Raw genomic sequence first — 56,834 nt, 5'->3', positions numbered from 1 at the left:
ATCGTTTCATGTTATAAACCTTCAGGCTCAATCTCTCCTATAGGGAAACTAACCGAGTTAAAACGCATCTGATTTTTAATACGCTAAGTATTAATATATAAGGAAGGTGCGAACAAGTTGCTCGCGCCTTCATCATAAGCAATCTCCTCACGTTTAAAATTTTCATAAAGTCTGGGACACTAGGAAATTCTCATGTACAGCTCGTAGGTTCGATTAGCCGCCAGGCGTAATCGGACGTTCGCGTAAATCGATTCTCCCGCTATCACAGCCAGCCGAATTTCCAACTCCGGCTGGCCGCAACAGCCGAGACAACAGCTTCTCAGTCGTCCGATTACGCTGCGCTAATCGAACCTACGATTCCTTTGCCAACGCGGCGACAATCTTTTCCACGCTCTGGGCTATCGACAGGGTGGCGCTATCCAGTATCAGGCACTCCCTGTCCCAGAGTTCATAATCGCGATCGAGCACCGCCTGCCAGTCCGGCAATGCAAATCCCGCAATATCAGCCGTCCGGCTCTCGACCCGCTCGCGGTGCAGTCTCGGGTTGGAGCAGACAACCTCGATATCGAGACAGGGCACCCCGACCGAGCGGGCGATGTCATGGTAAGCATTCCGGGTCAGCTGGATGGGGTTAACGGAATCCGTGATGACGATAGAGCCGAGTTTCAGGTTCTCTCTGGCCAGTTGATAGGCGACAAAATAACCGGCGGGCCCCATCTCTTCACCCGTCCGTTCAGCATCACGAATGGCCTGCTCTATGGTATCAATGCGCAGATAGACGGCCCCCAACCGCTTGGCCAAAGCTCGCGCAATCGTGCTCTTTCCGCTGCCCGGCAAACCACTGAAGATAATCAGCATCGTGTTCCCTTGTGATGAAAAGGCTCGCCGGCATTTTCCCCGCGATGGAGGCCCTGAGTCCAGCGTCGGTGTGCCGGCACGCTCGCCCGATCACCACGACACAAAGCTGACCAAAACTGGGACACCCACCTAGTTCCAGCCTTTGACAACTCACTCCCCCTCCATGTCCTGCCGAACCTGATCGCACCGGTCGCGCCGAGCCGTGACCGGGCGTAACATAGCTGGCCCACTCATCGCTTTTTCAGGCACGGTTCACCCCCGAAAAATCTGAATCGGCGATGGCCGTGGGCTAGGATGATGAAAGCAACCTCCTGTTAATAGCCGCTGACCATCAGGGAAATTCATGCTGCAGAGACCCAGCTTCTGCCTCTTCTTTTCTGCCATGCTGCTCCTGCTGCACGCCTCATTGGTAATGGGCACACCGACCAAAGGCACCATCACCCTGGTGAGCTCGCTGGATACCAAAGAGTCCATGTACGGCCGCTGGCTGAAGCTGATTTATCAGGATGCCTTTGCGCGCCTTGGCTACGACTTCATCTATGCCGGTTACCCGGGCGGGCGAGCCCCCCACATGGCCGAAAGTGGCGAGGTCGATGGCGAGATACATCGTGCCACCGAATATCAACTGCAAACCCGCCACCTGCTGAAAGTCCCCGAATCCCACTTCACCCTTTCCTATGAGGCGTATACCGCCTTCCGGGTATTCAGCTCAAGGGGTGGAGCAGCCTGCTCGGCACCTCTTATCGGGTGGAGTACCGCCGCGGGGCCAAGTTGCCAGAGTTGGCACTATCCAGGGTGGTGGCGCCCGCCCAGCTGTTTGACATCAGCACTGTGGATCAGGGAATGGGCAAACTGCTCAAGGGGCGCAGCGATCTATATATTGAGCAAACCATGGTAGCCAGGCAGGCTATAGCCGCGCTGATCACCAGGTCTGAAGCCGGCACCAGGATCTACTCCGCAGGCATCATGGATACCCTTGACTCATATGTGTATCTGCACGAGAGACATAAAACCTTGGTGGCCCAGCTGGCGCTCGTTATCCGCCAGATGAAACAGGAAGGCGCCATAGCCCGTTATCAACAACAAGCGCTGCAAGAGAGCACCCCCTGGCCTGGCCTCTTTCCGGCAGATAGCGTTTAGTGTTCAATGGCAGCAAATTCACCTGTTGGCAGACCGTTTTCTGGGCGCCATCCAGGCTTGTTATCATTTGAAGCTGGATATAGGCTTGATATCGCGCTCCAGCTCACCAGTCCCCCTTATGAGGAAAGCATGGACATACCTTCTGCTCCCCCCCAGCTATCGTGCCAGCAGTGCCAGGAAAGCGGGGATCTCGGCTTCGATTTCACCATGGCCTTTCAACCCATAATCCGCTGTCGTACCCGTACCATATTTGGCTATGAAGCGCTGGTCAGGGGGATCAATAACGAACCCGCCCACTCAGTGATTTCACGGGTCAACGATGACAATCGCCACCGCTTTGATCAGCTTTGCCGGATCAAAGCCATTGCACTGGCGGCCAAACTCAAGATGCAGGGAATGTTGAGCATCAATTTCCTGCCCAATGCGGTTTATCGTCCGGAGCGCTGCATCCGCACCACCTTGCAAGCAGCGCGGGAGCACCAGTTTCCCATCGAGCAGATCATGTTCGAGTTCACCGAAGTGGAGCGCGTGGCGGATAACCAGCATATTCGCCACATAGTTGATCACTATCAGGCACTCGGCTTCAAAACGGCGATGGATGACTTTGGTGCCGGATATTCCAGTCTCAATCTGCTGGCAGATTTTCTGCCAGACATCATCAAACTGGATATGCATCTGTTGAGGGGGATCGATAAAGACAAGGTCCGCCAGGCCATTGTGCGCCACTGTCTCGCCCTCTTTGAGGAGTTGAACATCACCCCCCTGACGGAAGGGATCGAAACCCGGGATGAAATGGCATGTCTGCAGGAGATGGGGATAGACCTGATGCAGGGTTATCTGTTTGCCAAACCCGGTTTCGAAATACTGCCCCCCGTGGATTTCGATGCCCTTCAGTAAAATGGGAGAGGTGAGCCAGGCAAGCGGCCCCGCTATCGATCATCATAATCCACCCCATCACTCACCTTACCCGGGAGCATGATGGCGAGCAGCGTGACCCGTCTGTGGGGATGCCGCTGCTAGCGATATTGCCATCCATTTATCAAGGAGAGAGACATGATGCAACGCAAGACCCTGGTCCTGCTGCTGGCGACTCATCTGCTGATCGGGGGATTGGGGTTTGCCGCCGGCATCTATGCCCTGCCGATCCTGATGGCGCCTGCCGCACCTAGCAGTGAACAGGTGGCGGCCAGCCAGCAGCAGGCCAGTTTCAGCGGCACCTTTCGTCGGGATCTCAAAGACAGCGACCGGCTGCATTGGGGGGAGGGCAAGGTGAGCATTGGGCCCGACGCCGTCAGCCTGATGGGGCAACTAGCACCAGGGCCCGATTACCAGCTCTATCTATCACCGGAATTTGTCGAAACCGAGGCGGATTTTGCCCGCCTGAAAGCGCAGATGGTGCACGTTGGGCCGGTCAAAACCTTCGACAACTTTATCGTGCCACTGCCCGCCAATATCGATCCGGCCCGCTACGACAGCGTGATCGTCTGGTGCGAAACCTTCGGCCAATTCATCACAGCCGCCCGCTATCGGCACTAGCCCTGCCGGTCGCCGTAGGGCCGGAGACGGCGCAGCATCATAAAAAACGGCGCCCCAAGGCGCCGTTTTGCTGTCTGTCTGATCACTCAACTCGGGGGAAAGTGGCCGCCAATGCTGATCACCTTGACCTGCTGCAGAGTGCCATTGATGGTAAAGGCGACCCTGTGCTCCTGACTGAGCCGGATCGTGTAGATCCCTTTATTGTTGCCGCTCAGCTGCTCGTAGTGCATATCGCCAACCTTGCCGGCGGCACTCTTGGGATCCGAGCCGCGCTCGATCTCCCGCCGCCATTCATGATACTTGCTCATGGCCGAGGGCGTCACGGCGACGTGCTTGTCCTTGTTGTAGAGGATCCGGGGTTGGGAATCATCGATAGTCCATGCCATAGCCATCTCCATAATTAGGCTCCAAAGAGAACCAAACTATAGTCCAAACGAGCTGAATGGCAGAGATCCCTAACTGTCATTGCTGCCACCATTGCCCACAGAGGACCAGCAAGCGCAGGGTAATACACACCGGGCGCATCATCTGGCCAAGGCGAATACTCCAAGGCAAACGTGCCCCCCTTGGGGGGCACGTGATGGACATAGTGGTTTATTCACTCATATCCGACAACATAAGCACGCTTACAGATAGTGCTCATCAACACCGATATGGGTTAACGCAGCCAGCTCCAGTGGCGTCAACTGTGCCGCATCGTCGATCATTGTCGGCTCGCCGCGGGCGGATTCTGGCAGCTGGAGGCGCACCTTGAGCGTGTCGGTCAGGCTGCCAACCAGATTGCCCATGCGGGTCAGGCGGGAAACCAGTACGGCCTCCGGACTGCTTTCGCTGTCGGCAAAGGTAGAGACCTGTGCCACCGCGAAGTCACAGATGGCCTTGGCCCGATCACCAAAAGCCCCTTCCAGCTGTTGTAGCACCTGTTGCGCCTCACTGTCGCCCAGACGATCCAGCTCCGCCTTCATGTGACCGGTGTCAAAGCGTAGGCGCGCCCCGGCATCGAGCCGATCTTCCGGCTTGCCAGCAGTATGGTTGGCCCACGTCTGATCGGTTTGACCGGCGAACTGCATCAGGCCGCCCAGTACCAGTCGCTGGTTGGGGCGCGACGAGGCCTGGCTGTCGAGGGCATGACCAAGGGAAGAGCCCTTGGCATCGCTGCCGCTGGCCAAGGAAAGCGCCAGGGTGCGAAGGGTTTGCAGATCGCCACGGGTCTGCAATTTGGCCATGTGGGAGCCATTGATGGAGCCATCGGCAATATGCTGGTGCAGGGCGTTGAGATCGCTGCTGCTCAGGGTCACTGTCGTCGAGGTTTGATCCCGCAGCAGGTAGCTAGCCTGATGGCTGATCAGATCCAGCGCCAGCTTGTAACCGGTCGCTGGCGTCTGGCGCGCAACGGCGACCTGTTCGCGGGCTACCCCTCTGGCCTCCCCGCTTTGGGCTTGCACCGGTTCGCCAGCAACTTCGGCCTTTACTGCACGCTGCAGGTCGGCAACCTCGGCCATCACGGCATGCAGCTGGCTCATCGCCTCTTGCAACAATTCGGGGGTGGCGCTAGCCACCAGCTCGGTCACCTTGCTCCCCACAGTGCCCCACTGCTGGAGCGGGATACCGGCGATGGGATGCTCCAGCAACCCGGCGGCCAATGTCTGACTCTCCTGTCGCATGGAACCATCCCGGATCCCGATCAGGGAGGTCGCCAGTGAACGCAGGGCCCCATTACCGGTCGCCAGACGGGCGTGATCCTGTCCCAGTTGCTCGGCATTGATGCTGTTCAGCTCGTTTGCCTTGTCGAGACCGCTCAGAGTAAAAGGCAGCGCCTGTTGCAACAGCAACCGTTTCTGTTCAGCCAGCGAGAGGTTCGGAGTCTGCTGCGCCTTCGGCGCAGCGGCACTCTTGTCTGTCCCCAGCAAGTTGCCGATCCACTCTTTGATGGCCACGAATGGGCGGGCCAGCTGGGCCCCCAGCCGCGAGAGCAGCCCCTGGCCTTTTTGCGGTTCGCTGCGGTTGCCAAGCAGGATCGCATCTTGCCCGGTGGCGATCTGACGTACATCCAGCTGGCCCATCCGGCCAACCCCTGTGGTTGCATCAGTGTGGTGAGCGACGGCCTGCATGCCGCCGGTGTTTGCTTGAATCTGCATGATAATTGTCTTCTTGTGATGTTTCGCCGCCAGTCTAGGAGAGGCCATCAACAGGGACTATCGGGATTGGTCGCGATTTTTGTACTGAGCACGGAGTGCTATCTCACTGACCGAAAAGCTAAAAAAAGAGAGCCATCGTTAACAGTGCCGCTGGCGGCGACCTGCTCTAATGGCGCCATCATCAATCTGGAGCCATCAATGAACACTCTTTATCACGCCGCCATCCACCAGTTGTTTCTCTCCCTCTCCCTTCCGGCACCGCAGCAGGAGGATAGCGTCACCAGCCTGCAGATCGGCGAGCTTACCTGCCATCTGACCGAGCACCCGGCCAACTATCTGCTGATGTTTACGCGCCTTGAGGCGGCCACCAGTGCCCAAGCCGCGGCGCAGAACCTGTTCAGCCAAGACCCCTGCAAACCGGTACTTGGCTTCGATTCACAGACCCTGAACCCGGTGTTATGGAACCGTCAGCCGCTTCAACAGCTGGAACGTGCCCAGATCCACCACCAACTGGAACAACTGGTCTCTGCCGCTGATGAGCTAAGCAGGCAGTAACAGGTACGCCCCAAATCGGACCATATGGAATCCAGGGCGGCTCTCCAGACTAGAATACGGCTCTGCCGTCGGAGTCCCCACAGTAAAACGGCGCCCGAAGGCGCCGTTTTACTGCATGCCACCGGTGACGGCGGTTGGCTGTTTATATAGATCAGCCGGTATAGACAGGCAGCTGACCCGCCATATTGAGCAGGTGGAAGAGCGCGGTCAGCACACCGAACAGCAAGACGCCCACTATCATCGGCATGCCGCCCGGTGCGCGGAAGCCGTCGCCTTTGCCGCCTTGCTCACCCTTGCCGGTGCGCACCTTCCAGGCCAGCAGCGCGGGTATGATGCAGGTCCAGAGGGTCGCCACGGCGCCGGCGTAGCCGATGGCCATCAGGAAGCCGAACGGGAACAGCAGAGAGAGCAGCAGCGGCGGCAGGAAGGTGGCGGCCCACGACTTGGCGCGGCCCTGATGACTGTTGTCGAACTTGAACAGATCAGCCAGATAGTCGAACACCCCCAGACCCACCCCGATAAAGGAGGAGAGGATGGCGGCCATGGAGAAGAGGTTGAGGGCGTTGGAGACGGCCTCCGACTCTATCACCGAGGCCAGCGCCTTGAGCAGCACGTCGACGTTGCCGCCCTGGGCCACCACGGGCCCGAACTCGCTGCGCGGCAGGTTGCCGAACACGCTCACCAGCCAGATGAGGTAGAACAGCAGCGCTATGGCGGTACCACCGAGAATGGCGTAACGGGCGCGGCGCTCCTCACCGTAGTAGGCGCGCATGGACGACACCGAGTGGTGATAGCCAAACGAGGTGAGCGCCACCGGCAGCATGGCCAGTGCATAAGGAGCATAGCTGGCGTGCTCGCTCAGAGTATCGAACAGCAGGGTCGGCTTGATGTTGAGGGAGAGGCCCGAGATGCCGAACACGAAGCTCAGCCCCATGGCGATGACCAGCACGACCGAGATGCGATCCACGGCCCGGGTCGAGTGCCACACCAGGCCGGAGAAGCCCAGGGTGAACAGGATGGATCCCCAGTGGCTGCCGATGCCGGTCATGCCATCTATGATGAGGCCGGCCGAGGTGATGTAGGCGTAGAGCAGTATGCCGCCGACAAAGTAGACGGTGAGGTTGTTGAGGACGTTGACCTTCTCTCCCAGCAGCTCCCGGGTCACGGTATCGAACGACACGCGCAGCGGGTAGCCCTGATAGGACTCCAGCAGCATCCAGCCGGAAACCGTCATCACTATCATGGTCAGGGTGATGGCCAGCACCGACCAGATGGTCCAGGCGCCCGCCCCGGCACTCGGCAAGCCCAGCATGCCGGCCCCTACACAGACGCCGGCAATGATGCATGCCCCGCCCACCAAAGATGGTTTCTGTCCCATTTACTTCTCCAAAGACGATTGTGGATCTGGTCGCGACCGCGGACCGTTGCATTTGCTACGCCGGTTGTCATGGTAGATCGCGCTCATCTATGTGCCGGCGCCCAGCGCTTGCTGCTTCGAAAGCGAAGCAAGGTGGTTAAGGCTGGCTGTCGGCCCGACACGGCAGCAGGGCCGCCATGTCGGGGAAGGGACTTTACCCTGCTACCCCTCAGGTATCAAATGCGGGTGCATCTTCAGACCGCCCGGCGGCCCCCTCAGAGGAGCGCCTGCAACTGACTCATCGGTGCTCAATGAGCCAGTTGGGGCAACAGCTGCAGCAGCTGGGCGCGATCCGCCAGTGGCGTCTGGCTGACCCAGATACCCAGCAGGCCGTAGGAGAGCAGCGGCAATATCAACAACAACAGGCAGAGCAGACCCAGCAGCCAGCGGGGCTCAAGCCTGCGCGCCTTGCTGCCAAGGTGCAGCGCATCGGCCCGCTTGGGGCAGGCGGCGACGCAGCTCATACAACTGGTGCACTCCAGGCTGCGCACCGCGATCAGCTGGTGCACCTGGATGCGGGAGGGACAGGCCCGGCTGCACTTATCGCAGTCATGGCCAGTACTTCGCAGACAATGGGCGGGATCGCGGCGAATGCGCAGGGGCGTCAACAAGCCCAGCAGGGCGAGCCAGGCGCCGTAGGGGCAGAGGTAGCGGCAGAAGCACTGGCGGAAGGTGGCTGTGAGCAGCAGCACCCAGCCCAGACACAGGCCCGAAATCAGGGTCAGGTTGAAGAAGAAGGCCCCCATCTTCATGTCCGCCGCCTGATGGTAGGGGCTGGTGAAGTAGCCGGGCAGGGCGGCGCCTGGCACCGCGATCAGCACGATAAACAGCAAAAATCCGAGCACCAGGAATTTCTGGGAACGCAGCACGGCATCGAGCCAGCGCGGCGGCATCCACTCCCCTGGCAGCAGGCGACTGCGCAGACGATGCAGCCACTCACCCACCAGCCCGATCGGGCAGAACCAGGCGCAGAAGGCTCGCCCCAGCAACAGGGCCGACAGACAGAGCACCAGTACAGTGATGGTGGCCGCCGGATGATGGGGATCCACCAGCCCCTGACTGAGCCAGGCTCGCAGCCCGAGCCCGCCGGCGATGGGCAGGAAGCCGTCGACCACGTCCGGACGCACCAGCCAGGGGGGTATCCCCTGCCCCAGCTGCCAGATATGCAGGCCATACTGCACAGTCACCAGCCCCCAGCAGAGCAGCAGCAGATGACGGGCCCAGGCCCGCAGCGACTGGCTGTTGGCTCCGCTGAGTGCCGGCAGCGGTCGGTATTTGTGCCACAGAGCGAGGGGGACGACCACCAGCCCCAGCGCGAGCCAGAGGGTGAAATCCGCCGCCACCAGCCAGCCGACGAGCAGCAAGCCGAGGGCAAGATGCCACTGCCAGCCGGACCGCACCTGCCACCCCAACAGGACCAGATAGACCAGGCTAGCCACCATGGTCATCGCTTCAATCAGGCTCATGCATCTCCCTCATAGCACTCATTCGGATAAGGGGGCAGGATAACGAACATCTGAGTTGATTATTTTGATCTGCATGGGCAGAGGGGGACATTCGCGCCCAATGCCCCCTGGCTAGGGTTGAACCTTATGCCTTGCGGCTGTTGAACAGGGGCTGATCGGATTCTGCCTGCTCGGCCCAGAAGTGGATGTTGAAGCGGGCATCCTCCGACAGCTCGACCCTGTGCCAGTACTGGGGCGGGCTGGTGGCAAACTGGCCGGCCCGGATCACCAGGCTTATCTCAGGCTCCTCGGCCTGCTCGTCGGCAAAGCCGTGATAGGTGACGGTTCCCTCCATCACGCAGATCTGGCCGAACACCCCGGCCGCCGTATTGTGGTGGCTGAGCAGGGCCTGGGGCACATTCTCGCGGGTAAAGAAGGGAGTGGAACGACGCACCACCCAGTGAGACGGAATAAGTTGCATGGACATATCAATTCTCCTCAAGTAGCCGGGTCAACCCGGCCTGACGTATCGATGAATCAACGGGGCAACTGGCGCAGCAGCGGGAAGGCGGCGCTCATCTGATCGCCCCCCACCACGAAGCCGCACAGCTCGCCATCTTCGCCGTGTGCCTCGGCCACCATGCCCTGGCTGTTCCAGCGGCACTGCCAGGCGAGATCCTCGCCCTTGGTGCGGCCCGCCAGCTGCAAGGGATAACGCGGCGTCTTCACCTTCACCAGCATGGGTGGCAGGGTCAGTGGGGTCGGCGTACCAAGCAGGGTGCGCGCCAGCGCATTGGCCCCCAGCACTATTGGTTGCAGGAAGGGGAGCAGCTGTCCCCGCCACTGGGCGCAATCACCCAGTGCGAAGATATGGGGAGCGCTGGTCTGCAAGTTGTCGTCGACCAGGATGCCACGTTCCACCTCCAGCCCGGCCCCTTGGGCCAGGGCCAGATTCGGCCGCAGGCCGATCGCGGCGATCACCAGATCCTGCTCGCTGGTGCGGCCATCGGTCAGGGTCACCCGCCAGCCGTCGCCGGGCTGGGCATCTATCCTGGCGATACCTGCCCCGAATTGCAGGCTGACCCCCTGACTGCGCAGTGCCTGCTGCAGTGGCTGACTCAGCACAGCAGGCAACAGGGTGCTGAGCGGGCTGTCGGCCAGATCCAGCAGGGTGACCTCGCGACCATCGCTCGCCATGTCCATCGCCAGCTCGCAGCCGATGAGGCCGGCCCCCAGCACCAGGATGCGGCGGGCCTGCTGGATGAGCCCCTCGGCGGCGGCGTACTCCTGCTGACTGTTGAGGGTCACCAGATGCTCGCTTCCCGGTATCTCGGGGCGCGCCGCGCTGGCGCCGGTGGCCAGCACCAGCTGGCCGTAGGGGAAGCTGCCCTGCTCGGTCAGCACCAGCCGCCGGACGGGATCTATGCCAAGCACTGGGCAGTAGGGCAGCAGCGCGATGCGCTGCTGCTCGGCAAAGTCGCTGCCGCTCTGCCGGGTCATGGCCGCGGCGGCGCAGCCCCGGCTAACCACGTGGCTCAAGTCCGGCTTGTTGTACTCGTCGCCGCTGTCGGCCGTGATGAGGCGGATGGGCTGTTCACCATCCAGCTTGCGCAGGCTCTTGACCAGCTGCTGGGCGGCGAAGCCGCTGCCGATCACCACGATTTCCCGGCTGATGCCGGCGTCATTCAGGGTTGCTGCGTTCATACACAGGCCTCCACGGCGCAGGGTTCGAATACCTCCTTGCCGATGCCGCAGCCGGGGCAGAGGAAGCTGTCCGGCACCTGGGCCCAGGGAGTGCCTGGTGCCACCAGCTGATCCGGCTCCCCCAGCGCCGGGTCATAGACCCACTGGCAGACGACGCAGAGCATGCTCTGCTCGTCGTCCCATTCAGCGGCGGCCGCTGCGGCTTGCGGCGCCTTGGCGATCACGGGAGCAGGCGTCACCGCAGCCGGAGTGGTGGTGATCGGGCGGGGCGTCTCGAGCGGGTGCAGCGCCCACTGGCGGGCCAGCTGGCGGCCGTGCTCGCGACAGTCGGCCAGGGCCGAACCATCCGGGCGCCACTTGGCCTTGAGGGAGATGCTGATATCGAAACCCGCGTCCATCAACCGGGTCTGGATGCGGTCCACGGCGCCGCCAGTCCAGCCATAGCTGCCGAAGGCCGAGGCGCGCTTGTTTCTGAAGCGCAGGCCGGTGATCTCCTCCAGCATGCCCGCCACCTTGGGCATCATGACGTTGTTCATGGTGGAGGAGCCCACCAGCACTCCCTTGGAGCGGAACACCTGGGTCAGGATCTCGTTCTTGTCGTGGCGCGCCACGTTGTAGATCTTCACCGCCACCCCGGGGTCCACCTCGTGGATGCCCTGGGCGATGGCGTCGGCCATCATGCGGGTGTTGTTGGACATGGAGTCGTAAAAGAGGGTGATGCGATCCTCCTGGTAGTGGTCGGCCCACTCCAGGTATTTCAGGATTATCTGGGTGGGATCGTCGCGCCAGACGATGCCGTGGGAGGTGGCCACCATGCTCACCGGCAGGTTGAAGCCCAACACCTCCTTGATCTTGGCGGTCACCAGCGGGCTGAAGGGGGTGAGTATGTTGGCGTAGTAGCGCTGGCACTGCTCCATCAGCTCAACCTGATCCACCTCGTCGTTGAACAGGTGCTCGTCGCAGTAGTGCTGGCCGAAGGCATCGTTGGAGAAGAGCACCGCATCCTCTGTCATATAGGTCATCATGCTGTCGGGCCAATGCAGCATGGGAGTCTCGATAAACACCAGCTGCTTGCCGTTGCCTATGTCCAGGCTGTCGCCGGTCTTGACCGGGTGGAAGTTCCACTCAGGATGATGATGATGGCCGGTGATGGAGTCGATGGCGTTGTGGGTGCAGTAGATGGGGGTGCCCGGGATGCGGGCCATCAGCTCGGTCAGGGCGCCGGCGTGATCCTCCTCGGCGTGGTTGATCACCACGAAATCGATGGAAGCGAGATCGATCTCCGCAGCCAGGTTCTGCACGAACTCCCGGCTGAACTTGTGATCGACGGTGTCGATCAGTACGTTCTTCCCTTCGCGGATGAGATAGCTGTTATAGCTGGTGCCCTTGTGGGTCTTGTACTCGGTGCCGTGGAAGTCGCGCACCTCCCAGTCCCGTTGGCCGACCCAGTGAATGTTGTTTTTGACGTGAATGGTCATCAAGTTGTTCCTCAGAATGCAATAGCGAATGTGCGACTGAACGGACTATTGCAGTTGACGTGCCAACTCATAACTCATTGTTTTTATAGAAAACGCATTTCAGGCGTTGTCATTTAGACAACTACCACTCATAGTCAAAAACACAAAGACACTGTCATTTGGACAATTCTCGTGATTTCAACCGACAGCCTGGCGCGCATCGCCCTCGACCTGCAACTCGGCATCTCCCATCAGGACAGGTTCCACCGCCTGATCCAGAGCGTGCGCAGCCTGCTGCACTCGGACGCCTCGGCCCTGCTGCGCTACGAGGGGGGCCAGTTCATACCGCTGGCCATCGACGGCCTGATGCAGGACGTGCTGGGCCGCCGCTTCGCGCTGGCGGACCATCCGCGCATGGAGGCCATAGCCCGTGCCGGTGACGTGGTGCGCTTCCCCGCCGACAGCAACCTGCCCGACCCCTATGACGGCCTGATCCCGGATCACGACGACTTCAGGGTGCACGCCTGCGTTGGCCTGCCACTGTTTTCGGATCAGACGCTGATCGGCGCCCTGACCATAGATGGCATGAACCCGACCCAGTTCGACGGCATCAGCGACGAGGAGCTGCGACTGGTGGGCGCCCTGGCCGCCGCCGCCCTCAGCAACGCCCTGTTGCTGGAACGGCTCGCCCGCCAGAGCAGCGAACCCCTCGCCCCCTCCACCCAGAATGGGCCGGGCCAGCCCGAGATGATAGGCCGCTCCCCCGCCATGGACCGGCTGCGCCACGAGATAGCCGTGGTGGCGAGCTCCGAGCTGAACGTGCTGATCCTGGGGGAGACGGGAGTCGGCAAGGAGCTGATCGCCAAGGCGGTGCATCAGGGGTCACCCCGCGCCAGCGCGCCTCTTGTCTATCTCAACTGCGCAGCCCTGCCGGAATCGGTGGCGGAGAGCGAGCTGTTCGGCCACGTGAAGGGGGCTTTCACCGGCGCCATTCACAACCGGGCGGGCAAGTTCGAGCTGGCCGACAAGGGCACCCTGTTCCTGGACGAGATCGGCGAACTCTCCCTGTCGCTGCAGGCCAAGCTGCTGCGGGTGCTGCAATACGGCGATCTGCAGCGCATCGGTGACGACACGCCCCTCAAGGTGAACGTGCGCATCCTGGCCGCCACCAACCGGGATCTGAAACAGGCGGTGGTCGAGGGGCAGTTTCGAAGCGATCTCTACCACCGCCTGAGCGTCTTCCCGATCCACGCCCCCGCCCTGCGGGAGCGACCGGACGACATCCCCCTGCTGGCTGGTTATTTTTGCGAACGCTGCCGGGTCAGCCTGGGGCTGGAGCGGCTGCGCATCGAGCCCAGGGCGCTGCAACTGCTCGCCAGCTACGACTGGCCGGGCAACGTGCGGGAGCTGGAGCACGCCATCCACAGGGCCGCCGTGCTGGCGCGGGCCGAGCAGGGCAGTCAGGCCCCCGCGCTGGATTGCCACCACTTCAACCTGGCGGCCACCGGCGCCCCCTCATCCAGCCGCATCCCTGTGGAACAGGTAGCGCAGCAGATGACAGCTGGCATTGGACTGCGCACGGCTACCGATGCATTCCAGTTCCAGCTGATCGAGCAGACCCTGGCGGCCCAGCAGGGCAACTGGGCCGCCACTGCCCGGGCGCTTGAGCTGGACGGCGGCAACCTGCACCGGCTCGCCAGACGGCTCGGCCTCAAGGCCTGATGCAATGACTTAACCCCCACAAACAAAAACCCCCTCGGTGACGAGGGGGTTTTTCGTGGTGCCGGTGCCATGACCGGGGCCGCAGCATGATCCATCGGCGGCGGACTCAGTCGCGGGCACGGCGCAGGTGGTAGTCGACGTGATAGTCGTTGGCGTTGCGAAACATGATGGAGTAGTTGAGAAATTCCCCGTTCTCGCCATAAGAGAGGGAGGTCAGCCGCAGGATGGGCGCCCCCTGCTCGATATGCAGCAGCTCGGCCATCTGCCGGTCGGCCAGCACGGCGCTGAAGCTCTCGTAGTTGCCGGCGATGGGGAGCTGGCACTCGTTCTCGATATAGGCAAACTTGGAGCCCTCCAGATGGGCCACCGACAGGGTGCGAAACAGCCGCACCGGCATGTAGCTTTCCTCCACCAGCAGGGCCCGACCGTCCACAGAACGCACCCGGCTGGAGTAGTAGACGGGCTCGTTAACCTTGACCCTGAGCTGGCTGGCAATCGCCGGTGGGGCCGGCATGGTACGAAACTCCAGCACCTGGCTGGTGAGCTCCCGGCCCTGATCGCGCATCAGCTCGGTAAAGCCGCTCAGCCCCTTGGTCTCATGCTGGACATCCTTCTTGGTCACATAGGTGCCGCTGCCGTGGCGCCGCGCCACCAGCCCCCATTCGATCAGCATGTCCACTGCCTTGCGCACCGTCATGCGTGACACGCCGAACTGGCTCGCCAGCATCTTCTCGCTCGGCAATACGTCTCCCACCCGGCAATCCGCGCCATTGACCCGGATACGCAGCCGATCTGCCACCGATTTATAGATCACTGCTAGACCTCTCCCGGCCTGTACCTACGGCCCCCTCATTCAGGAGCTCCAGGCTCAACCAATTGAAAATAAACAATTTTAAATTCAAATAAACCGACAAGAACGTCACAAAAACAAGATGTACAACAATATCTCAAAATTTAGATCTCTTTGTCTAAATAAGAGCATGCGCCGGATCACATAACCACCACATATTTCATGAGGGCTTGACCCATTGTTGTTAGGTTCAATTCAGCAACACAGACAACACCCCATCAAAAACTCTTTTAATAAAGGGACAATATATGCTCAGTCAAATTCAACGCTTTGGCGGAGCAATGTTTACTCCTGTACTACTGTTTCCATTTGCAGGTATGGTAGTGGGCATTGCAATCATGCTGAAAAATCCCATGTTTGTGGGAGAGGCGCTGGCAAACCCGCAAGGTTTGTTTTTTCAAATAGTCCATATTATTGAAGAAGGTGGCTGGACCGTATTCAGAAACATGCCGCTAATATTTGCCATTGGTTTGCCGATTGGGCTGGCAAATAAGGCGCAGGCACGAGCCTGTCTCTCCGTATTGGTCAGCTTCATGACCTGGAATTATTTCATCAATGCCATGGGGATGACCTGGGGCGACTATTTCGGGGTCGATTTCAATCAGGCGGTCGGCGGCGAAAGCGGCCTGGCCATGGTAGCGGGGATCAAGACGCTGGATACCAGCATCATAGGGGCCATCGTCATCTCGGGTATCGTCACTGCCCTGCACAACCGCCTGTTTGATCGACAGCTTCCCGTCTTTCTCGGCATCTTTCAGGGCAGCTCGTTTGTTACCATCATCGCCTTCTTCGTCATGATCCCCTGTGCCTGGCTGACCCTGCTGGGGTGGCCCAAGGTACAGATGGGTATCTCTTCCCTGCAGGAGTTCATGCTGATCTCGGGCCCGCTCGGTGTCTGGGTCTACACCTTCCTCGAGCGCATCCTGATCCCGACCGGCCTGCATCACTTCATCTATGGCCCCTTCATCTTCGGCCCGGCCGCGGTAGAAGGCGGCATCCAACTCTACTGGGCCCAGCATCTGCAGGAGTTCAGCCAGAGCACGCGTCCGCTCATCGAACTGTTCCCCCAGGGTGGCTTCGCCCTGCACGGCAACTCCAAGATCTTCGGTGCCATGGGGATTGCCCTGGCCATCTACGCCACTGCCGCCCGTGAAAACAAGGCCAAGGTGGCCGGTCTGCTGATCCCGGCGACCCTGACCGCCATGCTGGTGGGCATCACAGAGCCGCTGGAGTTCACCTTCCTCTTCATCTCGCCACTGCTGTTTGCCATCCATGCCCTGCTGGCTGCCACCATGGCCACCGTCATGTACCTGTTCGGTGTCGTCGGCAACATGGGCGGCGGCCTGCTCGACCAGTTCCTGCCGCAGAACTGGATCCCCATGTTCCACAACCATGCCGGCATGATGTTTACCCAGATAGCCATAGGCCTGGCGTTCACCGGACTCTGGTTCCTGATATTCAGAAGCCTCATTCTGAGATTCAATTTAAAAACCCCGGGACGGGAAGACAGCGAAATAAAGCTTTATTCAAAAGCAGATTATCAGGCAGCCAAACAACAGCGGGGTGGTGATATTGCGACTCAAATTATCGAAGCACTCGGCGGCAGCAAGAACATAAGAAGCCTGAATAATTGCGCTACCCGATTAAGAATATCGCTGATACATGCCAGCCAGGCTGCGGCAGATGACATTTTTAAACAACTGGGCGCCCATGGAGTAGTCCGTCATGGCGACAGCATTCAAATAATCATAGGTCTGCATGTGCCTCAGGTACGTGAAAATATGGAATCGATAATGAACAACCCCACTCAACCCTCTTCTTTCGTAACGGAGTCATAAACATGAAAAAATTCTCTGTAGTCATCGCCGGTGGTGGCAGCACTTTTACTCCTGGTATCGTCCTCATGCTGCTGGAGAACCAGCATCGTTTCCCGCTCAAGGAGATCAAATTCTACGACAACGATGGTGCCCGCCAGGAAGTCATCGCCGAGGCATGCCGGATCCTGCTCAAGGAGAAAGCACCCGAGATTGCCTTCAGCTACGGTACCGATCCCAAGGCCGCATTTAGCGAGGTGGATTTCGTCATGGCCCACATCCGGGTCGGCAAATACCCGATGCGCGAACAGGATGAGAAGATCCCCCTGCGTCACGGCGTGGTCGGTCAGGAGACCTGCGGCCCAGGCGGCATCGCCTACGGCATGCGCTCCATCGGTGGCGTGCTGGAGCTGGTCGATTACATGGAGCAGTACTCCCCCAACGCCTGGATGCTGAACTACTCCAACCCGGCCGCCATAGTGGCGGAAGCAACCCGTCGTCTGCGCCCCAATGCCAAGATCCTGAACATTTGTGACATGCCGATCGGGATCGAAGGGCGCATGGCCCAGATCGCCGGCCTGAAATCCCGTAAAGAGATGCGGGTGCGCTACTACGGCCTCAACCACTTCGGCTGGTGGACCCGCATCGAGGATCTGGCAGGCAACGACCTGATGCCGACGATCAAGGAGCACGTCGCCCGCCACGGCTATGTGCCCAACAGTGCCAGCCATGCCGAGGCAAGCTGGAACGATACCTTCGCCAAGGCCAGGGATGTGTGGGCGCTCGATCCGGATACTCTGCCCAACACCTACCTGAAGTACTACCTCTACCCTGACTATGTGGTGGCCCATACCAACCCTGAACATACCCGCGCCAACGAGGTGATGGAGCACCGTGAGAAGCAGGTATTCAGCGCCTGCCGTGCCATCGTCAAGGCGGGTCATTCGGAGGCGGGCGAGCTGGAGATAGACGAGCACGCCTCCTATATAGTGGATCTGGCCACCGCCATCGCCTTCAACACCCAGGAGCGGATGCTGCTGATAGTCCCGAACCGGGGCGCCATCAGCAACTTCGACCCCGAGGCCATGGTCGAGATCCCCTGCCTGGTGGGCAGCAGCGGGCCCGAGCCCTTGCAGGTCGGCAATATCCCCCTGTTCCAGCAGGGCCTGATGGGCCAGCAGGTGGCGGTCGAGAAGCTGGTGGTGGAAGCCTGGGTCGAACGCTCCTACCAGAAGCTGTGGCAGGCGATCACCCTGTCCAAGACGGTGCCGAGCGCCTCGGTGGCCAAGGCCATCCTGGATGACCTGGTGGCCGCCAACAAGGATTACTGGCCGCCGCTGCAATAAATCGCCCGCAAACAAAAACCCCCTCGGTGACGAGGGGGTTTTTCGTGGTGCCGACTATCGCCGTGCAATACAGCGTGGCGGTCAGCGCAGGGATTTGACCGAGCGGCGAACGATCAGCTCAGGCTGTACCGTCATGGACTCGACTTCCAGCGCCTTGTTGCGGATCCGGCTCACCAGGTGCTTCACCGCCAGCAGGCCAAGCTCGGCCTTGGGGTGGCGAATGGTGGTGAGCGGCGGGCTGGAGAAGCGCGCCATTTCCACGTCGTCATAGCCGATCATGGAGATATCGTCCGGCACCTTGACCCCGGCTTCCCAAGCGGCGCAGATGGCGCCGATCGCCATGGGATCATCGAAGGCAAACACAGCCGTCGGGCGAGGCGTGAGGGCCAGGATGCGCTGCATGGCATCAAAACCACTCTGGCTCTCGTAATCCCCTTCGAAGATCTGCTCGTCCTTCAGGGTCAGACCCTGCTCGCCCAGGGCATCGCGCACCCCGTCAAGTCGCTGCTGGGTGGTCGGCTTGGAGATCTGGCCGGTGATGCAGACGATGTCTGTGTGACCCTGCTCCAGCAGATGGCGCACGGCCAGACGCGCGCCTATGCGGGCGTTGTCATTGATCACGTTGGCGAAATCGCACTCTGTGCCCCAATCCAGCACCACCTGCGGCACATTCTTGTGGATGCGCAGCATGTCGCGCAGCGGGGTGTCGATGTCGGTTCCCAGCACCAGCAGGCCGTCAACCCGCTTCTCCATCAGCATTCTCAGGTAATGCTGCTGGCGGGGCGGCTGGTTTTCGGTGTTGCACAGGATCAGGCTGTAACCCTGTTCGAAACAGTACGCCTCCACCCCCTGCACCACTTCCGCGAAGAAGGGGTTGGCACTGGTGGTGACCAGCATGCCTATGGTTTTGGTTGAGTTTATCTTGAGGCTGCGCGCTACCGAGTTGGGCGCGTAGTTGAGTTCTGCCACCGCCTCAAGCACTTTTTGGGTTGCATCTTCGCTGACCCGACGGGTGTGATTGAGTACATGTGAGACGGTGGAGATGGATACGCCTGCACGGGAAGCGACATCCTTGATAGTGGCCATCTCTGTCTCCTGAAGATCAAAAGCGGAACATTAGCAGATTTCCCGAATAAAGGCTTGGTTTTAACAGGCACTGCCAATGAATTGTCAATGCTGGCTAATCTAGGCGCTCATTTCTATTTGCGCAAACGGATTTTGGTCAAAATGGGAGCAGTGTCAGGGTGAAATATCGTCAGTTTTTTCATCTGCCATTTGTCACCAGCACACCTTGTTGTGAAGATGTTAACTAAACAAATCAGTATTAACATCTATCATAGTATTTAAAATTAGCCATTTATTTCAAAAAAGCACTATCCCACCCTCTCTGGTTAGTATCTTTAACAGCTTGTTATTGCCCAGCGAGGAATGATAGAACCATACCTATTACCGGACTGGCGGGATCCCGGCCCGGAATGGCACACGGAAAATGAAACAATCCACTGATTAAGGGACGAATCAATGCATAAGTTGAGCAAAATCACAGTAAGCGCAGCGGTTTCTTTGGCTCTGTTTGGATCGATATCCATCGCCAACGCGGCTGACACCATCAAGATCGGCATCGCCGGCCCGGTCACAGGCCCGGTCGCCCAGTACGGTGACATGCAGTTCACCGGCGGCAAGATGGCAGTCGAGCAGATCAACAAGGCTGGCGGTATCGCCGGCAAGCAGATCGAAGCCGTCATCTATGACGATGCCTGCGATCCCAAGCAGGCCGTGGCAGTCGCCAACAAGGTGATCAACGACGGCGTCAAGTTCGTGGTCGGCCACCTCTGCTCCGACAACACCCTGCCCGCCTCCGACATCTATGAAGATGAAGGCGTGCTGATGATCACCCCCGCCTCCACCAACCCCAAGATCACCGAGCGCGGCTATCAGCTGGTGCTGCGTACCATAGGTCTGGACAGCGACCAGGGCCCGACCGCCGCCAAGTACATCATCGAGCAGGTCAAGCCCCAGCGCGTGGCCGTCATCCATGACAAGAAGCAGTACGGTGAAGGCATCGCCACCAGCGTGAAAGCATCTCTGGACAAGGCCGGCGTGAAAGTGGTGGCGTTCGAAGGCATCACAGCCGGTGACAAGGACTTCTCTGCCCTGATCGCCAAGCTGCAGAAAGAGAACGTCGACTTCGTCTACTACGGCGGCTACCACCCCGAGCTGGGTCTGATCCTGCGTCAGGCTGGCGAGAAGGGCCTGAAGGCCAAGTTCATGGGTCCGGAAGGGGTAGGCAACAAGGACATCTCCGCCATCGGTGGCCCGGCTTCCGAAGGTCTGCTGGTGACCCTGCCGAACAAGTACGATCTGGTGCCGACCAACGCCCCGCTGGTGGCGGCGTTCAAGGCCAAGGGTCAGGACTCCTCCGGTCCCTTTGTCTGGACCACCTATGCGGCGGTGCAAACCCTGGCTGCCGGTATCGCCAAGGCGGGTGAGGATGACCCGGCTGCGGTCGCTGCCGCCATCAAGGCCACGCCGATCGATACCGTCATGGGCACCCTGAGCTGGGCGCCGAGTGGTGACCTGAAAGGCTTTGAATTCGGTGTGTTCCAGTGGCACGCCGACGGTACCTCCACTCAAGTCAAATAATCTGCCGGTCGGGGTGACATGAGTCACCCCTCCTTTCTTTGCGGGCAAGTACAGGGATCGCAGTATGTCCGAACACCTCCTTTACCTGGTTCAGCAGCTGCTGAACGGGTTAACCATAGGCAGCACCTATGCGTTGATCGCCATTGGCTACACCATGGTCTATGGCATCATCGGCATGATCAACTTCGCTCACGGCGAGGTTTACATGATCGGCTCCTATGTCGCCTTTATGGTGATGGCCGGGCTCGCCATGATGGGCATCGACAGCACCTTCCTGCTGCTGGGAGGCGCCTTCCTGGTCAGCATCATCATCACCGGAACCTATGGCTGGACCATAGAGCGGGTCGCCTATCGCCCGCTGCGGGGCGGCAACCGCCTCATCCCCCTCATCTCCGCCATCGGCATGTCGATCTTCTTGCAGAACATGATGCGAATGGCACAGGGCTCACGCGATATCGCCATGCCCACCCTGATCTCCGGGGGCTGGACCCTGGGCGCAGAGGACGGCTTCCAGGCCAGCCTCTCCTACATGCAGCTCATCATCTTCGTGGTGACCTTCATCACCATGCTGGCGCTGACCCAGTTCATCGGCCGCTCCCGTATGGGCCGTGCCTGCCGCGCCTGTTCGGAAGACATCAAGATGGCCAACCTGCTGGGGATAGACACCCACGTGGTCATCTCCATCACCTTCGTGCTGGGGGCCACCCTGGCCGCCGTCGCGGGCGTGCTGCTCGGCATGTATTACGGCGTCATCAACCCCTATCTCGGCTTTATGGCCGGTCTGAAGGCGTTTACAGCAGCGGTATTGGGCGGCATCGGCAGCATACCCGGCGCCGTGCTCGGCGGCCTGCTGCTGGGGGTGGTGGAAGCACTCACCGCCGGCTATCTCAGCACCGAGTACAAGGATGTGATGGCCTTCGCCCTGCTGATCGGCGTCTTGCTGTTTATGCCCACCGGCATTCTCGGCCGCCCGGAAGTGGAGAAAGTCTGATGAAACACCAATTCATTCACGCCTGTATCGCCAGCCTGGTATTGCTGGTGCTCTCCTTCTGGCTGCTCGGCTTCAAACTCGAGACCGACGGTACCCGTCTGCTGGTAGTCAGCCGCCTCGACGTGTCACTGGCCTGGCTGGTGGGCGGTGCCGCTCTGGTGTTCTGGTTCCAGATGTTGCGCGGCCAGATCAGCCGGCGGTTCAAAGGCTCCATCAGCGGCTTCTCCATCGGCTTCACCAAGCTGGTGCTGCCCAGCCCGGAAGAGGCACCCAAGCTCTATAACCTCACCGCCGTGCTGGTGCTGCTGTTTGCGGTCAGCTGGCCCTTCATGGCCTCACGAGGCGCCATCGATCTCGCCACCCTCACCCTGATCTACATCATGCTGGGGCTGGGGCTGAACGTGGTAGTGGGCCTGGCCGGTCTGCTGGATCTGGGCTATGTCGGCTTCTATGCGGTCGGCGCCTACAGCTATGCCCTGCTCAACACCTATTTCGGCCTGAGTTTCTGGGAGTGCCTGCCCATCGCAGGCCTGATGGCGGCCACCTTCGGCTTCCTGCTCGGCTTTCCTGTGTTGCGGCTGCGCGGGGACTACCTGGCCATCGTCACCCTGGGCTTTGGCGAGATCATTCGCATCCTGCTCAACAACATGACCAGCCTCACCGGCGGCCCGAATGGCATCTCCGGCATTCCCAAGCCGACGCTCGGCGGCCTGGAGTTCAACCGCACCGTCAAGGATGGGGGCTTTGGCACCTTCCACGACTTCTTCGGCATCGCCTACAACGCCAACCACAAGGTGATCTTCCTCTACCTGATGGCGCTGGTGCTGGTGGTGGCCACCCTGTTCGTCATCAACCGCTTGCTGCGCATGCCACTGGGCCGCGCCTGGGAAGCCCTGCGGGAGGACGAGATCGCCTGCAAGTCGCTGGGGCTCAACCCCACCATCATCAAGCTGACCGCCTTCACCATAGGCGCCTGCTTCGCTGGCTTCGCCGGCAGCTTCTTCGCCTCGCGCCAGGGCTTCATCAGCCCGGAGTCCTTCGTCTTCATCGAGTCGGCCATCGTCCTTGCGATTGTGGTGCTGGGGGGCATGGGCTCCCAGATCGGGGTGGTGCTGGCCGCCATAGTGATGACGGTACTGCCCGAGCTGGCCCGTGAATTCAACGAGTACCGCATGCTGATGTTCGGTCTGCTGATGGTGTTCATGATGATCTGGCGGCCACAGGGACTGCTGCCGATGACCAGACCTCACCTGGAGCTACAAAAATGAGCAATCAGATGTTGTTAGAAGTCTCTGATTTATCGATGCGCTTCGGCGGTTTGTTGGCGGTCAACGGCGTCAAACTGGACGTGGACAAGGGGGAGGTGATCTCCATCATAGGCCCCAACGGCGCGGGCAAGACGACCGTCTTCAACTGCCTGACCGGCTTCTATCGCCCGAGCGGCGGCATCATTCGCTACAAGGGTGAGGAGATCCAGGGGCTACCCGGCCACCTCATCGCCCGCAAGGGGATAGTGCGCACCTTCCAGCACGTGCGGCTGTTCAAGGACATGACGGCAGTGGAGAACCTGCTGGTGGCCCAGCATCGCCACCTCAACACCAGTTTCATCGCCGGCCTGTTCAAGACCCCGGCCTTTCGCCGTGCCGAGCAGGAGGGGCTGGAACACGCCGCCTTCTGGCTGGAGAAGGTGGGCCTCAAGGATCTCTCCAATCGTGCCGCCGGCAACCTGGCCTATGGCCAGCAACGCCGGCTCGAGATCGCCCGCTGCATGGCGACCCGGCCCGATCTGCTGATGCTGGACGAGCCGGCCGCCGGCCTCAACCCGCACGAGACGGATGAGCTGAACGAACTGATCATCAGCCTGCGGGACGAATTTGGCGTCTCTGTGCTGCTGATCGAACACGACATGAAGCTGGTGATGGGCATCTCCAACCGCATCTTCGTGGTCAATCAGGGCACCCCGCTGGCCCACGGCAAGCCGGATGAGATCCGCAACAATCCGGCCGTGATCAAGGCCTATCTGGGCGAGTCGTAAGGAACACAAAAGATGTTAGAACTTCGCAACGTATCGACCCACTACGGCAAAATTCAGGCGCTGCACGACGTCAGCGTCGAAGTGAAAGAGGGGGAAATCGTCACCCTGATAGGTGCCAACGGCGCCGGCAAGACCACCTTGCTGATGACCCTGTGCGGCGAGCCCAAGCCCAGCAGCGGCAGCATCTGGTTCGAGGGAGAGCAGATAAGCTCCCTCACCACGGCCCGCATCATGCGCAAGGATATCGCCGTGGTGCCGGAGGGACGCCGCATCTTCGCCCGCCTGACGGTGGAGGAGAACCTGTTGATGGGCGCCTTCTTCGTCGACAAGACCGAGCAACCGGCCCTGCTGGATCAGGTATTCACCCTGTTCCCGCGCCTGCACGAGCGGCTGCAGCAGCGCGCCGGCACCATGTCCGGCGGCGAGCAGCAGATGCTGGCCATAGGCCGCGCCCTGATGAGCAAGCCGCGCCTGCTGCTGCTGGATGAACCCTCGCTGGGGCTGGCCCCCATCGTCATCCAGCAGATCTTCGATACCATAGAGCAGCTGCGCCAGAAGGGGATGACCATCTTCCTGGTGGAGCAGAACGCCAACCAGGCGCTCAAGCTGGCCGATCGGGGTTATGTGCTGGAGAACGGCCATGTGGTGCTGCAAGACACGGGGGCCGCCCTGCTGGCCAACCCCGCAGTACGGCAGGCCTACCTGGGTGGTTAACCCATGAGCAGGGCCGGTGCCGAGCGGGATCGCCACCTGTTCTGGCGCGATCCGGCCCTGCCCTTCATAGAGGCGCGGGCGGTACAGGATGGCCGCCGCGTCTGTTACGACAAGCACAGCCATGCCCACTTCTCCATCGGCGCCATCACCGGCGGCCACAGCCACTACCTCAACCAGCGCAGCAGACAGGAGGTCAGCTCGGGCTCCCTGGTGCTGATGAACCCAGAAGAGGTGCATGCCTGCAACCCCATCGCAGACCAGCCCTGGTCCTATCTGATGTTCTACCTCGATACCGACTGGCTGCGCAGCCAGCAGGAGGAGGCCGGACTGGGGGCCCATTTTCGCCCCTTCGACATGACGGCCAGCCGGGATCCCCTGCTGTATGCCCGCTTGCAACACCTCTATCGCACCCTGCAGGATGACCGCCAGGATCGCCTCGCCAAGGAGGTGGCCTGCCATCTGTTCAGCCATCAGCTGCTGGCCAGGCTCACCCCCGCCAGATGGGACGCGCGTCCGCCCCTGCATCTGAGGCGCGCCGCCGAGCTGATGCAGGACGAGTACGCCAGCCCCCTCACCTTGCAGTACCTGAGCACAGTCGCCGGGCTGACCCCATCTCACCTGGTGCGAGTATTCAACCACCATTACGGCATGACCCCCCACGCCTACCTGCTCAACCAGCGCATTCGCCATGCCCGTGCCCTGCTCGTTCAGGGGCACCCCCTGGTCGAGGTGGCGCTGGCGACGGGCTTCTCCGATCAGGCCCATTTCCAGCGCCAGTTCAAGCGGCTGGTCGCCGCGACCCCGGGCCAGTACCAGTCCCTCCCTCAGCGCTCCAGCACAAGATAGCCAACGCTGAGCAACAGCAGCATCGCCATTCCGCGGTTGAACCAGCGCAGACGGCGAGGCGCGAGCAGGGCTTCCTGCAGACAACTGCCGACATAGGCCCAGCAGGCGATCGAAGCAAGGCAGATCACCAGATAGAGGCTGATGAACCATATCGTCTGACCCACATTGCCCACGGTCCCATAGGCCCCCATTCCCATGCTGGCCGCCAGCCAGGCCTTGGGATTGAGCCACTGCATCAGGGCGCCGTATAAAAAGGCGGGTGGCGTTTCACCCTCACACTTCAGTTCTCCCTTGTCCGTCATCAGCAGCCAGGCCAGATAGCAGAGAAAGAGGATGCCTCCCCAGCGGATGCCGCTGAGCGCCACTGGCCAGTGTGACAAGGTGGCCCCCAGGCCCAGCCCCATCAGCAGCAATAGCAGGATGAAACCCAGGGTGGCCCCCACCACATGGCGCAGGCTGGCGCGAAAACCATATTGCGCCCCCGCACTGAGGGCGACCAGATTGACCGGGCCGGGAGAGATGGACATGGCCAGGGCAAACCCGGCCATGGATAACAGCAGACTCATTTCCATGGATGGTACTCGTTGAAGGTGTTGGGCCTTCACCCTACCCATGAGCCTGGCGCCGATATTGAAGAAAATTGCGATCTCCCCCGGCGGGACGAGCCGACACATTGCGGGCTTAGCACAGGCGCAGGCTTGCGGTAAACTGGCCCACAATTACCTATTCACAGGACATGTTAATGGACCAGTTTGCCCATATCAGCGCCCATGATGCCCACCAGAAGATCGCTGCCGGTGAAGCCCGCCTCGTGGATATTCGCGATCCGCAGTCCTTCGAGGCAGCCCACGCAGTCGGCGCCTTCCACCTCACCAACGGTACCCTGGTGCGCTTTATGGACGAGGTGGATTTCGATACCCCGGTGATAGTGATCTGCTATCACGGCAACAGCAGCCAGGGCGCGGCCCAGTACCTGCTGCAACAGGGCTATGACCAGGTTTACAGCCTGGATGGCGGCTTCGAGGCGTGGCGCAAAGAATTCCCCGTCCAGGCAGGCGACGCATGACAGGGGCGGGCAAGTCCTCCTCAACCGGCATGATCCAGCTGCTGGTGCTGGGCGACGCCCGCATGGCCCAGGCGCTGGTGGACTACCTCGCCACTCTCGGCATCTCGTGCGAGCTGACACAGTCCGAGCTCGGCGTCTCGGTCTGGCTGGCGGACGAGCAGCGCCTCGCCCAGGCCCAGCTGGAGGTGAAACGCTTCCTGGCAGAGCCGACTCACCCGCGCTACATGGAAGCCTCCTGGCAGTCGGGTCGGGCGGATGCCCGTATCGACTACAGCAAGGGGATGACGGATCCCATCACCGACTTCCTCCATCAGGCGGGGCCGCTGACTCTGGTGGTGATCATCGCCTGTCTGGCCATCTATGCGCTGAATGCCATAGGCCTGCCGATCTTTGACGAGCTGGCGTTCCACCCGACCCTGGCCCAGTTCACCGACTGGCAGGCATGGCGTTATTTCACCCCGGCCTTTATCCACTTCTCGGTGCTGCACCTGGTGTTCAACCTGCTGTGGTGGTGGTATCTGGGGGGCCAGATAGAGCAGCGCCTCGGCGGCGGCAAGCTGCTGATCCTGCTGCTGGTGGGAGCTGCCCTGCCCAACATCGCCGAGTTCTTCGTCAGCGGCCCGCTGTTTGGCGGCCTCTCCGGCGTTGTCTATGCCCTGCTCGGCTACTGCTGGCTGCGCAGCAAGCTGCAACCGGCCTGCGGCCTCACCCTGCCACCGGCGCTGATGGGCTTCATGTTGTTCTGGCTGGTGCTCGGTTTCTTCGACCTGCTCGGCACCAGCACGGCCAACATGGCCCATCTGGTGGGTCTGCTGGTCGGCCTGCTGCAAGGCTGGCTGGATCGCAACCACCAACCGGCTTGACCCCTTGCTGTCATTGGGTTTTCTTCGACCCACTCGGCAGCCGCATCACCACCAACATGGCCCACCTGGTGGTTCTGCTGGTCGGCCTGCTGCAAGGCTGGCTGGACAGAAACCACCAGCCAGCCTGACGGTTGGCCCTGCCCAGTCGCAGAAACGAAAACGCCGCCCCGAGGGGCGGCGTTTTTATTGGCCGACTGGCTTACTGCTTGAGCAGGCCACCATTGGTCACCTGGACCGCGGTACCGCCACTCATGAAGAAGCTGCCGAACTGGGACTGCATCTCTGTGGTGACATCGCCGCTCGGGTCGAAGTTCTCGTCCGGTGCCAGCAGCGAGCTGTGACCACCGGCCACGAAGCGAGCCGCGTTGTGGCTGGCCGCGCCTGTGGCGGTCAGGGGTTGCAGCGCCAGCACCTTGAACAGCGGCTCGGTACCACCCAGCGGGGCGGACGCTATGCTGTTCGGGATCACCTGATCCGACAGGCTCAGAGCACCGTCACCGACGATCTCGGTGGCAAACAGCGGGAAGTCCGCCTTGATGCCACGGCCGAGGTTGATCGGATCAGCCGAATCCAGCACCGACTGGGCCGCAAAGCTGTAGCTCTGCAGCGTGCTGGCTGCGGTTGCCTGAGTGGCCGCGTCCAGGCTCGGCAGGAACTCGTTGACGAAGCAGGTCGGCACCGCCGTCTTGCAGTTGGGAGCATAGGCGGTGAAGCCGGCCTTCAGCTCGGCACTGCCGCTGGTCAGCACGCCCATCTTGATGGTCGGGCCGAAGGTCGGCGAGTTCAGCAGCAGCGGCGCTATGCCGCCACCCGGCATGGCCAGGCCACCGGTGTCGAACTTGAACAGGGCATCAGCCTGCGCGTTGCCTATGGTCTGGTTGGCGACCGCCAGCAAGTTGGTACCCGAGATGGCACCCAGCGAGTGACCCAGGAAGTGCACCTTGAGGCTGCCGGCCGTCCCGATGGCGCCCTTGGCGTTGGCCAGGCCAACCGCCAGACGCAGGCCCAGCAGATCCGCGACGCTCTGTTTCAGGTTGTCCCGCGCCACTGTCAGATAGCTCAGGTTCAGGTACGGCGTCGGGTTGTCGGAGGTGGTCACAGTATCCATGCTGCCACTCAGGGCGAAACCACGCTCGCCGTGCAACGGATGATCGATCACCACCAGCGCCACCTTCTTGCCCGCCTGCATGCCGGCATAGATCTGGCCCAGCGCCAGCGCGTAGGCGTTCTCTTTCACCGAGGTCACGCCGTGCTGATAGATGATGACATCCGTGATGGTGTTGAGGGCATCCTTGGCGAAGACACGCATCGGCACGGATTGCACCTCTTCCAGCATCGGCAGCGGGTTGAAGCGGCCAATGTTCTGCTCGGCGTCCAGCGGCTTGCCGCCGGAGGTGAGGGTCACCCCAATCAGCTTGCTCGCCTCGGCCAGCAGCTCGCTCTGGCGGGTCGGATCGGCAATCAGCGTCGCCAGCAGGGCCGGATCCACGCCCGCCCCCACCAACCCGGCGATCACTTCGCTGTCAGACGCTTTCAGCGCATTGGCGATGGCGTACAGGCTGGGGATGGCACCGTGCCAGGACTGGGTCTTGGCCTTGCTCCAGGAACCTGCGGTCGCCGGTGAGGAGAGGAAGTAAGGCAGCTTGACGGTACCGGTATAGACCTTGGTCGCTTGAGCAATCGGGTTGAGCGGAGCACCGGGGCCGAAGGCGGTGGCGATCGCGTCTTTCTGCTCCTGCGGCAGGAACTGCTCGGCATCCAGCTGGGTCAGGAAGGCATTGTTGCCGGTCACGGCCAGGGTATAGGTGCCGGGCAGGCTGGTGTTGCCCAGGGCATCCTGCTTCCAAAGCTTGGCGGCATCCAGGGTAACGGGGTCGGCCTTGAGCACGGACGCGGCCGCGCCCTTCACCGCCACCAGCACATCGGCGCCGGATTGGGTGCCGAACCAGTCGGAGAAGATCACATGATCCGTGGCGATACCGGTCGCGGCCTTGAACAGCCCTTCTTGCAGCGCGATCAGACCGTTGATGGTCTGCTCCTGGGCATTGCTGCCGGCGTTGTTCTTGTAGTTGCCGTAGTCACTGCCTGCCTTGAGGGCATCGCCGCGACTGTCTTTCAGCGAGTCTGTGGCCACTATCATGTAGTAGGAGGAAGGGTTCAACGGCTTGAGCGGAACCAGGTTCAGCTTGCCGGCCGAGGCGGCGACCACAAAGTCCACGCCGTAGGTCAGCACCTTCTTCACGCCGCTCGGGCGCAGCGCAGTACTGTCGAAGGTCAGTTCCAGCAGGTAGAGCGGTGCCACCGAGGCGCCAAACTCGGCCGCCGTCGGTGCCTGAACCGTGATGCCGGACGAGGTGACGGGCACGATCTGGATAGCCTGGGTCGTGGACCAGCCATCCAGGGTCGACATGGCGGAGACGGGGTTGGAGAGATCCGCGGTCTCGGTGGAGAATTTCAGGGTTCCATCGCTGGCCCGGGCCGCCAGGGCGCTGGGGCGCACTGCGTTGGAACCGGTCAACAGATAGTCGAGATAGCTTGAGGTGTCGCCTTTGTTATCGTCACTGCCACCACAGCCAGCCAACAGGGCACTGACAACTGCGGCATAAATTAGCTTCTTTTTCATATCCTTATCTCTTTTTAGTTGTTATCCATGATGTGCTGACGGGGTAGGGTGAAAACCCGACCGAACCATCTTAACAGCAACGCAACAATTGTTAAGCGTCTGGTCGGTCATCTGATCTGCTTTTTTTGTGTACAACATCAAGGAATTGGAATAGAAACGGGACTCGATAGGTTAACAGCTTCATTCCGGATACCAGACCCGACCAGCGACGCCCCCTGCTCCTGATGGCAAAAAGCCACCCCGATCTCGGCAAAGCGGCTGAATTGTCGGTAGAATGTCGCCATTGCTTAAGGAGAACCACATGATCGACCCGAAGAAACTGGAAGAGATCGCCAAACAGGTGCACAACTCCCTGCCGCCCGGCATTCGCAGCATGGGTGAAGAGGTGGAGAAGAAGATCCGTCAGGTGCTGCAGTCCCAGCTGAACAAGCTGGATCTGGTCAGTCGCGAGGAGTTTGACGTGCAGACCAAGGTGCTGCTGCGCACCCGCGAGAAGCTGACCGCCCTCGAGGCCAAGCTGACACAGCTGGAACAGCAGCTCGGCGCCAAAGGCGAATAACACACGCTGGCACAGCCGGCTCGCACGGCGCATAAAACAAACCCCAGCAAGGCTGGGGTTTGTTGTTTCTGGCTCGCCGAAGAGACTGGTGAATCGTCCTCGGCTAGCGCTCAGATGAACTCGTAGGCGTCGCCGAAGATGCGCTCAGGCTCGGCACCGAGGATCTTGAACTCCTCCCGTGCCGCGCCGGCCATCTCGAAACGGCCTGCCACATAGATGTCGTAGTCATGCAGACTGACGAAGTCATCCATGATGGCCTTGTGCACCAGACCCGTCTTGCCGGTCCAGTCGCTTTCCGGCTCCTGCACCACGGGGATGAAGGTCAGCGGTGCATAGTCACGCGCCCACTGCTGCATCTGCTCCAGCTCGTAGAGCCAGTGCGCCTGGCGCACGCCCCAGTAGAAGAACACCGGGCGCTTGCTGCCGGTATCGATCAGGAACTCCAGGATGGAGCGGGCATAGGAAAAACCTGTGCCCCCCGCCATCAGGATCAACGGACGGGGCGACTCTTCCCGCAGGAAGGCCTTGCCTGCCGCCAGTTCGATCTCTATCTCGCCCTGCTCGCGCATGCGGGCCAGCACCTGACCGGCATAAGCGTTCTCGGGGGTGGCACCGATCTGCAGCTCCAGCACGCCGGGGCGTGTCGGTGAGTTGGCGATGGAGAAGGGGCGCTTGTCCGAATCGCTCATCACCACCAGCAGATACTGGCCCGGCTTGAAGCTGACCCCTTGCTGCGGCGTCAGGGCCACGTGCCAGATGGTGTCGACATATTCGCGCAGTTCCTCTACGCGGCACTTGATACGTTGCATTCTTATCCTTGTGACGGGCTCGCTCGGCCCGCTTTCGCTCATTGATTCACTGTGGACTGACGACCAGTGCAGCTGGTCAGGTTCCCCGAGCATACCCAATTCCGCCCGGAGATCATCAACCTTTTGCACCAGAACGGCGGTGGCACCAGGGTTCCTCTGGCTGGCCGGGCATGTTCGACCCGGCCCGAGTGATATAAATCCCAGCCAGCCTAGCCGAGAATAGCCAGCTCATCCCAGATGGCATCCACCTTCTGCTTCACCGCCTCGTCCTGGACTATGGGTTGTCCCCACTCGCGGTTGGTCTCCCCCGGCCACTTGTTGGTGGCATCCAGCCCCATCTTGGAGCCAAGGCCGGAGACGGGCGAGGCGAAGTCCAGATAGTCGATCGGGGTGTGTTCGATCAGGGTGGTATCCCGGGCCGGGTCCATCCGGGTGGTGATGGCCCAGATCACGTCCTTCCAGTCGCGGGCGTTGATGTCGTCATCGCAGACGATCACGAACTTGGTGTACATGAACTGGCGCAGGAAGGACCAGACCCCCAGCATCACCCGCTTGGCATGGCCTGGGTAACGCTTCTTGATGGTCACCACCGCCATCCGGTAGGAGCAGCCCTCCGGCGGCAGGTAGAAATCCACTATCTCGGGGAACTGCTTCTGCAGCAGCGGCACGAACACCTCGTTCAATGCCACCCCGAGCACCGCCGGCTCATCGGGCGGCCGACCTGTGTAGGTGCTGTGGTAGATGGCATCGCGACGCATGGTCATGTGGGTGATGGTGAAGACCGGGAACTCGTCCACCTCGTTGTAGTAGCCGGTATGATCCCCATAAGGCCCTTCTGGCGCCAGTTCACCCGGCTCCAGATAGCCTTCCAGCACGATTTCGGCGCTGGCGGGCACCTCCAGCTCACAGCTCAGCGCCTTCACCACCTCGGTTCGGCTGCCCCGCAGCAGGCCGGCGAAGGCATATTCGGAGAGGGAGTCAGGCACAGGCGTCACAGCGCCGAGTATGGTCGCAGGATCGGCGCCCAGCGCCACCACCACGGGGAAACGCTCGCCCGGATGGGCTTCCTGCCACTCGCGAAAATCGATGGCGCCACCGCGGTGATCCAGCCAGCGCATGATCAGCTTGTTCTTGCCGATCTTCTGCTGGCGGTAGATACCGAGGTTCTGCCGTTTCTTGTAGGGGCCACGGGTGATGGTGAGGCCCCAGGTGACCAGCGGTGCCACATCGCCGGGCCAGCAGTGCTGGATCGGGATCTGGTCCAGATCGACCGCCTCTCCTTCCAGCACCACCTGCTGGCAAGGGGCGGAGGAGAGCCGCTTGGTCGGCATGTTGAGCACCTGCTTGAAGATGGGCAGCTTCTCCATCAGCTCCTTGAGGCCGCGCGGCGGCTCGGGCTCCTTCAGATAGGAGAGCCAGACCCCGACCTGGCGCAGGGCACCGACGTTGGGCTGGCCCATGCCCATGGCGACCCGATCCGGAGTGCCGAACAGGTTGGTCAGCACCGGCATGCGGTAACCTTTGGGATTTTCGAACAGCAGGGCCGGACCACCCGCACGCAGGGTGCGATCGCTGATCTCCGTCATTTCCAGATAGGGATCTATCTCGCGGGTGATGCGCTTGAGTTGTCCGTTTTGTTCCAGCTGCGCGATAAAATCACGCAAATCCTTGTATTTCATGCAGGTACCCTGTGGTCAGGCGATGCCGCATTATAACCCTGGCGGGGCGACGGGTGTACCCGTATCGGGCAGCATCACAGGACTTGCATGGCGCTTTTCCTGCCGGGTGAGCCGATCGGCGAGCTGGGCCAGCAGCCTGGGTTCATCCATCTGCAACAGCAGACTGGCCACCTGACCGCTGTACTGACGATTGCCGAGCTCGGCCAGCAGGAACTGCTGCGCCGTGTCGGGCAGGGGTGAGAGCTGGCTGAGTTGTTGCAATGCGGGCAGTTTCAGGCGGCCGTTGCGGCTGGCGGCGATCAGCAGGTCGCTCGCCGCCTGCCCCTGGTGGAAACGGGCCACGCTCCGAAGGGCGGCAACGCTGTCGTGATCCACCGGCTGGTGCCACAACTTCTGATAGAGGGCGCTGTCGCCGGTGCGCTCGAGCAGCTGTCGCAGCAGCTGGTTGTCGGGCAGGAAGATGCTCATGGCGGCCAGCTTGCGCGCCTCGCGCTGCAAGACAAAGAGCGGCTGCCGCTCGAATACCGCCAGCAACGCCTGCTGCTGCTGGGCCAAGTCCGGGTTGCGGCTGTTGTAGATCTGTTTGAATTCGAAGCTGTTCTGCTCCAGCAACTGGCGGTAGTTGTCCTGCCAGGCCTGTTGCTGCCAGCGGCTCAGTACCAGCCGCGCTGCGGCGGCAAAATCATAGGCGGGCTGCTGGATCAGAAAACCGTCCACCTCCTTCTCCACCAGCCAGCGGGGCGCCTTGACCGACTGGGCACGCACCCAGGCCAGCAGTTCGGGGGAACTCGCTCTGGAGCTGGCATCCAGGGTGGCCAGCAGCTGGCACAGCAGGTATTCCCGCTGGCCCACGGCCAGCGAGTCCAGCAGCGAATCCATGGCGGCAAACTGCCCCTGCTGCAGACGGCTGCCCAGATAGTCGAGATGGCCCTGCAGCCCTTCGTCGGCGATCAGCTCGGACTTGGCCACCGAGGGGGCAGCATGCACCGGCATGCCCATCAGCCAACCGAGCCATATCAGGTGTACCAGCTTCATGACGTCCCTGTCCTTGTGACATCGAGGTTTCATACTACTCAAGCGACCGGAAAATAGATAAACAAAAACCGCGACCTGAGCCGCGGTTTCGTCATTGTCCGACTGGATTACTTCTGTTGACGCCGCATGGAGTCAAAGAATTCGTCGTTGGTCTTGGTGGCAGCCAACTTGTCGATCAGGAACTCTATGCTGTCAATCTCACCCATGGGGTGAATGATCTTGCGCAGGATCCACATCTTCTGCAGCTCGTCACCGGTAGTCAGCAACTCTTCCTTACGGGTGCCAGAACGGGTGATGTCGATGGCCGGGTAGATACGCTTCTCGGCAATCTTGCGCGAGAGGTGCAGTTCCATGTTACCGGTACCCTTGAACTCTTCGTAGATAACCTCGTCCATTTTGGATCCGGTATCCACCAGCGCGGTCGCGATGATGGTCAGGCTGCCGCCCTCTTCCACATTACGCGCAGCACCGAAGAAGCGCTTGGGACGGTGCAGGGCGTTGGCATCCACACCACCGGTCAGTACCTTGCCCGATGACGGGATGACGGTGTTGTAGGCGCGAGCCAGACGGGTGATGGAGTCCAGCAGGATGACCACGTCCTTCTTGTGTTCGACCAGACGCTTGGCCTTTTCGATCACCATATCGGCAACCTGAACGTGGCGGGATGCCGGCTCGTCAAAGGTAGAAGCGATCACTTCACCCTTCACCATGCGCTGCATCTCGGTCACTTCTTCCGGACGCTCGTCGATCAGCAGGACAATCAGTTCACAGTCCGGGTGGTTGTAGGCGATGCTCTGGGCAATGTTCTGCAGCAGCATTGTCTTACCGGCCTTGGGCGGTGCCACGATCAGGCCACGCTGGCCTTTACCGATGGGGGATGCCAAATCCAGTACACGGGCAGTGATATCTTCGGTAGAACCGTTACCCCGTTCCATGCGCAGACGTTCGTTGGCATGCAGCGGCGTCAGGTTTTCAAACAGGATCTTGTTGCGGACGTTTTCCGGACGGTCATAGTTGACCTCGTTGACCTTGAGCAGCGCGAAATAACGTTCGCCCTCTTTCGGTGGTCGGATTTTGCCGGAAACGGTATCGCCGGTACGCAGGTTGAAGCGGCGAATTTGGCTCGGGGAGACGTAGATATCGTCCGGACCAGCCAGATAGGAGCCATCTGCACTACGCAGGAAGCCAAAACCATCGGTCAGGATTTCCAGCACACCGTCGCCAAAGATATCCTCACCACCCTTGGCATGCGCCTTGAGGATCGCGAAAATAATATCTTTCTTGTGCGCCCGAGCCAGATTTTCCAACCCCATGGATTCGCCAAGCTTGACCAGCTCGGACACAGGAGTGTTCTTTAATTCAGTCAGATTCATAGTGGTGAAAGTCTGTAAGCAAGGATTGAAATGAGGAGACAGTCTGCTGGATTGGTGCTGATCGGATTTGATTTGCCGGGCTGTTGTTAAGCAAAGAGTCAGGCAAAAAGGTTAGCAAACGAACGATAAACTAGCACCAATCGGGATGAGCGTCTAGGTGATAAAACACAAGGAGCGCATTATTGCAATGCGCTCCTTTTTGATTATTACAGGTTACCGTCCAGAAACTCTTTCAGCTGAGTCTTGGACAGGGCACCGACCTTGGTCGCTGCCACTTCGCCATTCTTGAACAGCAAGAGGGTCGGAATACCGCGAATGCCATACTTGGGCGGAGTGTCGGCGTTATGGTCGATGTTCAATTTCGCCACTGTCACACGACCGGCATACTCTTGGGCGACTTCGTTCAGGATCGGGGCAATCATCTTGCACGGACCACACCATTCGGCCCAGAAGTCGACCAGAACGGCGCCATCGGCTTTGATTACATCTGCCTCGAAGCTGGCATCGCTCAGCTGAACAATCTTGTCACTCATCTCCAACTCCAGTCAGTAATTAAGGCTTTATTGACGTATCAACAAAGGCAATAGTTGCCCTATTTGAAATGATCCTGTTTATTATTGCAAGCCTAACCTGATAACCTACCGCCATGAGCAAAACACACTTAACGACCGAAAAATTCGCCCAAATGGGCCTCGAACCCGAAGTTCTGGCTGGTCTGGAATCAAAGGGATTTCACTATTGCACGCCCATCCAGGCACTGTCTCTGCCACTGCTGGTAGAAGGTCATGACCTCGCCGGTCAGGCCCAGACAGGAACCGGCAAGACCATTGCCTTCCTGGCCGCGACATTCAATTATTTGCTGACCCACCCGCTGACCAATCCCCGTCTGGTTAACCAACCCAGAGCCATCATAATGGCGCCCACCCGGGAACTGGCAGTACAGATCTACAACGATGCCGACAGCATAGCCGCCTCTACCGGCCTCAAGCTTGGCCTCGCTTACGGCGGCGAAGGTTACGACAAGCAGCTGGCCGTGCTGGAGCAGGGCGTCGACATCCTGATCGGTACCACGGGCCGCATCATCGACTACTTCAAGTCCAAGGTCATCGATCTGAGCAACATTCAGGTCGTGGTGCTGGATGAAGCGGATCGCATGTTCGATCTGGGCTTCATCAAGGACATCCGTTTCCTGTTCCGCCGCATGCCTGCGCCGACCGAGCGTCTGAGCATGCTGTTCTCCGCCACCCTCTCCCTGCGGGTGCAGGAGCTGGCCTACGAGCACATGAACCACCCGGAACACGTGCAGGTGGAGCCTGAACAGATGACGGGCGTGCGCATCAAGGAGGAGCTGTTCTACCCCTCCAATGAAGACAAGATGCTGCTGTTGCTCTCCCTGATGGAAGAAGAGTGGCCGGAAAAGGCCATCGTCTTCGCCAACACCAAGCATGTCTGTGAAGACGTGCATGCGTGGCTGGAGAATGACGGCCACCGAGTCGGTCTGCTGACCGGTGACGTGCCGCAGAAGAAGCGGATGAAGATCTTGGAAGACTTCACCAAGGGGACGCTGGACATCCTGGTCGCCACCGACGTGGCCGCCCGTGGTCTGCACATCCCGGACGTGACCCACGTCTTCAACTACGACCTGCCCGATGACGCCGAAGACTATGTACACCGTATCGGTCGTACCGGTCGTGCCGGCAAGAGCGGTCACTCCATCAGCCTGGCCTGTGAAGACTATGCCTTCAACCTGCCGGCCATCGAGGAGTACATCCACCACCCGATCCCGGTCAGCAAATATGACCGCGAGGCGCTGCTGGATGACGTGACCGCACCGAAGCGGGTCGTTCGCAACCGTCAGCCGGTGAACCGCAACATGCGGGATCGCCAGGGCGGTGGCAACAGCAACAACCGTCGTCGTCCGCCGCGCAAGAGCTGAAGGACAGGCCCAGTTGTACAACTCGCCGCTCTATGCCGCCATCGACCTCGGCTCCAACAGCTTTCATATGCTGGTGGTGCGCGAGGTCGCCGGTGCGTTGCGCACCGTCACCAAGGTCAAGCGCAAGGTTCGCCTCGCCGCCGGGCTCGATCCGGAATTTCGTCTCAGCCGTGCCGCCATGGAGCGGGGCTGGGACTGCCTGCGCCTGTTCTCCGAGCAGTTGCAGGACATTCCGGCCGACAATATCCGGGTGGTGGGCACCGCCACACTGCGCCTTGCCACCAACGTCGACGAGTTCCTCAGCGAAGCGGAACGGGTGCTCAACCACAGCATAGAGATCATCTCTGGCGAGGAAGAGGCCAAGACCATCTACGAGGGGGTCTCCTGGACCTCTGCCGGGGAAGGCAACCGGCTGGTGATCGACATCGGCGGCGCCAGCACAGAACTGGTGATCGGCGAGCACAGCGAAGCGAAACTGCTCAACAGCCTGCACATGGGCTGCGTCACCTGGCTCAACAACCACTTCGGTGATGGCGAGCTGAGTGAAGCCCGCTTCGGGCAGGCTATCGCGGCCGCCAAGGCGGTGCTGGAGAAGGTGGCGGAAGATTACCGCACCCTGGGCTGGCGCACCTGCGTCGGCGCCTCCGGCACGGTGCAGGCGCTGCAGGAGATCATGCTGGCGCAAGGGAAGAGCGAGCGGGTCACACTGCCGAAACTGCAGGAGCTGATGGGTCAGGCCATCGCCTGTGGCAGGCTGGATCGGCTGCAGTTGGAAGGGCTGGCGGCCGAGCGGCTGACCGTGTTTCCCTCCGGCCTCGCCATCCTGATCGCCATCTTCGAAACCCTGAATATAGAGAGCATGACCCTGGCGGGCGGCGCCCTGCGTGAAGGGCTGATCTACGGTCTGCTCGGCAACAATCACGACTGTGATGCCCGGGATCGAACCGCCGACAGCCTGATCAGCCGTTATCAGCTGGACAAGGAGCATGCCGAGCGAGTGCGCGACACCGCCATCGAGGCCTTCACCCAGCTGCAACCGGCCTGGCGACTCTCGAAACGTTACGGTCGCCCCATCCTGCGTTATGCGGCCTTGCTGCACGAGATTGGCCTGTGCATCGAGTACAAGAAAGCGCCGCAACACGCCGCCTACATCATCGACAACATCGACATGCCGGGCTTTACCCCTGCGCAAAAGAAGCTGTTGTCGGCCCTGCTGTTCAACCAGCGGGACGAATTAAAGCTGGAAACCCTGGAGAAGCAGGGCGCCGTCACCGGTCGTCAGGCGATCCGCCTGGCCCGCATTCTGCGCATCTCGCTGATCCTCTGCATGCGTCGCACCCAGGGCACGGTCCCCAGCTTCACCCTGCAGGCCGATGAAGAGGCGCTGACCCTGACCCTGCCCAAGGGATGGCTGGACGAGCACTACCTGCGCGCCAGCGAATTGCGGCTCGAAGTGGAACGCCAGCAAAAGATGGGCTGGCCCACCCGCTTGCTGGAAGCCTGATCCAGAAACTTGCTCGCTTGGGAGCCGATCATGCCGGATTACCAACCCATCAGCTGCGATCTCTACGACTGGCTCGAAATTGCCGCCAGCTGGCAACTGCCGGTGACTATCACTAACCGCGATGGCCGCCAGTGGGATGACAAGATCCGCACCATCGAAGCCAGCGAGGGGGTCGAGTATCTGCTGCTGCACAGTGGCGAGCGGCTCAGTCTGGCGGAGTTGACAACCCTGCACCTGAACTGGCAAGGGGAAGATAAGCTGATCCGCTTCTCGCCAACCAATTGAATCCAGTACAAAAAGGAGGGCCAACATAACGTTGGCCCTCCTTTTTTGCATCCGCGACTCAGGCCGGCAGTTAACTCGCCGCCAGCGCAGCCATGACATAGACATCGAAGCGGTTGCTCTTGGTCTCGATGGCCATGCTGGGTTTGTGCTCATTGAGCCAGCCCGCGTAGCTGGGGCGCTTCACCACCACCCGCTTGTCCGCCATCTTGAGGGCCGCCGGCAACAGGGCATCCGCATCGAGATCCGGCCCCACCAGCGACTGGAACACTCGCATCTCTTTCTTCACCAGCGCCGACTTCTGCTTGTGGGGGAACATGGGATCGAGATAGACGACCTCGGGCCGCTCGGTCAACGCCAGCAGGTTGTCCACCGCCGGCCCTTGCAGCAGGCGCATCCGCTCGCTGACCCAGGGGCCTATCTCGGGATCCTGCGCCGCCCGCATCAAACCATCCTGCAGCAGGGCCGCCACCACGGGACTGCGCTCGATCAGGGTCACCTTGCAGCCGAGGGAAGCCAGCACGAAGGCGTCGCGACCCAGCCCGGCGGTGGCATCCACCACGGTCGGAGTCGCCCCGGCTTTGAGCCCGACCGCCTTGGCGATGGACTGGCCCCGTCCGCCGCCAAACTTGCGGCGATGGGCCACCGCCCCTTCCACGAAGTCCACGTAGACGGCCCCCAGCTTGGGCTCGTCCAGCTTGCGTAGCTCCAGCCGCTCGGGCGTAAACACCAGGGCGAACTGGGGATAGTCGGTCTGGTCAAGCTGGCTGGCCAGCGCTTGCGCCAGCGCGGCCTTGGCGGGGTCTTCGAGGAGGATTTGCATGGTCTTTGGAGGCGTTCTAAGTTCAGTGAAGGGAGTGTACCACAGCCCCTTTCCATCGCTGTAGGGAGGAAACCCCATGCACCTGCTCATCGCCTTGTTACTCGCCGCCCAGAGCGGCACAGACCTGAAGGTATGCGGGGTGGACTGGCCCCCCTTTTCCTATGCGGAGCAGGGACGCCTGACCGAGGGGATTTCCATCGAGATCCATCAGGAGGTTGCCCGGCGTCTGGGGATGAAGCTCAGCCTGATCGAGCTGCCATGGGGGCGCTGCGAGCAGTATGTCAGCACCCGGCTCGCCGATGGCATTCTCGACAATGCCCCGCTGCCCGGTTGTCATCACCCCGATCTCGCGACCGCTTTTTATCCCCTGGCCGCCTATGTGCGCACCGACAGCCCCCTGCACAACTTCTCATGGGAGATGGCCAGGGGGATGAAGGTCGGCATGGTGAGGGGCTATGACTACACGGAGAAGATCAAGCACTATGACGGCTGGGTGTCGATCAAGGCGCACTCGGACAAGCAGCTGCTGTTGCTGCTCGAAAAGAGCCGGGTCGACATGATCATTCTGGATTACTTCTCGGCCCCCATCTTGTCGAAGGAGCAAGACGTGCCAATCCGCGCGCTCTCCCCCTTCATCGACTCGACCCCGCTCTACCTCTGCTTTGGCGAGCAAAGGGCCGCGCTGCTGCCAGCATACGACAAGGCACTGCAGCAGATGCTGGAGGAGGGTGTGCTGGATCGTATCTACCTGCGTTATCTCGGCGAAGACTATCGGACGCTGAAAGGCAGGCAGGACAAGCTGAAACCGGCGGAGTGACCGCCCGCTAGCTGATCTGCAGAAACATGCTCTTGTCGTTGAGTTGCAGGTATTCGATCAGGTCGTCATACGCCAGCGGGCGGCTGAGCAGGAAGCCCTGGGTGAAGGCACACCCCTTCTGGCAGAGGAAGTTGAGCTGCTCGCGAGTCTCCACCCCCTCGATCACCACCTGCATGCCGAGGTTGTGCACTATGTTGATGATGCCGTCGAGCAGCAGCCTGTCCTGTTCGTTGAACGGGATGTGGCGCACGAAGGCGCGGTCTATCTTGACCAGATCCACCGGGAAGTTGCGCAGATAGTTGAGGGCCGAATAACCGGTGCCGAAGTCGTCGATGGCCAGCTTGCAGCCCGCCTCGCGCAGGGCATCGATCCGCACCCTGTGCTGATCGCTGGTCTCCATCAGCAGGGATTCGGTGATCTCGATGACGATGTCGCAGGGGTCGAGCCCGAAGTGGTGGATCACCTTGAGCCACTCGCTCGCCTCCGGATCTATGGTCTGGAACTCCAGGGTGGAGCGGTTGATGGACATCTGCAGATCCGGGAAGCCGGATTGCTGCAAGCGCGCCAGATCCCGACACGACTGCCACAGCACCAGCGCCCCCAACCCCTGGATGAGCCCCGCCTCTTCCGCCAGCGGAATGAAGTCCGCCGGCGAGACCTGGCCCCAGTGCGGGTGATACCAGCGCACCAGCGCCTCCAGCTTGGCCACCCGGCCGCTGCGGTTGTCCCAGATCGGCTGATAGGCCATGGTCAGCTGCTCCAGCTTGATCGCCTCCGCCAGATCCTGCAGCATCTGGTGACGCTGGCGCACCTCTTCGCGCATGAAGGCGCAGTAACTGCCGAGCAGGCGTCCCTGCCGCTTGGCGGCAAACAGCGCCTGTTCGGCGTTGCGCAGCAGCTCGTCGCTCTCGACGCCATCCCCGGGGCAGAGGGTGATGCCTATGGTGGCCGTCACATAGAGGTGCTGGTTGGCCAGCATGAAGGGACGGGCGAAGCCGCCGATCACCTGCTTGGCGAACACCTCGGCCTGCCGGCGGTTGACGATGCCGGGCACCAGGAAGGCGAACTCGTCGCCGCCGATGCGGGCCACCAGATCCTCAGTACGCACCCGGCTCACCAGCCGATCCGACACCTCCCGCAGCAGGGCGTCACCGGCGTGGTGATCCATGCTGTTGTTGACCGCCTTGAAGTTGTTGAGATCCAGTACCATGAGCGCGAAGCGCTCGCCCCGCTCGCAGAAACGGCTGAGGCAGCGGCCAAACAGCCAGCGATTGGGCAGGCCGGTGAGATTGTCGTAGTTGGCCTGGGCAGCAATCTTCTGCTCCGCCAGCTTGGTCTGGGAGAGATCACTGAAGATGGCGATGTACTGGCTGATCTTGCCCCCTTCCCGCAGGGTGCTGATCATCAGCTGCTGGGGGTAGAGCTTGCCGTTCTTGCGCTTGTTCCACACCTCCCCACGCCAGACCCCTACCCGCTCCAGCGCGTGATACATGTCGGCGTAGAAGGCCTGATCGTGCAGCCCGGACTTGAGCATGCTGGGGCGCTGACCGCATACCTCGGTCTCGCTGTAGCCGGTGATCTGCTCGAACGCCGGGTTGACCGAGATGATGCGGCTGTCGGCATCGCACACCAGAATGGCTTCGGAGAGGTTGTCATAGACGCGGTGGGAAAGCTTGAGCTGCTCGGCATGACGCTTGAGTGGGTCGATATTTTCCAGCACCACCATCAAATATTCAGGCTGCAACTGCTCGTCCCGCACCAGGGTGACTGTGGCCCGCCCCCACAACACCTGACCATCACGGTGCAGGTAGCGCTTCTCCTGGGTGAAGGCGGTACGCTCGCCGCGCTTGAGCTCCGCGTAACAGGAGATGCTGCGCAACCAGTCTTCCGGATGGTTGAGTTCGGCGGCGGTGCGGTGCTGCAGCTCTTTCTGGCTGTAACCCAGCATCTTCTCGATGGCCGGGTTGGTCCAGAGGATCCTGCCATCCAGATCCAGCTTGCCGATCCCCACGGGGGCGTGGGACATCATGGTGTGCAGGAAGTGGTGATACTCAGGCTGGCTCTGCACCGGCAACTGCTGGCACATCAGTGCCAGCTCGCGGCCCGCCAGTGGGGCCAGCAGCCGCAGCAAGCCCATCACCTTGTCCATGTTGGCGAGCGGCTGCTTGAACAGCACGCTGCAGATGCCTATGGTCTCGCCCTGGGCATTCTTGAGGGCCACACCGGCATAGGCCTGAATATGCCAGGCCTGCAACACGGCGGCATGGGGGAACAGCTGCTGGACGCGATCGCTGAACCAGGCCTCACCCTCTTGCAGGGTGACTTCCCCCGGGGTGGCGCTGACCGGAAAACTGAAATGGGTGGTGTCGAGAGATGCGGGATGGGCGGCGTGCACCTTGAAAAACAGCCCCGCTTGATCCCTACCTGAAATCAGGACGAAGTCTGCCCTGACCGCTGCTGCGATTTCACTCACAAAGGTATCGAAATATCCCTGACCACTCGAATGAGACAGACTTGAGATGATTTGATAGACAGACTCGAGTGCTCGCCTCATGGCAAGGTTCTTTCTCTCCTTGGAAGGTAGAACCCGACTCTACTGAAGAGGCGGGGACAGTGCAAACATGCACTCCGCAAGATATTAAAAAGCCTTGAGAAAAGGGACCAAAAGGTCCCTTTTTATCTCAAAAATCACGCAAGGATCCCACTATGCCGCAAAAGTGTACCTGCTTGAAACTCACGACGGCGAAGGCCGCCGGGCCTCAGGCGGCAATCCCGCTGTGGCGTAGCAGTGCATCGACCCTGGGCTCGCGGCCACGGAAGGCACGGAACAACTCCATGGGCTCCTTGGAGCCCCCCTTCTCCAGAATATTCTTCAGGAAGGATTGGCCGGTGGCGGGATTGAAGATCCCCTCCTCCTCGAAACGGGAATAGGCATCCGCCGACAACACCTCGGCCCACTTGTAGCTGTAGTAGCCCGCCGCATAACCGCCGGCAAAGATGTGAGAGAAGCTGTGCTGGAAACGGTTGAACGCAGGCGGCGTCATCACGGCCACCTGGCTGCGCACCTCGGCCAGCAGGGCCGGGATCTGATCCGGGTTGGCCGGGTCAAATTCCTGGTGCAGGCGGAAATCGAACAGGGCGAACTCCAGCTGACGCAGCATCTGCATCGCAGCCTGGAAATTGCGGGCGGTCAGCATCTTCTCCAGCAGATCGGCAGGCAAGGGCTCGCCGGTCTCATGATGACCGGAGATAAAGGCCAGCGCCTCGGACTCCCAGCACCAGTTTTCGAGGAACTGGCTCGGCAGCTCCACCGCATCCCAGGCCACACCGTTGATGCCGGCGACACCGGCCACGTCGATCTGGGTCAGCATGTGGTGAATGCCGTGGCCAAACTCGTGGAATAGGGTCACCACCTCGTTGTGGGTGAACAGAGCCGGTTTGCCATCCACAGGGCCATTGAAGTTGCAGGTCAGGTAGGCCACCGGCTTTTGCAGCGACCCATCCTGACGGTAGCGACGACCCAGGCAGACGTCCATCCAGGCCCCGCCCTGCTTGTGCTCGCGGGCATAGAGGTCGAGGTAGAAGCTGCCGCGCAGCTCATCCTCGGCATCGAAGATGTCGTAGAAACGCACATCAGGGTGCCAGGTGTCGATGCCGAGGCGCTCGCGCACCTTGATACCGAACACCCGTCTCACCACCTCGAACAGGCCCTTCACCACCTTGTTGGCGGGGAAGTAGGGGCGTAGCTGCTCGTCGGAGATGGAGAACTTGTGCTGCTTGAGCTTCTCGGCGTAATAGGGCAGATCCCAGGCCGCCAGTTCGCTCTGGCCATGCTGCTCGGCGGCGAAAGTGCGGATCTCCTCCAGCTCGGCCTTGCCCTGTGGCAGGGATTTGGCCGCGAGATCCGAGAGGAAGCCCACTACCTGCTCCGTCTTGTCCGCCATCTTGGTGGCGAGCGACAACTCGGCATAGTTGCCAAAACCCAGCAACTGGGCCAGTTCGCGGCGCAGGGAGAGCAGCTCGGTCATGATGGCGGAGTTGTCCCACTTGCCGGCGTTGGGGCCCTGATCCGAGGCGCGGGTGGTGAAGGCTTCATACAGTTCGGCGCGCAGCGCGCGGTTGTCGGCATACATCATCACCGGCAGGTAGGAGGGAATATCCAGAGTGAACAGCCAGCCCTGCTGACCCTTCTGCTCCGCCAGCTGGCGGGCGGCGGCCAGCGCACTCTGCGGCAAGCCGGTCAGGTCGGCCTCGTCGGTCACCAGTCTGGTCCAGCCCTGGGTCGCATCCAGGACGTTGTTGCTGAAGCGGGAGGCCAGCTCGGAGAGACGTGCCTGGATCTCGCCGTAGCGCTGCTGCACCTCGGCGGGCAGACCGATACCGGACAGGCGAAAATCGCGCAGGGTATTCTGGATCTCCTTGCGCTGGGCGCCACTCAGCAGCGGGAAGTCGTCGCTCTCGGCCAGCTCGCGATAAGCCTGATAGAGCCCTTCATGCTGACCGACATAGGTCTGGAACTCGGACAACAGCGGCAGGCAGGCGTCATGGGCCGCGCGCAGCGCTTCGCTGTTGAGCACGGAGTTGAGATGGCTGACCGGTGACCAGACTCGCGCCAGGCGGTCATTCACCTCTTCCAGCGGCGCGATCAGACTGTCCCAGGTATGGGGGTCACGCTGGGCCAGCACATCGCCGATCTTCTGTTTGCAATCGGCGATCGCCTGCGTCACTGCAGCTTGCACCTGGTCGGGCTGGATCTGGCTGAAAGGGGGCAGCGAGTCCATTGTCAGCAAAGGGTTGTTCATCCTGCGGTACCTCTAAATTCTCTACAGCCCCTGCCGTCCAGAAGCCTGCTTGGACCATCTAAGATGTAGGCAGAAACCTCATTAATCAAGCCTTTGCCGCCGAGAGGCGGGCCAGTTGCCCACTTTTCGCGAAAACATGCTCATTAAACCGGCAAACTGGTCTCCCGAAACAACAACATCGGCCACAAGGCCGGCATCACACAGGAGATTGACCGAGCCCCCCACTTTCAAAGTGGTGCGCCACTCAGTAGCGGATCAGGCTCCAACAAGCGATATCGACGTTCCATAACCGCAAAAGCTGGCAATCCAGCCAGTCCATCCCCTCTGCTTCGATTGAATCAAACCCACTATTTAATCACCGCTTAAGCCTCTGTACATGAACACAAAAATATAGTGCGTGTGTTTCCACGCATCGCCATCGCAACCAATGGCGCCCTCCTCTCACAATTAATCGAAGAAGGTCTATCCCAGTATGAGCATCTCAAGACTCAGTCTGCTTGGCAGCAGCATGATGCTGGCACTTTACGCCCTACCCGGCCATAGCTCGACAGCCAACTCGGCCATGGTCAATCCACAGTCGGGTGTCGTGGTCGGCTACTGGCACAACTGGTGTAATGGAGCCGGTTACAAGGGCGGTGTCGCCCCCTGTGTCAAGCTCGACCAAATCAACCCTCAATACAACGTGGTCGATGTCTCCTTCATGAAGGTTTATGGCGGCGATACCATCCCGACCTTCAAGCTCGACCCGGCTACCGGCATGAGCGAAAGCCAGTTCATCGAACAGATCGCCGAGCTGAACCGTCAGGGCCGTGCCGTGCTGCTGGCACTGGGCGGTGCCGATGCGCACATCGAGCTGCGCACCGGCCAGGAGCAGGCCTTTGCCGACGAGATCATCCGTCTGGTGGAAATCTATGGTTTTGACGGTCTGGATATCGATCTGGAGCAAACCGCCGTGACCGCCGCCAACAACCAGACCGTGATCCCGGCCGCCCTGCGTCTGGTCAAGGATCACTACCGCGCCCAGGGGAAAAACTTCCTCATCACCATGGCGCCCGAGTTCCCCTACCTGACTGCCAACGGCCTCTACACTCCCTATCTGCGGGCGCTGGAAGGCTACTACGACTGGATCAACCCCCAGTTCTACAATCAGGGTGGCGATGGCATCTGGATCGACAACATTGGCTGGATTGCCCAGAACAACGATGCGCTGAAAGAAGAGTTCATCTACTACATGGCGGACTCGCTGATCAACGGCACCCGCGGCTACTACAAGATCCCCCACGACAAGCTGGTGTTCGGCATCCCGACCAACATAAACGCGGCCGCCACCGGTTACGTCAAGAATCCGCAGGATCTGTTCGATGCCTTCAACAAGCTGAAGAACCAGGGCCAGCCCCTGCGCGGCGTGATGACCTGGTCCATCAACTGGGACATGGGCCGCAATGCCGCCGGTCAGTCCTACAACGAATCCTTCATCAAGAGTTACGGCCCCTTCATCCACGAGCAGGAGATCACCCCTCCGGTCGACAACGGCAAGCCGGTGTTCAGTGGCGTGAGCGATACCCGCATCAAGCAGGGCTCCGCCTTTGATCCCATGGCCGGTGTCGCCGCCAACGACAAGGAAGATGGCGACCTGACTGCCCAGATCCAGGTTGAAGGCTCAGTAGACAGCCAGCGCATCGGTCTCTATCCCCTCACCTACAAGGTGAGCGATCGCGACAACAACGTCACCGAACAGGTACGCAGCGTCGAGGTCTACAGCATGAAGCCGGTATTCAGCGGCGTCACCGACACCACGCTGGAGCTGGGCACCCCTTTCGATCCGATGACCGGTGTCAGTGCCCATGACGAAGAAGATGGCGACCTGACAGCCCAGATCAAGGTCAGCGGCAGTGTCGACAGCAGCAAGGTCGGCCGCTACGCCCTCACCTATCAGGTGACCGACAGCGCAGGCCAGCTGGTAACCCAGCAGCGCAACGTGACCGTCAAGGAGCAGGGCGCCATCTGTGAAAATGGCTGGGATGCCAAGAAGGTCTACGTCGGCGGCGACATCGTCAGCCACAACGGCAAGAACTGGCTGGCGGGCTGGTGGACCCAGAACGAAGAGCCGGGCACCACAGGTGACTGGGGCGTATGGAAAGTCCAGGGCGATAGCGATTGCGATGGTGGCAACAAGCCGCCGGTGATCGGCAGCAGTGACTTTACCGTCAGTGCCATGGCAAGCGAGTACACCATAGTCAATGGTCAGGTCAGCATCAGCTTCAACGTGACCACAGCCAACCCGGTGCAGATCACCGCGACTCTGGAGCAGAACGGTCGCAGCCATGGCACCACCAGCAGCAAGGTGAACGGCACCAGCACCCTGGTGCTGCCGGGCAGCAACGTCAGCGATGGCAGCTACGAAGTGGTCATCACCGGTCTGGCGGACGGCCAGCAGCAGGTGGTGCAGCGCCTCCCGGTCACCCTGGCTGAAGAGAGCAGCGGGGGTGGCGAAGGTGACTACCCGGCCTACGCCCCCAACACCGGCTATCAGGCCGGTGATCGGGTCAGCAACGCCGGTGGCAACTACGAGTGCAAACCCTGGCCGTACAGCGGCTGGTGTGGCGGCTCTACCAGCCACTATTCACCGGGTACCGGCAGCGCCTGGAGCGACGCCTGGACCAAGCTGTAATCAGGCGGTCATAACAAAGAGGGGAGCCATCGGCTCCCCTCTTTTCTATCCGTTACACGCTCGGTCACGTCTGCTTAACGGGCATCTTCCTTCAGCCACTGCGCCACGCGCTTGGCGAAGTAGGTGAGGATGCCGTCGGCACCGGCCCGCTTGAAGCAGAGCAGGGACTCCATGATGCACTCCTTCTCCTTCAGCCAGCCGTTCTGGATCGCCGCCATGTGCATGGCGTACTCGCCGCTCACCTGATAGGCGAAGGTCGGCACCCCGAACTGATCCTTCACCTGACGGATCACGTCCAGATAGGGCATGCCCGGCTTGACCATCACGCTGTCGGCCCCTTCGGCGATGTCCAGCGCCACTTCGTGCAACGCCTCATTGCTGTTGGCCGGATCCATCTGATAGGTGGCCTTGTTGCTCTTGCCGAGGTTGCCGGCAGAGCCGACCGCATCGCGGAACGGGCCGTAGTAGCAGGAGGCGTACTTGGCGGAGTAGGCCATGATCTGGGTGTTGATGAAGCCGTTCTCTTCCAGCGCGGTGCGGATGGCGCCGATGCGGCCGTCCATCATGTCGGACGGCGCGACTATATCGACCCCGGCCTCGGCGTGGGAGAGCGCCTGCTTGATCAGGATCTCGGTGGTGATGTCGTTCAGCACATAGCCTTCATCATCGATGATGCCGTCCTGCCCGTGGGTGGTGAAGGGGTCGAGCGCCACGTCGGTGATGACCCCCAGCTCCGGGAAGCGGGCCTTGAGGGCACGCACGGTGCGCTGGGCCAGTCCGTCCGGGTTGTAGGCCTCTTCCGCCATCAGGCTCTTGCTCTGAAGCGGGGTCACCGGGAACAGAGCGATGGCGGGCACGCCGAGAGCGACCAGCTCTTCGGCTTCCGCCAGCAGCAGATCGATGGAGAGACGCTCCACCCCCGGCATGGAGGGGACGGCTTCGCGGCGATTCTCCCCTTCCAGCACGAACACGGGATAGATGAGATCGTTGGCGGTCAGTACGTTCTCGCGCACCAGACGACGGCTGAAATCATGTTTGCGCACCCGGCGCAGGCGGCGACCCGGAAAGGCGCCCGGAAGAGTTGTAGCCATGAATCACTCCAAAAGAGGAAGTTGGAAGAACGCGGCGGAGGTGGCCCGGGTGTGGGCCAGCAAGGCCTCGGGCGCTTCACCACGACAGGCCGCCACCACCTGGGCGATGTGCGGCAAAAAAGCGGGTTCGTTGCGTTTTGGTCTGGGTTTCAAATCCCGCGGTACCAGATAGGGGGCATCGGTTTCGATCATCAGCCGACCGGCCGGAATGCGTGCCACCTGTTCCCGCAGCAGCTGACCACGGCGCTCGTCACAGAGCCAGCCCGTCACCCCTATATGCAGCCCGAGCGCCAGACACTCGTCCAACTCCTCGTCGGAACCGGTGAAGCAATGCAACACGGCACCCGGCAATCTGGGCAGCCAGGGGCGCAGGATCTCGATGAAACGGGCATGGGCATCGCGGCAATGCAGAAACACCGGCATCGCCAGTTCGGCCGCCAGCGCCAGCTGGGCATCGAATACCGCATCCTGCACCGGACGGGGGGAGAAATCCCGGTTGTAGTCGAGACCGCACTCACCGATGGCGACTACCTGTGGCAGGGCCGCCAGCTCGAGCAGGGCGGGCAGGGTCTGTTCATTGACGCTCTTGGCATCGTGGGGATGCACACCCGCGGTGGAGAAGCAGTAACCCGGCCACAGCGCAGCCAGGTCAGCGCTTTCGCGGCTACCGAGCAGATCGGTACCGGTCAGGATCAGAGCCTCGACCCCGGCGGCGCGGGCGCGGGCCACCAGTGCTGACTGTTCACCGGCAAACTGGCTGCTGGTGAGGTTGAGACCAATGTCGATCATGGGATGAGACGTTCCGAACAAAAGGAATACATATCAGGCATTTGAAAACCATCTACTCAATAGGGCATCACCATACGCCTCGAACGAGGGCATGAAAAGAGGAAGGGAGCCTCAGCTCCCCTCTTCCGTTTGTTCCTGTTGCTCCTCTTCCTTCACGTAGAAACGGGCGAAGAACAGACCTATCTCCCACAAGGCCCACATGGGAATTGCGAGCAGGGTCTGGGAGAAGACATCGGGCGGAGTCAGCAACATGCCGACCACGAACACCCCGACGATGACGTAAGGGCGCTTTTCCCGCAGGCTCTTGGGGGTGGTCACCCCGGTCCAGCAGAGCAGTATGGTGGCCACCGGGATCTCGAACGCTACCCCGAACGCGAAGAACAGGGTGAGCACGAAGTCCAGATAGCTGGCGATGTCGGTCGCCACCGTTACCCCGGCGGGAGCTGTACTGGTGAAGAAACCGAACACCAGCGGGAACACCACGTAGTAGGCAAACGCCATGCCGCTGTAGAACAACACGGCAGTGGAGACGACCAGCGGCATGATGAGACGCCGCTCATGCTTGTACAGACCTGGGGCGATGAAGGCCCAGGCCTGATAAAGCAGATAGGGGATCGCCACGAAGAAGGAGACCACCAGCGTCAGCTTGATCGGCGTCAGGAAGGGGGTCGCCACATCCGTCGCTATCATGCTGGTGCCTGCCGGCAACTGACTGAGCAGCGGCTGGGCCACGAAGTCGTAGATGTTGTTGGAAAAATAGATCAGCGCGATGAACACCAGCAGGACGGCCGAGATGGACCGCAGCAAGCGGGTTCTCAGCTCTACCAGATGGGTGATCAGGGGTTGTTCGGCCTGACTCATGGCTTCACCTCCCCTTGCTCGACACGCAGGTCTGCACCCTGGGCAGGGATCATGGCGGTTTCCTCGTCATGAGCCGCCGTCACGGCTGGCTGATCGGATGTATCTTCCTGCACCTCGGCAGCGGCCGGGGCGGGGCGGATGGTGTTTTGCTGTTCGTAAGGGCGGGTCACCGATTGTGCGGCCGCTTTCAGCTGCTCGATAGACTCCTGCAACTCGGGGCTCAGGTTGTTCATCTGCAACTGTTCGGCCTTCTTCAGGTCGTTGTGCAGATCCTGCAACTTGAGCTCCTGCTCCAGCTCGGACTTGACCGAGTTGGCAGTGCTGCGGATCAGCCTGATCCAGTGGCTGGCGGTACGGATCGCCACGGGCAGCCGCTCGGGACCGAGCACCACCAGGGCGACGACACCGATGACAACCAGCTCCCAGAAACCGATATCGAACATGGCTTAGGCCTGATCTTTATCTTTCTGCTTGGCGGTCTCGGCACTATTGGCCGCTTCGTTCAGCTGCTTTGGAGGAAACTCGGCATCTTTCTGCTCGGGTTTGGTATCGGTCGGCTCATCAGACAGCGCCTTCTTGAAGCCTTTGACGGCCGCGCCCAGATCGCCACCGATCCCGCGCAGCTTCTTGGTCCCGAACAGCAGCACGACTATGACTGCGATGATCAACAACTGCCAAATACTGATACCACCCATGATATTTCTCCAAGTCCAACATTGACGCTAAGGTATGCGAGTGTGTTATTAACGATCACGATGCTGATACCAGCCCGTAATTTCTTCAAAACTGAGGCCAAACTGCACGAGTGCGTTATTGGCGGGAGCGGGCCTTGAACCAGCCCAGCAGCCAGCATAACCCGGTGCCGGCCAGGCTGATTTGTCCCCACTCAATGTATTGTTTTTGGGTCAGCAAGAATACACCCGCCAATAGCAGGCTGGCTCCAACCCCTAAGAGGTAGCGAGCCTGTCCCTGCCGACGGCTGTGGCGGCGGAAATCGGCAAACATCTGATCGAAGTGGCGCTGCTGGTGACGGGTCTGGCGCAGGGTCTCATAGACCAGCTCAGGCAATTCAGGCAGTTTCTCCGCCCAGAATGGCGCCTTCTCCTTGATGGCATTCCACACCGCTTTGGGCCCGACCTGCTCGTGCATCCAGTTTTCCAGATAAGGCTTGGCGGTCTGCCACAGGTCCAGCTGGGGATAGAGTTGACGACCCAGCCCTTCCACATAAAGCAATGTCTTCTGCAACAGCACCAGCTGCGGCTGCACCGCCATGTTGAAGCGACGAGCGGTATTGAACAGGTTGAGCAGCACATGGCCGAACGAGATCTCGGACAGCGGCTTCTCGAAGATGGGCTCCAGCACGGTACGGATGGCGAACTCGAACTCGTCCACCTTGGTGTCTGGCGGTACCCAGCCGGACTCCACGTGCAGCTCCGCCACCCGGCGATAGTCGCGGTTGAAGAAGGCGAGGAAGTTCTCGGCCAGGTAGCGCTTGTCTTCCCGGTTCAGGGTGCCGACTATGCCGCAGTCGATACCAATCCAGAGCGGATTATCGGGATGTTCATAGGAAACGAAGATGTTGCCGGGATGCATGTCGGCGTGGAAGAAGCTGTCGCGAAACACCTGGGTGAAGAAGACTTCCACACCCCGCTCGGCCAACAGCTTCATGTTGGTGCCGTTGGCTTCCAATGCCGGAATGTCGGAAACCGGTATACCGTAGATGCGCTCCATCACCAGCACATGCTCACGGCAGTGTTCGGTAAACACCTCGGGTACGTAGAGGGCATCTGAGCCGGTGAAGTTGCGGCGCAGCTGGATGGCGTTGGCGGCTTCGCGCATCAGGTTCAGCTCGTCGAGTATGGTCTTGCGATACTCTTCCACCACCTCGATGGGGCGCAGGCGCGCACTCTGTGGCACGAAGCGGGCGACCAGCCGGGCCAGCGTTTGCATCAGGCGCAGATCGGCCTCTATGACCGGCTCTATGTCTGGGCGGATCACCTTGATGACGATCTCGCGGCCATTCTCCTTCAACCGACCGGTATGGACCTGCGCGATGGAGGCCGATGCCAGCGGCGTCTCATCGAAATCGTCGAACAGCGTCTCGACGGGGCAACCCAGGCTCTCCTCGATCTTGAGGCGCGCAGCCTGACCGCAGAAAGGCGGCACCCTGTCCTGCAACATGGCCAGCTCTTCGGCGATATCCGGCGGCAGCAGGTCGCGCCGGGTCGACAGCATCTGGCCGAACTTGATGAAGATGGGACCGAGCGCCTCGAAGGCGAGGCGAATGCGGGCGCCGCGGCTCAGCCCTTGTTGCTTGTTCTTGAGCCAGAACAGGCTGCGGCGGGCCAGACGACCCGGCCAGGGTTGATAGCGGGCAGGCACCAGTTCGTCGATACCCTGCTCCAGCAATATGGTGATGATGCGATAGAGGCGCTTGAACTCCTTCGGGGTCATCAGGCTACCTGCTGTTCGAAGCGTGCCAGTCGCAGCTCGACCGCTTTCATCCGTTGCGCCAGCAGCTCGACATCGTCGTTGAAGCTCGCCACTTCCAGCGGACCCGGTGCGAGGCGGATCTCTTCGGTCAGGTATTCCGCCAGCTGGCTGCGGGAGCGGCACAGCTCGCGCCCCAGCACGCGGCGCGCCTGACGGGCACCACTAAACAGGGTGTGGGCCAGCACATCGCCGGTATAGTGCGACAGCTCCTCTTCCCAGTCGATATCCAGCTCACCAAGCAAGACGCTGAAGGCCTGCACCAGCTGGGGATCGCCGCTCAGATCCAGCTTATCCTCACGGATGTAGCGAGTCAGGGCGGACGGGTCTTTCAGCAGGCCCAGCGCCGTCAGCGACAGGCTGAGCACAGCATCGGCCTCCCCTTCAAACTTGGCCAGCACATCCAGCCGGCGCTCGGAGAACACAAACCAGAGTGGCTTAAGCTCACGCAGCTCCAGCTTGAGCACCTTGCCCGTCAGCTTGCGCAACCGCTCGGGACTCTGCTTGTCGAGCGTCAGCAACTGGTTGAGGCTGGTTTCGATCACGGCGGTGACCATGGCATCCATCGGCATAGGCGACCTTAAAACTTGTAACCACGGTGCAGGGCAACCACACCCTGGGTCAGGTTGTAGAACTCGACCTGCTCAAAACCGACATTCTCCATCATCCCCTTCAGGGTCTGCTGATCCGGGTGCATGCGGATGGATTCCGCCAGATACTTGTAGCTTTCACCGTCGTTCGCGACGATTTCGCCCATTTTCGGCAGCAGTTTGAAGGAGTAGAGGTCATAGAGCTTGGCGATCACCTCGCTGGCGGGCTTGGAGAACTCCAGCACCAGCAGACGGCCGCCCGGCTTGAGCACCCGAAACATGGAGGCCAGCGCCTTGTCCTTGTCGGTGACGTTGCGCAGGCCGAAGCCGATGGTGATGACGTCGAAGTGATTGTCCGGGAAGGGCAGCGCCTCGGCGTTGGCCTGCACGTAGGAGACATTGTTCGCCACCCCCAGGTTGCGCAGCTTGTCGCGGCCCACCTTGAGCATGGAGTCATTGATATCCGCCAGCACCACCTGACCGGTCTCGCCGACGATGCGGGAGAACTTTGCGGTCAGATCACCGGTACCACCGGCCAGATCCAGCACCTTCTGACCCTTGCGCACACCTGAGCAGTCGATGGTGAAGCGCTTCCACAGGCGGTGGATGCCGAACGACATCAGATCGTTCATCAGATCATACTTGGCTGCCACCGAATGAAAGACGCCGGCCACCAGAGTTTCCTTCTCGGTCGCGGCCACGGTTTTAAAGCCAAAATGCGTTGTCGTAGTCTGTTCTGACATCCCTTAAACACCCATAGAGCAAAGAATGGTCGCCAGTTTACCAGAGCCAATGGCGTGCGGACACCTTAAACCCGGCTGGCAACCAACTGCATGCCCAGCAATACCATGGCCAGACAGAGGAAAAGGTTGAGGCCTATATTGAGCACCGCCTTCAGGTAGGCGCCCTGCTGGGCCAGCACCACAGTATCCAGCGCGAAGGAGGAGAAGGTGGTGAGCGCCCCGAGGATCCCCACCATCAGCAGCGGCTTGAGCGGATGCTCGGCCACATGCCCGTGCAGAATGAGGGCATAGGCCACCCCCATGATGAAAGAGCCCACCACGTTGACCACCAGAGTCCCGTAAGGAAAATGGCGCCCCAGCAGCAAGGCCATCAGTTCGGCAATCCCAAAACGAAGGCAGGCGCCGATGGCGCCCCCTGCAGCAACATAGAACCAGGTTTGCATGGTGTCACTCCCTCAGGGTCAGGCCGCCATTATGTCGCAATGGCGGCCCTTGTGCCCAGAGGCGGAACTAATCGTCATCCAGGCTGATTGAAAACTCAGCGGCGAAAATCGATCGGCTCGGGCTGACCCAGCACGATTTCGGTCTGTGCCGGGCGGGTCTGGGCAATCACCTTGCCGTGACGGATTGAATAGCGCACCGGCACCTGACGGCGCACCGCATCGAAGCCGCTGTCGGCAAGCAGGATCAGCAAGTTGGCCGGTTTGCCCACCTCGATGCCATAGCGATCCTGCACGTTCAGGGTGCGGGCGCTGTGGCTGCTGATGAGCTTCAAACCGTCGTTGATCTGCTCGTAGCCCATGATCTGGCAGACATGCAGCCCCATGTGCAGCACCTGCAACATGTTGGCGGTGCCCATGGGGTACCAGGGATCGAACACGTCATCGTGACCGAAGCAGACATTGATGTTGGCCTCCAGCATCTCCTTCACCCGGGTAATGCCACGACGCTTGGGATAGGTATCGAAGCGTCCCTGCAGGTGGATGTTCACCAGCGGATTGGCCACGAAGTTGAGGTCCGCCATCTTGAGCAGCCGGAACAAGCGGGAAGCATAGGCTCCGTTGTAAGAGTGCATGGCGGTGGTGTGGCTGGCGGTCACCCTATGGCCCATGCCGCGCTCGTAGGCCAGGGTCGCCAGTGTCTCGATAAAGCGGGACTGCTCGTCATCGATCTCGTCACAATGAACATCGACCAGAACCTGATACTTCTCGGCAAGATCGAAGATGTAATGCAGACTTTCGACCCCGTATTCCCGGGTAAACTCGAAATGGGGTATGGCGCCGATCACGTCGGCTCCCAGCCTGAGCGCCTCTTCCAGCAACGCCTTGCCATTGGGGTAGGAGAGGATCCCCTCCTGCGGGAAGGCGACGATCTGCAGCTCGACCCACTCCTTCATCTCTTCCTTCACCTCCAGCATGGCTTTCAGGGCGACCAGATTCGGATCGGAGACATCGACGTGGGTGCGGACAAACTGGATGCCGTTGGCCATCTGCCACTTCAGGGTCTTGATGGCCCGCTGTTTCACATCTTCATGAGTCAGCAGCGCCTTGCGCTCGGCCCAGCGCTCGATCCCCTCGAACAGGGTACCGGAAAGATTCCAGCTCGGCTCCCCGGCTGTCTGGGTAGTATCGAGGTGAATATGAGGCTCGATAAAGGGGGCCATGACCAGACCCTCCTCCCCATCCAGCTCCCGGGTAGACAGGAGAGGCTGGCTCATGGGGGCTATGGTCCGGATCAGGCCATCTTGGCACAGGATCTGCCACAACCCCTCTCTGTCAGCGAGACGCACATTCTTTATCAGCATGTTTTTCTTCCTTTTTCTGACACCGATTACCTTTTCCAATCCACAACTTAGCTTGGATCAATTTAATAGAAAAGCGTTCATATTGAATACATATGAGACTGATACTATTGATAAACAGCAACAATAAAGGGAGTTAATTGGGATGAAAGCAGGATTGACCGAGATCGGCAGCGCTGGTCTGTTTCACGAATATCTGCAGACGCTGGGTATCAACAAGCCGCCGTTGACCTCGATCGACAAGCAGTGGGAATACAAGCGCAACGAACGACTGGTCGCAGCTATCCAGATAGAAGCCTCGGGGCAGGCCCGCTTCTATCTCGATGCCAGACAGATTTCGGTAAACTAAGAAAGACGAATACAAAAAAGCCTCCCGATTGGGAGGCTTTAATATTTACTGGTGCTGATACCCAGAG

54 protein-coding genes (1 of these 54 running past the window's edge) are annotated in these 56,834 nt (G+C 60.6%); 24 read left to right on the top strand and 30 right to left on the bottom strand.

Features of this window, described 5'->3' with window-relative positions:
- A protein-coding gene (locus BN1128_RS25285) for a hypothetical protein (RefSeq protein ID WP_156140149.1) crosses the window boundary here: on the top strand, positions 1–72 show its 3' end. Its footprint begins 450 nt before the window's first position; the window shows 72 of its 522 coding nt (coding positions 451–522); its start codon lies off the left edge, out of view; its stop codon occupies positions 70–72.
- A gap of 279 nt (positions 73–351) precedes the next feature.
- On the opposite strand, the gene BN1128_RS07705 is transcribed toward BN1128_RS25285, so the two are convergent.
- Positions 352–858, bottom strand: a complete 507-nt coding sequence (locus BN1128_RS07705) for a P-loop nucleotide/nucleoside kinase family protein (protein ID WP_042867400.1) — start codon at positions 856–858, stop codon at positions 352–354.
- 343 nt (positions 859–1,201) lie between these two features.
- Between BN1128_RS07705 and BN1128_RS07700 the strand changes: the two genes are divergently transcribed.
- From BN1128_RS07700 to BN1128_RS07690, 4 genes are all read left to right on the top strand, one after another.
- Entirely contained in the window at positions 1,202–1,756 is a 555-nt protein-coding gene (locus tag BN1128_RS07700; protein WP_244464571.1) for a hypothetical protein, read from the top strand.
- Positions 1,702–1,998 carry a hypothetical protein gene (locus BN1128_RS26180; RefSeq protein ID WP_244464570.1) on the top strand — a complete coding sequence of 99 codons (297 nt, stop codon included), beginning with the start codon at positions 1,702–1,704 and terminating at the stop codon, positions 1,996–1,998. The genes BN1128_RS07700 and BN1128_RS26180 overlap by 55 nt, the downstream gene beginning before the upstream one ends.
- A 129-nt stretch (positions 1,999–2,127) precedes the next feature.
- Positions 2,128–2,895 carry an EAL domain-containing protein gene (locus BN1128_RS07695; RefSeq protein WP_042867399.1) on the top strand — a complete coding sequence of 256 codons (768 nt, stop codon included), beginning with the start codon at positions 2,128–2,130 and terminating at the stop codon, positions 2,893–2,895.
- Positions 2,896–3,054: 159 nt separating this feature from the next.
- On the top strand, positions 3,055–3,534 hold the full coding sequence (locus BN1128_RS07690) for a DM13 domain-containing protein (RefSeq protein WP_042867419.1): 480 nt from the start codon (positions 3,055–3,057) through the stop codon (positions 3,532–3,534).
- A gap of 86 nt (positions 3,535–3,620) precedes the next feature.
- On the opposite strand, the gene BN1128_RS07685 is transcribed toward BN1128_RS07690, so the two are convergent.
- Together BN1128_RS07685 and BN1128_RS07680 are read right to left on the bottom strand one after the other, a co-directional pair.
- Positions 3,621–3,920: a hypothetical protein gene (locus BN1128_RS07685; protein WP_042867398.1), complete on the bottom strand. Its 300-nt coding sequence runs from the start codon at positions 3,918–3,920 to the stop codon at positions 3,621–3,623.
- 240 nt (positions 3,921–4,160) lie between these two features.
- On the bottom strand, positions 4,161–5,672 hold the full coding sequence (locus BN1128_RS07680) for an ADP-ribosyltransferase (RefSeq protein ID WP_042867397.1): 1,512 nt from the start codon (positions 5,670–5,672) through the stop codon (positions 4,161–4,163).
- Positions 5,673–5,870: 198 nt separating this feature from the next.
- On the opposite strand from BN1128_RS07680, the gene BN1128_RS07675 reads away from it, so the two are divergent.
- Complete coding sequence (locus BN1128_RS07675) at positions 5,871–6,227, top strand: CesT family type III secretion system chaperone (RefSeq protein ID WP_042867396.1); 357 nt, start codon at positions 5,871–5,873, stop codon at positions 6,225–6,227.
- A gap of 151 nt (positions 6,228–6,378) precedes the next feature.
- Here the strand turns inward: BN1128_RS07675 and BN1128_RS07670 are convergent, their stop codons facing one another.
- From BN1128_RS07670 to norV, 5 genes are all read right to left on the bottom strand, one after another.
- Positions 6,379–7,605, bottom strand: coding sequence for an aromatic amino acid transporter (locus tag BN1128_RS07670; RefSeq protein WP_042867395.1), 1,227 nt, complete (start codon positions 7,603–7,605; stop codon positions 6,379–6,381).
- A gap of 287 nt (positions 7,606–7,892) precedes the next feature.
- Positions 7,893–9,110, bottom strand: coding sequence for a 4Fe-4S binding protein (locus tag BN1128_RS07665; RefSeq protein WP_042867394.1), 1,218 nt, complete (start codon positions 9,108–9,110; stop codon positions 7,893–7,895).
- A 124-nt stretch (positions 9,111–9,234) separates the two neighbouring features.
- A complete protein-coding gene (locus BN1128_RS07660) occupies positions 9,235–9,576 on the bottom strand; it encodes a TehB family protein (RefSeq protein ID WP_042867393.1) in 342 nt (113 codons plus the stop codon).
- Between the two features lie 50 nt (positions 9,577–9,626).
- Positions 9,627–10,793, bottom strand: coding sequence for an NADH:flavorubredoxin reductase NorW (gene norW / locus BN1128_RS07655; RefSeq protein ID WP_042867392.1), 1,167 nt, complete (start codon positions 10,791–10,793; stop codon positions 9,627–9,629).
- The gene (gene norV / locus BN1128_RS07650) at positions 10,790–12,271 is read right to left on the bottom strand and encodes an anaerobic nitric oxide reductase flavorubredoxin (protein WP_042867391.1); all 1,482 of its coding nucleotides are present in this window, start codon (positions 12,269–12,271) and stop codon (positions 10,790–10,792) included. Before norV ends, norW begins: the two co-directional genes overlap by 4 nt.
- Positions 12,272–12,442: 171 nt before the next feature.
- Between norV and norR the strand changes: the two genes are divergently transcribed.
- On the top strand, positions 12,443–13,972 hold the full coding sequence (gene norR / locus BN1128_RS07645; RefSeq protein WP_042867389.1) for a nitric oxide reductase transcriptional regulator NorR: 1,530 nt from the start codon (positions 12,443–12,445) through the stop codon (positions 13,970–13,972).
- A gap of 106 nt (positions 13,973–14,078) precedes the next feature.
- On the opposite strand, the gene BN1128_RS07640 is transcribed toward norR, so the two are convergent.
- A complete protein-coding gene (locus BN1128_RS07640; RefSeq protein WP_042867388.1) occupies positions 14,079–14,786 on the bottom strand; it encodes a GntR family transcriptional regulator in 708 nt (235 codons plus the stop codon).
- Positions 14,787–15,070: 284 nt separating this feature from the next.
- On the opposite strand from BN1128_RS07640, the gene BN1128_RS07635 reads away from it, so the two are divergent.
- Together BN1128_RS07635 and BN1128_RS07630 are read left to right on the top strand one after the other, a co-directional pair.
- On the top strand, positions 15,071–16,660 hold the full coding sequence (locus tag BN1128_RS07635) for an alpha-glucoside-specific PTS transporter subunit IIBC (protein ID WP_042867387.1): 1,590 nt from the start codon (positions 15,071–15,073) through the stop codon (positions 16,658–16,660).
- Complete coding sequence (locus tag BN1128_RS07630) at positions 16,657–17,982, top strand: 6-phospho-alpha-glucosidase (RefSeq protein ID WP_209428549.1); 1,326 nt, start codon at positions 16,657–16,659, stop codon at positions 17,980–17,982. Before BN1128_RS07635 ends, BN1128_RS07630 begins: the two co-directional genes overlap by 4 nt.
- Positions 17,983–18,063: 81 nt before the next feature.
- Here BN1128_RS07630 and BN1128_RS07625 read toward each other — a convergent pair whose 3' ends face one another.
- Positions 18,064–19,068 (bottom strand): substrate-binding domain-containing protein, encoded by a 1,005-nt coding sequence (locus BN1128_RS07625; RefSeq protein ID WP_042867385.1) that lies wholly within the window; start codon positions 19,066–19,068, stop codon positions 18,064–18,066.
- Between the two features lie 435 nt (positions 19,069–19,503).
- Here BN1128_RS07625 and BN1128_RS07620 point away from each other — a divergent pair, with 435 nt between their 5' ends.
- The 6 genes from BN1128_RS07620 (at position 19,504) to BN1128_RS07595 (ending at position 25,211) form a co-directional block, all read left to right on the top strand.
- Positions 19,504–20,625 carry a branched-chain amino acid ABC transporter substrate-binding protein gene (locus BN1128_RS07620; protein ID WP_042867384.1) on the top strand — a complete coding sequence of 374 codons (1,122 nt, stop codon included), beginning with the start codon at positions 19,504–19,506 and terminating at the stop codon, positions 20,623–20,625.
- A 64-nt stretch (positions 20,626–20,689) separates the two neighbouring features.
- Positions 20,690–21,616 (top strand): high-affinity branched-chain amino acid ABC transporter permease LivH, encoded by a 927-nt coding sequence (gene livH, locus BN1128_RS07615; protein ID WP_042867383.1) that lies wholly within the window; start codon positions 20,690–20,692, stop codon positions 21,614–21,616.
- On the top strand, positions 21,616–22,884 hold the full coding sequence (locus BN1128_RS07610) for a high-affinity branched-chain amino acid ABC transporter permease LivM (protein WP_042867382.1): 1,269 nt from the start codon (positions 21,616–21,618) through the stop codon (positions 22,882–22,884). The genes livH and BN1128_RS07610 overlap by 1 nt, the downstream gene beginning before the upstream one ends.
- Complete coding sequence (gene livG / locus BN1128_RS07605; protein ID WP_042867381.1) at positions 22,881–23,651, top strand: high-affinity branched-chain amino acid ABC transporter ATP-binding protein LivG; 771 nt, start codon at positions 22,881–22,883, stop codon at positions 23,649–23,651. Before BN1128_RS07610 ends, livG begins: the two co-directional genes overlap by 4 nt.
- 12 nt (positions 23,652–23,663) lie before the next feature.
- A complete protein-coding gene (locus BN1128_RS07600) occupies positions 23,664–24,365 on the top strand; it encodes an ABC transporter ATP-binding protein (RefSeq protein WP_042867380.1) in 702 nt (233 codons plus the stop codon).
- A gap of 3 nt (positions 24,366–24,368) precedes the next feature.
- A complete protein-coding gene (locus tag BN1128_RS07595; protein ID WP_042867379.1) occupies positions 24,369–25,211 on the top strand; it encodes an AraC family transcriptional regulator in 843 nt (280 codons plus the stop codon).
- On the opposite strand, the gene BN1128_RS07590 is transcribed toward BN1128_RS07595, so the two are convergent.
- The gene (locus BN1128_RS07590) at positions 25,190–25,783 is read right to left on the bottom strand and encodes a LysE family translocator (protein ID WP_156140148.1); all 594 of its coding nucleotides are present in this window, start codon (positions 25,781–25,783) and stop codon (positions 25,190–25,192) included. The two genes, BN1128_RS07595 and BN1128_RS07590, sit on opposite strands and share 22 nt — an antisense overlap.
- Positions 25,784–25,953: 170 nt before the next feature.
- Between BN1128_RS07590 and glpE the strand changes: the two genes are divergently transcribed.
- Entirely contained in the window at positions 25,954–26,277 is a 324-nt protein-coding gene (glpE, locus tag BN1128_RS07585; RefSeq protein WP_042867378.1) for a thiosulfate sulfurtransferase GlpE, read from the top strand.
- A 29-nt stretch (positions 26,278–26,306) separates the two neighbouring features.
- Positions 26,307–27,140 carry a rhomboid family intramembrane serine protease GlpG gene (gene glpG / locus BN1128_RS07580; RefSeq protein ID WP_042867417.1) on the top strand — a complete coding sequence of 278 codons (834 nt, stop codon included), beginning with the start codon at positions 26,307–26,309 and terminating at the stop codon, positions 27,138–27,140.
- 199 nt (positions 27,141–27,339) lie between these two features.
- On the opposite strand, the gene BN1128_RS07575 is transcribed toward glpG, so the two are convergent.
- The gene (locus BN1128_RS07575; protein WP_042867377.1) at positions 27,340–29,763 is read right to left on the bottom strand and encodes a VolA/Pla-1 family phospholipase; all 2,424 of its coding nucleotides are present in this window, start codon (positions 29,761–29,763) and stop codon (positions 27,340–27,342) included.
- Between the two features lie 301 nt (positions 29,764–30,064).
- Here BN1128_RS07575 and ubiK point away from each other — a divergent pair, with 301 nt between their 5' ends.
- Entirely contained in the window at positions 30,065–30,322 is a 258-nt protein-coding gene (gene ubiK, locus BN1128_RS07570) for a ubiquinone biosynthesis accessory factor UbiK (RefSeq protein ID WP_042867376.1), read from the top strand.
- A gap of 110 nt (positions 30,323–30,432) precedes the next feature.
- On the opposite strand, the gene fre is transcribed toward ubiK, so the two are convergent.
- The 5 genes from fre to trxA form a co-directional block, all read right to left on the bottom strand.
- Positions 30,433–31,131, bottom strand: a complete 699-nt coding sequence (fre, locus tag BN1128_RS07565; protein ID WP_042867375.1) for an NAD(P)H-flavin reductase — start codon at positions 31,129–31,131, stop codon at positions 30,433–30,435.
- A gap of 209 nt (positions 31,132–31,340) precedes the next feature.
- Positions 31,341–32,810, bottom strand: a complete 1,470-nt coding sequence (ubiD, locus tag BN1128_RS07560) for a 4-hydroxy-3-polyprenylbenzoate decarboxylase (protein WP_042867373.1) — start codon at positions 32,808–32,810, stop codon at positions 31,341–31,343.
- Positions 32,811–32,840: 30 nt separating this feature from the next.
- Positions 32,841–33,845 (bottom strand): hypothetical protein, encoded by a 1,005-nt coding sequence (locus tag BN1128_RS07555; RefSeq protein WP_042867372.1) that lies wholly within the window; start codon positions 33,843–33,845, stop codon positions 32,841–32,843.
- Positions 33,846–33,952: 107 nt separating this feature from the next.
- Positions 33,953–35,218, bottom strand: a complete 1,266-nt coding sequence (gene rho / locus BN1128_RS07550; protein ID WP_005320670.1) for a transcription termination factor Rho — start codon at positions 35,216–35,218, stop codon at positions 33,953–33,955.
- 206 nt (positions 35,219–35,424) lie between these two features.
- Positions 35,425–35,751, bottom strand: coding sequence for a thioredoxin TrxA (gene trxA, locus BN1128_RS07545; RefSeq protein WP_005307306.1), 327 nt, complete (start codon positions 35,749–35,751; stop codon positions 35,425–35,427).
- Positions 35,752–35,864: 113 nt separating this feature from the next.
- On the opposite strand from trxA, the gene rhlB reads away from it, so the two are divergent.
- From rhlB to BN1128_RS07530, 3 genes are read left to right on the top strand one after another with little or no spacing between them, the layout of a single operon-like run.
- The gene (gene rhlB, locus BN1128_RS07540) at positions 35,865–37,154 is read left to right on the top strand and encodes an ATP-dependent RNA helicase RhlB (protein WP_042867371.1); all 1,290 of its coding nucleotides are present in this window, start codon (positions 35,865–35,867) and stop codon (positions 37,152–37,154) included.
- Positions 37,155–37,167: 13 nt separating this feature from the next.
- Positions 37,168–38,658: a guanosine-5'-triphosphate,3'-diphosphate diphosphatase gene (gene gppA / locus BN1128_RS07535; protein WP_042867370.1), complete on the top strand. Its 1,491-nt coding sequence runs from the start codon at positions 37,168–37,170 to the stop codon at positions 38,656–38,658.
- Positions 38,659–38,688: 30 nt separating this feature from the next.
- Positions 38,689–38,943 (top strand): Rho-binding antiterminator, encoded by a 255-nt coding sequence (locus BN1128_RS07530; RefSeq protein WP_042867369.1) that lies wholly within the window; start codon positions 38,689–38,691, stop codon positions 38,941–38,943.
- Between the two features lie 70 nt (positions 38,944–39,013).
- On the opposite strand, the gene BN1128_RS07525 is transcribed toward BN1128_RS07530, so the two are convergent.
- On the bottom strand, positions 39,014–39,763 hold the full coding sequence (locus tag BN1128_RS07525; protein WP_042867368.1) for a class I SAM-dependent methyltransferase: 750 nt from the start codon (positions 39,761–39,763) through the stop codon (positions 39,014–39,016).
- Between the two features lie 76 nt (positions 39,764–39,839).
- Between BN1128_RS07525 and BN1128_RS07520 the strand changes: the two genes are divergently transcribed.
- A complete protein-coding gene (locus BN1128_RS07520) occupies positions 39,840–40,580 on the top strand; it encodes a substrate-binding periplasmic protein (RefSeq protein WP_042867367.1) in 741 nt (246 codons plus the stop codon).
- Positions 40,581–40,587: 7 nt separating this feature from the next.
- Here the strand turns inward: BN1128_RS07520 and BN1128_RS07515 are convergent, their stop codons facing one another.
- On the bottom strand, positions 40,588–43,134 hold the full coding sequence (locus BN1128_RS07515; RefSeq protein ID WP_042867366.1) for a sensor domain-containing phosphodiesterase: 2,547 nt from the start codon (positions 43,132–43,134) through the stop codon (positions 40,588–40,590).
- Between the two features lie 205 nt (positions 43,135–43,339).
- Entirely contained in the window at positions 43,340–45,382 is a 2,043-nt protein-coding gene (gene prlC, locus BN1128_RS07510; RefSeq protein WP_042867364.1) for an oligopeptidase A, read from the bottom strand.
- A gap of 472 nt (positions 45,383–45,854) precedes the next feature.
- On the opposite strand from prlC, the gene BN1128_RS26430 reads away from it, so the two are divergent.
- A complete protein-coding gene (locus BN1128_RS26430) occupies positions 45,855–48,053 on the top strand; it encodes an immunoglobulin-like domain-containing protein (RefSeq protein WP_042867363.1) in 2,199 nt (732 codons plus the stop codon).
- Positions 48,054–48,127: 74 nt separating this feature from the next.
- Here the strand turns inward: BN1128_RS26430 and hemB are convergent, their stop codons facing one another.
- From hemB to BN1128_RS07455, 10 genes are all read right to left on the bottom strand, one after another.
- Entirely contained in the window at positions 48,128–49,144 is a 1,017-nt protein-coding gene (hemB, locus tag BN1128_RS07500; protein ID WP_042867361.1) for a porphobilinogen synthase, read from the bottom strand.
- A gap of 3 nt (positions 49,145–49,147) precedes the next feature.
- Complete coding sequence (locus BN1128_RS07495; protein ID WP_042867360.1) at positions 49,148–49,933, bottom strand: TatD family hydrolase; 786 nt, start codon at positions 49,931–49,933, stop codon at positions 49,148–49,150.
- A 111-nt stretch (positions 49,934–50,044) separates the two neighbouring features.
- Positions 50,045–50,794 carry a twin-arginine translocase subunit TatC gene (tatC, locus tag BN1128_RS07490; protein ID WP_042867359.1) on the bottom strand — a complete coding sequence of 250 codons (750 nt, stop codon included), beginning with the start codon at positions 50,792–50,794 and terminating at the stop codon, positions 50,045–50,047.
- The gene (tatB, locus tag BN1128_RS07485) at positions 50,791–51,237 is read right to left on the bottom strand and encodes a Sec-independent protein translocase protein TatB (RefSeq protein ID WP_042867358.1); all 447 of its coding nucleotides are present in this window, start codon (positions 51,235–51,237) and stop codon (positions 50,791–50,793) included. The genes tatC and tatB overlap by 4 nt, the downstream gene beginning before the upstream one ends.
- A gap of 3 nt (positions 51,238–51,240) precedes the next feature.
- Positions 51,241–51,489 carry a Sec-independent protein translocase subunit TatA gene (tatA, locus tag BN1128_RS07480; protein WP_042867357.1) on the bottom strand — a complete coding sequence of 83 codons (249 nt, stop codon included), beginning with the start codon at positions 51,487–51,489 and terminating at the stop codon, positions 51,241–51,243.
- Between the two features lie 115 nt (positions 51,490–51,604).
- Positions 51,605–53,248, bottom strand: a complete 1,644-nt coding sequence (gene ubiB / locus BN1128_RS07475; RefSeq protein WP_042867356.1) for a ubiquinone biosynthesis regulatory protein kinase UbiB — start codon at positions 53,246–53,248, stop codon at positions 51,605–51,607.
- Positions 53,248–53,856: a ubiquinone biosynthesis accessory factor UbiJ gene (locus tag BN1128_RS07470; protein ID WP_042867355.1), complete on the bottom strand. Its 609-nt coding sequence runs from the start codon at positions 53,854–53,856 to the stop codon at positions 53,248–53,250. The genes ubiB and BN1128_RS07470 overlap by 1 nt, the downstream gene beginning before the upstream one ends.
- A gap of 8 nt (positions 53,857–53,864) precedes the next feature.
- The gene (gene ubiE, locus BN1128_RS07465; RefSeq protein WP_042867354.1) at positions 53,865–54,617 is read right to left on the bottom strand and encodes a bifunctional demethylmenaquinone methyltransferase/2-methoxy-6-polyprenyl-1,4-benzoquinol methylase UbiE; all 753 of its coding nucleotides are present in this window, start codon (positions 54,615–54,617) and stop codon (positions 53,865–53,867) included.
- Positions 54,618–54,682: 65 nt separating this feature from the next.
- Positions 54,683–55,060 (bottom strand): fluoride efflux transporter CrcB, encoded by a 378-nt coding sequence (gene crcB, locus BN1128_RS07460; RefSeq protein WP_042867353.1) that lies wholly within the window; start codon positions 55,058–55,060, stop codon positions 54,683–54,685.
- A 95-nt stretch (positions 55,061–55,155) separates the two neighbouring features.
- Complete coding sequence (locus tag BN1128_RS07455) at positions 55,156–56,421, bottom strand: cytosine deaminase (RefSeq protein ID WP_042867352.1); 1,266 nt, start codon at positions 56,419–56,421, stop codon at positions 55,156–55,158.
- A 142-nt stretch (positions 56,422–56,563) separates the two neighbouring features.
- On the opposite strand from BN1128_RS07455, the gene BN1128_RS07450 reads away from it, so the two are divergent.
- Positions 56,564–56,767 carry a hypothetical protein gene (locus BN1128_RS07450; RefSeq protein ID WP_042867351.1) on the top strand — a complete coding sequence of 68 codons (204 nt, stop codon included), beginning with the start codon at positions 56,564–56,566 and terminating at the stop codon, positions 56,765–56,767.
- Positions 56,768–56,834 lie beyond the last annotated feature (67 nt).

Source organism: Aeromonas piscicola (assembly GCF_000820005.1).
GTDB classification, from domain to species: Bacteria; Pseudomonadota; Gammaproteobacteria; order Enterobacterales; family Aeromonadaceae; genus Aeromonas; species Aeromonas piscicola.
This window is presented reverse-complemented; position numbering and strand designations above follow the sequence as displayed.

Bases quoted from the DNA above. Each gene is read 5' to 3' on its own strand.
- BN1128_RS07705 (WP_042867400.1), bottom strand. From the start codon at position 858: ATGCTGATTATCTTCAGTGGTTTGCCGGGCAGCGGAAAGAGCACGATT.
- BN1128_RS07700 (WP_244464571.1), top strand. From the start codon at position 1,202: ATGCTGCAGAGACCCAGCTTCTGCCTCTTCTTTTCTGCCATGCTGCTC.
- BN1128_RS26180 (WP_244464570.1), top strand. From the start codon at position 1,702: ATGGGCAAACTGCTCAAGGGGCGCAGCGATCTATATATTGAGCAAACC.
- BN1128_RS07695 (WP_042867399.1), top strand. From the start codon at position 2,128: ATGGACATACCTTCTGCTCCCCCCCAGCTATCGTGCCAGCAGTGCCAG.
- BN1128_RS07690 (WP_042867419.1), top strand. From the start codon at position 3,055: ATGCAACGCAAGACCCTGGTCCTGCTGCTGGCGACTCATCTGCTGATC.
- BN1128_RS07685 (WP_042867398.1), bottom strand. From the start codon at position 3,920: ATGGCATGGACTATCGATGATTCCCAACCCCGGATCCTCTACAACAAG.
- BN1128_RS07680 (WP_042867397.1), bottom strand. From the start codon at position 5,672: ATGCAGATTCAAGCAAACACCGGCGGCATGCAGGCCGTCGCTCACCAC.
- BN1128_RS07675 (WP_042867396.1), top strand. From the start codon at position 5,871: ATGAACACTCTTTATCACGCCGCCATCCACCAGTTGTTTCTCTCCCTC.
- BN1128_RS07670 (WP_042867395.1), bottom strand. From the start codon at position 7,605: ATGGGACAGAAACCATCTTTGGTGGGCGGGGCATGCATCATTGCCGGC.
- BN1128_RS07665 (WP_042867394.1), bottom strand. From the start codon at position 9,110: ATGAGCCTGATTGAAGCGATGACCATGGTGGCTAGCCTGGTCTATCTG.
- BN1128_RS07660 (WP_042867393.1), bottom strand. From the start codon at position 9,576: ATGTCCATGCAACTTATTCCGTCTCACTGGGTGGTGCGTCGTTCCACT.
- norW (WP_042867392.1), bottom strand. From the start codon at position 10,793: ATGAACGCAGCAACCCTGAATGACGCCGGCATCAGCCGGGAAATCGTG.
- norV (WP_042867391.1), bottom strand. From the start codon at position 12,271: ATGACCATTCACGTCAAAAACAACATTCACTGGGTCGGCCAACGGGAC.
- BN1128_RS07635 (WP_042867387.1), top strand. From the start codon at position 15,071: ATGCTCAGTCAAATTCAACGCTTTGGCGGAGCAATGTTTACTCCTGTA.
- BN1128_RS07625 (WP_042867385.1), bottom strand. From the start codon at position 19,068: ATGGCCACTATCAAGGATGTCGCTTCCCGTGCAGGCGTATCCATCTCC.
- BN1128_RS07620 (WP_042867384.1), top strand. From the start codon at position 19,504: ATGCATAAGTTGAGCAAAATCACAGTAAGCGCAGCGGTTTCTTTGGCT.
- livH (WP_042867383.1), top strand. From the start codon at position 20,690: ATGTCCGAACACCTCCTTTACCTGGTTCAGCAGCTGCTGAACGGGTTA.
- BN1128_RS07610 (WP_042867382.1), top strand. From the start codon at position 21,616: ATGAAACACCAATTCATTCACGCCTGTATCGCCAGCCTGGTATTGCTG.
- livG (WP_042867381.1), top strand. From the start codon at position 22,881: ATGAGCAATCAGATGTTGTTAGAAGTCTCTGATTTATCGATGCGCTTC.
- BN1128_RS07600 (WP_042867380.1), top strand. From the start codon at position 23,664: ATGTTAGAACTTCGCAACGTATCGACCCACTACGGCAAAATTCAGGCG.
- BN1128_RS07595 (WP_042867379.1), top strand. From the start codon at position 24,369: ATGAGCAGGGCCGGTGCCGAGCGGGATCGCCACCTGTTCTGGCGCGAT.
- BN1128_RS07590 (WP_156140148.1), bottom strand. From the start codon at position 25,783: ATGGAAATGAGTCTGCTGTTATCCATGGCCGGGTTTGCCCTGGCCATG.
- glpE (WP_042867378.1), top strand. From the start codon at position 25,954: ATGGACCAGTTTGCCCATATCAGCGCCCATGATGCCCACCAGAAGATC.
- glpG (WP_042867417.1), top strand. From the start codon at position 26,307: ATGATCCAGCTGCTGGTGCTGGGCGACGCCCGCATGGCCCAGGCGCTG.
- BN1128_RS07575 (WP_042867377.1), bottom strand. From the start codon at position 29,763: ATGAAAAAGAAGCTAATTTATGCCGCAGTTGTCAGTGCCCTGTTGGCT.
- ubiK (WP_042867376.1), top strand. From the start codon at position 30,065: ATGATCGACCCGAAGAAACTGGAAGAGATCGCCAAACAGGTGCACAAC.
- fre (WP_042867375.1), bottom strand. From the start codon at position 31,131: ATGCAACGTATCAAGTGCCGCGTAGAGGAACTGCGCGAATATGTCGAC.
- ubiD (WP_042867373.1), bottom strand. From the start codon at position 32,810: ATGAAATACAAGGATTTGCGTGATTTTATCGCGCAGCTGGAACAAAAC.
- BN1128_RS07555 (WP_042867372.1), bottom strand. From the start codon at position 33,845: ATGAAGCTGGTACACCTGATATGGCTCGGTTGGCTGATGGGCATGCCG.
- rho (WP_005320670.1), bottom strand. From the start codon at position 35,218: ATGAATCTGACTGAATTAAAGAACACTCCTGTGTCCGAGCTGGTCAAG.
- trxA (WP_005307306.1), bottom strand. From the start codon at position 35,751: ATGAGTGACAAGATTGTTCAGCTGAGCGATGCCAGCTTCGAGGCAGAT.
- rhlB (WP_042867371.1), top strand. From the start codon at position 35,865: ATGAGCAAAACACACTTAACGACCGAAAAATTCGCCCAAATGGGCCTC.
- BN1128_RS07530 (WP_042867369.1), top strand. From the start codon at position 38,689: ATGCCGGATTACCAACCCATCAGCTGCGATCTCTACGACTGGCTCGAA.
- BN1128_RS07525 (WP_042867368.1), bottom strand. From the start codon at position 39,763: ATGCAAATCCTCCTCGAAGACCCCGCCAAGGCCGCGCTGGCGCAAGCG.
- BN1128_RS07520 (WP_042867367.1), top strand. From the start codon at position 39,840: ATGCACCTGCTCATCGCCTTGTTACTCGCCGCCCAGAGCGGCACAGAC.
- BN1128_RS07515 (WP_042867366.1), bottom strand. From the start codon at position 43,134: ATGAGGCGAGCACTCGAGTCTGTCTATCAAATCATCTCAAGTCTGTCT.
- prlC (WP_042867364.1), bottom strand. From the start codon at position 45,382: ATGAACAACCCTTTGCTGACAATGGACTCGCTGCCCCCTTTCAGCCAG.
- BN1128_RS26430 (WP_042867363.1), top strand. From the start codon at position 45,855: ATGAGCATCTCAAGACTCAGTCTGCTTGGCAGCAGCATGATGCTGGCA.
- hemB (WP_042867361.1), bottom strand. From the start codon at position 49,144: ATGGCTACAACTCTTCCGGGCGCCTTTCCGGGTCGCCGCCTGCGCCGG.
- BN1128_RS07495 (WP_042867360.1), bottom strand. From the start codon at position 49,933: ATGATCGACATTGGTCTCAACCTCACCAGCAGCCAGTTTGCCGGTGAA.
- tatC (WP_042867359.1), bottom strand. From the start codon at position 50,794: ATGAGTCAGGCCGAACAACCCCTGATCACCCATCTGGTAGAGCTGAGA.
- tatB (WP_042867358.1), bottom strand. From the start codon at position 51,237: ATGTTCGATATCGGTTTCTGGGAGCTGGTTGTCATCGGTGTCGTCGCC.
- tatA (WP_042867357.1), bottom strand. From the start codon at position 51,489: ATGGGTGGTATCAGTATTTGGCAGTTGTTGATCATCGCAGTCATAGTC.
- ubiB (WP_042867356.1), bottom strand. From the start codon at position 53,248: ATGACCCCGAAGGAGTTCAAGCGCCTCTATCGCATCATCACCATATTG.
- BN1128_RS07470 (WP_042867355.1), bottom strand. From the start codon at position 53,856: ATGCCGATGGATGCCATGGTCACCGCCGTGATCGAAACCAGCCTCAAC.
- ubiE (WP_042867354.1), bottom strand. From the start codon at position 54,617: ATGTCAGAACAGACTACGACAACGCATTTTGGCTTTAAAACCGTGGCC.
- crcB (WP_042867353.1), bottom strand. From the start codon at position 55,060: ATGCAAACCTGGTTCTATGTTGCTGCAGGGGGCGCCATCGGCGCCTGC.
- BN1128_RS07455 (WP_042867352.1), bottom strand. From the start codon at position 56,421: ATGCTGATAAAGAATGTGCGTCTCGCTGACAGAGAGGGGTTGTGGCAG.
- BN1128_RS07450 (WP_042867351.1), top strand. From the start codon at position 56,564: ATGAAAGCAGGATTGACCGAGATCGGCAGCGCTGGTCTGTTTCACGAA.